This is a genomic window from Flavobacterium bomense (assembly GCF_003970355.1).
The window spans coordinates 57,672-105,463 of the sequence record NZ_RYDJ01000013.1 but is presented as its reverse complement, the minus strand read 5'-3'; the positions used below and the strand labels follow the sequence as shown (position 1 = coordinate 105,463).

General features: G+C 32.3%; 44 protein-coding genes, 1 tRNA gene and 1 pseudogene (1 of these 46 only partly in view). 18 read left to right on the top strand and 28 right to left on the bottom strand.

Annotation, left to right across the window (positions count from 1 at the left end; translation table 11 throughout):
- Nucleotides 1-258 precede the first annotated feature (258 nt).
- Nucleotides 259-705 (top strand): tellurite resistance TerB family protein, encoded by a 447-nt coding sequence (locus tag EKL98_RS11685; RefSeq protein ID WP_126553691.1) that lies wholly within the window; start codon nucleotides 259-261, stop codon nucleotides 703-705.
- 433 nt (nucleotides 706-1,138) lie between these two features.
- Here EKL98_RS11685 and EKL98_RS11680 read toward each other — a convergent pair whose 3' ends face one another.
- The 12 genes from EKL98_RS11680 to EKL98_RS11625 form a co-directional block, all read right to left on the bottom strand.
- A complete protein-coding gene (locus EKL98_RS11680) occupies nucleotides 1,139-2,569 on the bottom strand; it encodes an OprD family outer membrane porin (protein ID WP_126562575.1) in 1,431 nt (476 codons plus the stop codon).
- 136 nt (nucleotides 2,570-2,705) lie between these two features.
- Entirely contained in the window at nucleotides 2,706-4,400 is a 1,695-nt protein-coding gene (locus EKL98_RS11675) for a bifunctional metallophosphatase/5'-nucleotidase (protein WP_126562574.1), read from the bottom strand.
- A gap of 85 nt (nucleotides 4,401-4,485) precedes the next feature.
- Complete coding sequence (locus EKL98_RS11670; RefSeq protein WP_126562573.1) at nucleotides 4,486-4,911, bottom strand: DsrE family protein; 426 nt, start codon at nucleotides 4,909-4,911, stop codon at nucleotides 4,486-4,488.
- Nucleotides 4,908-5,999, bottom strand: coding sequence for a c-type cytochrome (locus EKL98_RS11665; protein ID WP_199740696.1), 1,092 nt, complete (start codon nucleotides 5,997-5,999; stop codon nucleotides 4,908-4,910). The genes EKL98_RS11670 and EKL98_RS11665 overlap by 4 nt, the downstream gene beginning before the upstream one ends.
- A gap of 6 nt (nucleotides 6,000-6,005) precedes the next feature.
- The gene (locus EKL98_RS11660) at nucleotides 6,006-6,503 is read right to left on the bottom strand and encodes a DUF6691 family protein (protein ID WP_126562572.1); all 498 of its coding nucleotides are present in this window, start codon (nucleotides 6,501-6,503) and stop codon (nucleotides 6,006-6,008) included.
- A 10-nt stretch (nucleotides 6,504-6,513) separates the two neighbouring features.
- A complete protein-coding gene (locus EKL98_RS11655; RefSeq protein WP_126463080.1) occupies nucleotides 6,514-7,077 on the bottom strand; it encodes a YeeE/YedE family protein in 564 nt (187 codons plus the stop codon).
- A 101-nt stretch (nucleotides 7,078-7,178) separates the two neighbouring features.
- Nucleotides 7,179-7,748 (bottom strand): TlpA family protein disulfide reductase, encoded by a 570-nt coding sequence (locus EKL98_RS11650; protein ID WP_126462780.1) that lies wholly within the window; start codon nucleotides 7,746-7,748, stop codon nucleotides 7,179-7,181.
- Nucleotides 7,749-7,808: 60 nt separating this feature from the next.
- Complete coding sequence (locus tag EKL98_RS11645) at nucleotides 7,809-9,023, bottom strand: MFS transporter (RefSeq protein ID WP_126562571.1); 1,215 nt, start codon at nucleotides 9,021-9,023, stop codon at nucleotides 7,809-7,811.
- A 67-nt stretch (nucleotides 9,024-9,090) separates the two neighbouring features.
- On the bottom strand, nucleotides 9,091-9,399 hold the full coding sequence (locus EKL98_RS11640) for a DUF202 domain-containing protein (RefSeq protein ID WP_126462775.1): 309 nt from the start codon (nucleotides 9,397-9,399) through the stop codon (nucleotides 9,091-9,093).
- A gap of 273 nt (nucleotides 9,400-9,672) precedes the next feature.
- Nucleotides 9,673-9,990 carry a rhodanese-like domain-containing protein gene (locus tag EKL98_RS11635; RefSeq protein ID WP_126562570.1) on the bottom strand — a complete coding sequence of 106 codons (318 nt, stop codon included), beginning with the start codon at nucleotides 9,988-9,990 and terminating at the stop codon, nucleotides 9,673-9,675.
- Between the two features lie 11 nt (nucleotides 9,991-10,001).
- Nucleotides 10,002-11,402 carry an MBL fold metallo-hydrolase gene (locus EKL98_RS11630; protein WP_126562569.1) on the bottom strand — a complete coding sequence of 467 codons (1,401 nt, stop codon included), beginning with the start codon at nucleotides 11,400-11,402 and terminating at the stop codon, nucleotides 10,002-10,004.
- 355 nt (nucleotides 11,403-11,757) lie between these two features.
- Complete coding sequence (locus EKL98_RS11625; protein WP_126562568.1) at nucleotides 11,758-12,555, bottom strand: sulfite exporter TauE/SafE family protein; 798 nt, start codon at nucleotides 12,553-12,555, stop codon at nucleotides 11,758-11,760.
- 1,011 nt (nucleotides 12,556-13,566) lie between these two features.
- On the opposite strand from EKL98_RS11625, the pseudogene EKL98_RS11615 reads away from it, so the two are divergent.
- The 10 genes and pseudogenes from EKL98_RS11615 to EKL98_RS18085 all read left to right on the top strand — a co-directional run bounded on the left by EKL98_RS11615 (nucleotide 13,567) and on the right by EKL98_RS18085 (nucleotide 22,612).
- Nucleotides 13,567-13,764: pseudogene (locus EKL98_RS11615) on the top strand (DUF6952 family protein).
- Between the two features lie 186 nt (nucleotides 13,765-13,950).
- On the top strand, nucleotides 13,951-14,448 hold the full coding sequence (gene tpx / locus EKL98_RS11610; RefSeq protein WP_126462763.1) for a thiol peroxidase: 498 nt from the start codon (nucleotides 13,951-13,953) through the stop codon (nucleotides 14,446-14,448).
- Between the two features lie 10 nt (nucleotides 14,449-14,458).
- Nucleotides 14,459-14,833, top strand: coding sequence for a diacylglycerol kinase family protein (locus EKL98_RS11605; protein WP_126462760.1), 375 nt, complete (start codon nucleotides 14,459-14,461; stop codon nucleotides 14,831-14,833).
- 17 nt (nucleotides 14,834-14,850) lie between these two features.
- Nucleotides 14,851-17,298 (top strand): DNA translocase FtsK, encoded by a 2,448-nt coding sequence (locus tag EKL98_RS11600; protein ID WP_126562567.1) that lies wholly within the window; start codon nucleotides 14,851-14,853, stop codon nucleotides 17,296-17,298.
- A 43-nt stretch (nucleotides 17,299-17,341) separates the two neighbouring features.
- On the top strand, nucleotides 17,342-18,019 hold the full coding sequence (locus tag EKL98_RS11595; RefSeq protein WP_231507367.1) for a LolA family protein: 678 nt from the start codon (nucleotides 17,342-17,344) through the stop codon (nucleotides 18,017-18,019).
- An 8-nt stretch (nucleotides 18,020-18,027) separates the two neighbouring features.
- Complete coding sequence (locus EKL98_RS11590; RefSeq protein ID WP_126462751.1) at nucleotides 18,028-19,461, top strand: LptF/LptG family permease; 1,434 nt, start codon at nucleotides 18,028-18,030, stop codon at nucleotides 19,459-19,461.
- 8 nt (nucleotides 19,462-19,469) lie between these two features.
- A complete protein-coding gene (gene ribB, locus EKL98_RS11585) occupies nucleotides 19,470-20,603 on the top strand; it encodes a 3,4-dihydroxy-2-butanone-4-phosphate synthase (RefSeq protein ID WP_126462748.1) in 1,134 nt (377 codons plus the stop codon).
- Nucleotides 20,604-20,770: 167 nt separating this feature from the next.
- Nucleotides 20,771-20,858: transfer RNA gene (locus EKL98_RS11580), tRNA-Ser, on the top strand.
- Nucleotides 20,859-21,117: 259 nt separating this feature from the next.
- Nucleotides 21,118-22,374 (top strand): site-specific integrase, encoded by a 1,257-nt coding sequence (locus EKL98_RS11575; protein ID WP_126562566.1) that lies wholly within the window; start codon nucleotides 21,118-21,120, stop codon nucleotides 22,372-22,374.
- A gap of 142 nt (nucleotides 22,375-22,516) precedes the next feature.
- Nucleotides 22,517-22,612, top strand: a complete 96-nt coding sequence (locus EKL98_RS18085; RefSeq protein ID WP_233588605.1) for a transposase — start codon at nucleotides 22,517-22,519, stop codon at nucleotides 22,610-22,612.
- A gap of 416 nt (nucleotides 22,613-23,028) precedes the next feature.
- Here the strand turns inward: EKL98_RS18085 and EKL98_RS11565 are convergent, their stop codons facing one another.
- From EKL98_RS11565 to EKL98_RS11525, 9 genes are all read right to left on the bottom strand, one after another.
- Nucleotides 23,029-26,079, bottom strand: a complete 3,051-nt coding sequence (locus tag EKL98_RS11565; protein WP_126562565.1) for an efflux RND transporter permease subunit — start codon at nucleotides 26,077-26,079, stop codon at nucleotides 23,029-23,031.
- Nucleotide 26,080: 1 nt separating this feature from the next.
- Nucleotides 26,081-27,034 carry an efflux RND transporter periplasmic adaptor subunit gene (locus EKL98_RS11560; protein ID WP_126562564.1) on the bottom strand — a complete coding sequence of 318 codons (954 nt, stop codon included), beginning with the start codon at nucleotides 27,032-27,034 and terminating at the stop codon, nucleotides 26,081-26,083.
- Nucleotides 27,003-28,238 carry a TolC family protein gene (locus EKL98_RS11555; protein WP_126562563.1) on the bottom strand — a complete coding sequence of 412 codons (1,236 nt, stop codon included), beginning with the start codon at nucleotides 28,236-28,238 and terminating at the stop codon, nucleotides 27,003-27,005. Before EKL98_RS11555 ends, EKL98_RS11560 begins: the two co-directional genes overlap by 32 nt.
- A 28-nt stretch (nucleotides 28,239-28,266) precedes the next feature.
- Nucleotides 28,267-29,289: a YncE family protein gene (locus EKL98_RS11550; protein WP_126562562.1), complete on the bottom strand. Its 1,023-nt coding sequence runs from the start codon at nucleotides 29,287-29,289 to the stop codon at nucleotides 28,267-28,269.
- A 151-nt stretch (nucleotides 29,290-29,440) separates the two neighbouring features.
- Nucleotides 29,441-29,857, bottom strand: coding sequence for a PepSY-like domain-containing protein (locus EKL98_RS11545; protein ID WP_126562561.1), 417 nt, complete (start codon nucleotides 29,855-29,857; stop codon nucleotides 29,441-29,443).
- A gap of 125 nt (nucleotides 29,858-29,982) precedes the next feature.
- Nucleotides 29,983-31,128, bottom strand: coding sequence for a serine hydrolase domain-containing protein (locus EKL98_RS11540; RefSeq protein WP_126562560.1), 1,146 nt, complete (start codon nucleotides 31,126-31,128; stop codon nucleotides 29,983-29,985).
- A gap of 15 nt (nucleotides 31,129-31,143) precedes the next feature.
- Nucleotides 31,144-32,430 (bottom strand): sensor histidine kinase, encoded by a 1,287-nt coding sequence (porY, locus tag EKL98_RS11535; protein ID WP_126562559.1) that lies wholly within the window; start codon nucleotides 32,428-32,430, stop codon nucleotides 31,144-31,146.
- On the bottom strand, nucleotides 32,427-33,107 hold the full coding sequence (locus tag EKL98_RS11530; protein ID WP_126562558.1) for a response regulator transcription factor: 681 nt from the start codon (nucleotides 33,105-33,107) through the stop codon (nucleotides 32,427-32,429). Before EKL98_RS11530 ends, porY begins: the two co-directional genes overlap by 4 nt.
- Nucleotides 33,108-33,171: 64 nt before the next feature.
- Entirely contained in the window at nucleotides 33,172-33,504 is a 333-nt protein-coding gene (locus EKL98_RS11525; RefSeq protein ID WP_126562557.1) for a metal-sensing transcriptional repressor, read from the bottom strand.
- Nucleotides 33,505-34,108: 604 nt separating this feature from the next.
- On the opposite strand from EKL98_RS11525, the gene EKL98_RS11520 reads away from it, so the two are divergent.
- The 7 genes from EKL98_RS11520 to EKL98_RS11490 all read left to right on the top strand — a co-directional run bounded on the left by EKL98_RS11520 (nucleotide 34,109) and on the right by EKL98_RS11490 (nucleotide 40,963).
- Entirely contained in the window at nucleotides 34,109-34,888 is a 780-nt protein-coding gene (locus EKL98_RS11520; protein WP_126562556.1) for a polysaccharide deacetylase family protein, read from the top strand.
- Nucleotides 34,889-34,898: 10 nt separating this feature from the next.
- Nucleotides 34,899-35,876: a hybrid sensor histidine kinase/response regulator gene (locus tag EKL98_RS11515; protein WP_126562555.1), complete on the top strand. Its 978-nt coding sequence runs from the start codon at nucleotides 34,899-34,901 to the stop codon at nucleotides 35,874-35,876.
- A gap of 164 nt (nucleotides 35,877-36,040) precedes the next feature.
- Nucleotides 36,041-36,232, top strand: a complete 192-nt coding sequence (locus tag EKL98_RS11510; RefSeq protein ID WP_126562554.1) for a hypothetical protein — start codon at nucleotides 36,041-36,043, stop codon at nucleotides 36,230-36,232.
- Between the two features lie 136 nt (nucleotides 36,233-36,368).
- On the top strand, nucleotides 36,369-39,764 hold the full coding sequence (locus EKL98_RS11505; RefSeq protein WP_126562553.1) for a polysaccharide deacetylase family protein: 3,396 nt from the start codon (nucleotides 36,369-36,371) through the stop codon (nucleotides 39,762-39,764).
- 1 nt (nucleotide 39,765) lies between these two features.
- A complete protein-coding gene (locus EKL98_RS11500; protein ID WP_126562552.1) occupies nucleotides 39,766-40,137 on the top strand; it encodes a hypothetical protein in 372 nt (123 codons plus the stop codon).
- Nucleotides 40,138-40,156: 19 nt separating this feature from the next.
- Entirely contained in the window at nucleotides 40,157-40,579 is a 423-nt protein-coding gene (locus EKL98_RS11495; RefSeq protein ID WP_126562551.1) for an MgtC/SapB family protein, read from the top strand.
- A gap of 141 nt (nucleotides 40,580-40,720) precedes the next feature.
- Entirely contained in the window at nucleotides 40,721-40,963 is a 243-nt protein-coding gene (locus EKL98_RS11490) for a hypothetical protein (protein ID WP_126562550.1), read from the top strand.
- 83 nt (nucleotides 40,964-41,046) lie between these two features.
- On the opposite strand, the gene EKL98_RS11485 is transcribed toward EKL98_RS11490, so the two are convergent.
- The 7 genes from EKL98_RS11485 to EKL98_RS11455 all read right to left on the bottom strand — a co-directional run.
- Entirely contained in the window at nucleotides 41,047-41,946 is a 900-nt protein-coding gene (locus EKL98_RS11485) for an alpha/beta hydrolase family protein (protein ID WP_126562549.1), read from the bottom strand.
- A 233-nt stretch (nucleotides 41,947-42,179) separates the two neighbouring features.
- Complete coding sequence (locus tag EKL98_RS11480; protein ID WP_126562548.1) at nucleotides 42,180-43,190, bottom strand: DUF4365 domain-containing protein; 1,011 nt, start codon at nucleotides 43,188-43,190, stop codon at nucleotides 42,180-42,182.
- Nucleotides 43,191-43,466: 276 nt separating this feature from the next.
- Complete coding sequence (locus EKL98_RS11475; protein ID WP_126562547.1) at nucleotides 43,467-43,610, bottom strand: group II intron maturase-specific domain-containing protein; 144 nt, start codon at nucleotides 43,608-43,610, stop codon at nucleotides 43,467-43,469.
- A gap of 378 nt (nucleotides 43,611-43,988) precedes the next feature.
- The gene (locus EKL98_RS11470) at nucleotides 43,989-45,245 is read right to left on the bottom strand and encodes a PIN domain-containing protein (RefSeq protein ID WP_126562546.1); all 1,257 of its coding nucleotides are present in this window, start codon (nucleotides 45,243-45,245) and stop codon (nucleotides 43,989-43,991) included.
- Between the two features lie 130 nt (nucleotides 45,246-45,375).
- Nucleotides 45,376-45,660 carry a hypothetical protein gene (locus tag EKL98_RS11465; protein ID WP_126562545.1) on the bottom strand — a complete coding sequence of 95 codons (285 nt, stop codon included), beginning with the start codon at nucleotides 45,658-45,660 and terminating at the stop codon, nucleotides 45,376-45,378.
- Between the two features lie 270 nt (nucleotides 45,661-45,930).
- Entirely contained in the window at nucleotides 45,931-46,917 is a 987-nt protein-coding gene (locus EKL98_RS11460) for an AlbA family DNA-binding domain-containing protein (RefSeq protein ID WP_126562544.1), read from the bottom strand.
- Nucleotides 46,918-47,089: 172 nt separating this feature from the next.
- Nucleotides 47,090-47,792, bottom strand: partial view of a hypothetical protein gene (locus tag EKL98_RS11455; RefSeq protein ID WP_126562543.1) — the 3' portion only. 560 nt of this gene lie beyond the right edge of the window; 703 of the gene's 1,263 nt are visible here — the last part of the coding sequence; its start codon lies off the right edge, out of view — the gene reads right to left on this strand; it ends in the stop codon at nucleotides 47,090-47,092.

The window sequence follows — 47,792 nt, the reverse complement described above, 5'->3', positions numbered from 1 at the left end:
AATCAGATTACAATAATGTCAATGAACATAATACTAACCAGCTGGTTTTTAACTTATTTTAAGTGGACACTAGTGTTCTGATTTATGTTTAAATAAAGGAAATGGAATAGCAAAGGTGGTTATGGAATATCTCAGCATTGACATAATACTTCTTATACTGATAAATTTAGTGCGAACTAAAAAATAAATGATAATTTAATCCCAAACTAAGCCATCCTTGGTGCTGTTAGCTGTAACTTTAATCCAAAAAACAAAAAAATGAGTTTATTTGACGATAAAAAAAGTAAGGATCAAAATCCGATAGTATCAGCTCATGAAGCTTGGGTTGGAATTTTATATTCTTGCATTTCTGCGGACAATCAAATTACTGATTCGGAAACAGCAGCATTATCAAGAGTATTGCATTCTAAAGAACAATTTATAGGAATCGATATTGCGCCTCTTTATGCAAAATCCTATACTTTAAGAATTGAAATGGGGCAATTAAAATATCTTTCTGCCTGTTGTGAATGGATCCAGAAAGAAGATAAAGAAACCGTTTTTGCACTTGCATTAGAAGTACTACTTGCGGATGGAAAATTGGAGAAGGAAGAAAAAAACATAATTGAAGTATTGTCTAATCGACTCCAAATAAAGGCATCAATGACCAGTAAAATAATTGAAGTGATATTCTTGAAAAATAAAGGAAACAACAAAGAGATATAAACAGGCCAATGTAAACCGTGTCATAATATAAAAGAGGTTTGATCTACACTGATTTTGTAAGACTAACAATTAGAGGAGTATTTTGAATTGCAATACTCTTTTTTGGTTTGATGCGTTATTTATGTTGAATTTATTATGTACTTTAGAATACTGTAATTACGGAACCAAAAACAACAAGAATTATTCGCGACTGTTGTTTTAAAAAAACTATTGACCATCAAAAAGAAAATCAAAATAGCAAAGGAAAGTATTCACAAAAAACTTCATAGGGAACCCATAATCACGCATCCCAGACTGAAGTTTATCCCTAATGTTGTACTCAATTTGATCAGTTGTCTAGTTACATTAATCATAGTGGGAACTTTACTGTATTTAGTGCTGCACTATCTGATCATGAAATTTTATTATTTGGATTAAAAAAAAAAGCCATATTTTAAAAATTGAAATTGAGTATAAAACTAATAGTACTCATATTCGTTTTATTTAAAATATAATTTTTGTTAGCATAGGTTTCACCCGCATTGAACTTGTGTACATACAATAATTGCGCATCAAACCCTTTTAACATCCCCTGAAATTGGTAGCGAACATCAGCATTGGTCTGCACATAAGAAGGCAATTCGTATTTATTTAAGGAAACGTTTTTTACGTCTGGCAAATCAAAATAACCTACAGCCAAATGCGATTTGAATGTTTTTTTAGGATTCGTATATTGTATTTTGGTCATTACCGCATGCACATCTCCAAAACCTTCATTCCGTTCTCTGGCCATAAAGGTGTAAAACGGGTCTCGTCCCCATTCTCGTGGCATTAAATACCTTCCTTTAGCAGTTATTCGATTGTAATTTAAAGTAATTTCTATTTTTTTATTCTGCCAGCCTAATCTTCCACCAAAAGTTTGTGAATTGCCATTTTTTTCAAAATAGGTTTTGCGTGGATTTTTATTTCCGCCGAAATTCAAGGCATTTTGGTAAATCGTCTGAAAACCAAAAAGCAGTTTCGAGTTTGGATTTAAATTGTATTTGTAGTCCATTTGCAATAGCGCCGAATTGAATATATTCTCAGCATATTGGTTCCATATAAGTGTTTTTAAATTCTTTATCGATTCATTTTGTATGCCTACAATATAAATTCCGTTACTGTCTAGATTCCCTGCATAATCGGATTTTGTTCCATCGGGATTCACGCCAGTTGGGTAAATCCCTATGGATTCTGCAATTCTGAAATATTTCATGGTACTTCGTGGCGAAATTCCGTATAGGTACCCTACATTTATTTTAGTTTTTTTGAGTTCATTAAAATCGATCCATATTCCATCGACTTCAGTAGGCCGCATTCTGCCGTCCTGCAGATTTATGAACGACGTATTCAGTAGTTGTTTTCCAAGGGTTACATTAGAATTTTTGTAGTTGTATTTTAAAAATAATTCTTCTAACCGGCTTAAATTGTCTTTACTTGATACGTTTTGAAAATCAAAAAGCGCTACTTCATATCTATTGGATAAATTTGTTACCGGATCTTTTTTAGAAAAATCAGAAGAACCGATATCATAAATGTAATAGCCACTGACCCCAAATTGAAAATTATGAAATTTAGCCGTTTCAAACTTTACACCGCCACCAACAGCATTGGCATAATAATCAGATAAGCCACTTTCATTGTTGGTACTCATAAAAAAATAGCGAAAATGGCCGATGAAGTTTCCGTTTTTGAAAGCATTTAAAATCGAGGTGGAATCAATTTTTTTATTATTTTTCTCTTTCCAAACGGCTGGCTTATTCGAAACTTCCTGATATTGTGCCGAGGAATGGAAACTAATTAAAAGTAAAAAAGTTGAGATTAATATAGCGAAAAAAGATTTCATTTGTAAGTCTTTAATTTTTTTACAAAAATAATCGGAGTCCTATAAATGGGAGGTAACTTTTATCACATTGGCTCAAAAAATAAAGCCGAATGTTTAAACATTCGACTTTATGACTTTTGACTTTACGACTTAATTATTATCTGAAAGTATAATCAACACCGGTAACTTGAGTTAAGAGTGTTTCAGGAGCATCAAGAATTATTGCGTTTTTTTGCGGTGTAGGTGTAACAGGAGAATTTTGTTTTAAATAATCTCTCATCACCGAATGCAAGGTTTCATTAGTGTTTTTAGCATCCATGACGCCTTTCATCCTGCAAAGCATGTCCACAGGATCTCCGTCACGCTCACAGGCCATGATTGAATACAATTTATCAGGATCTAATGGCGTATTTTTCATCGTAATACTTTGAACTCTTTTGTCCATTTCGGCAAAAGCATTAAAGCGGACTTCCATTCCTTTGAACTTAACTACCCATCCACCAAAGCGTTTAGAAGCGTCATCAGCAAAAACATTGTTTAATTCTTTTTCCAGCCAGTTTTTCAATTGCTTTCCGGTAACTTTGGCTGTTCTTACTGTGCTGTCAACTGGTAACATATCAAAGATAAATCCGTTTGTAATAGGAATGTTTCCGGTTTGATCCGGTGTTGTTTTTGGTGGACAAAAGCGAAATCCATTCGAAAGATTAATATCAATATCTGGAAATTTCCAGTGTAAGGCATTCAGGATCATTGTGTCAATTGGATTTTCTACTACAAAATAGCGGTACAAAGGAATCGTGCTGTATCCAATAATGGTATTAATTTGTTCCTGATAAACGAATTCTTTTTCTATTAATAATTTTTCTATTGTTGCATCCGGTTTTATTTTTGGAGAGTCAACTTCCAGTAGTTCATAATTGTCCTCAATGACTTTTCCGTTGAGAATGGTTAAATCTAATTTTCCAATAAACGAACCAAAAGCTCCCGGTTCAACCACTTTTGAATACTTACAAACAATTGGTTTGCGCACTCTTTCATGTGTGTCGCCACCCAAAATGTAGTTTACACCCTCACATTCCGGTCGGTTTGCCAATGCTATTTGCTGCGATAAACCTAAATGTGCAATTATAAGTACATAGCTACATTGTTCCTGATTTCTAAGGACATCCACATAATGCGCCAGATTTTCTTCAGGATCAGTATAGATAATACCTTTGCTGTAATTGGGACTTTGTCTTAGCGGTACTAATGGATCGGTATATCCTAAAAAACCAATTTTTGCTCCGGCAACATGCCAAATAGTATACGGTTGAAAAATAAGTTCCCCACGTTTTCCATTGCCCAGGTCATGATACATATTGGTACAAATTTTTGGTGCATCAAGGGAACCTAATAACGTTTGCATCTTTCTTTTTCCATAAATCACCTCCCAATTTCCGGGAAGATATAAGTCGTAATTCAATGCATTTAAAATGGGAACAAAAGCTTCACCGGTAGTTTCTACGCTTAATTCGCTACCTTGAAACATGTCGCCGGTGTCAATGGTATACGTATTTGGGTTTTTCTTTTTGAGTTGTTTCAGTAAAGTTGCCATGTAGGCATAACCGCCCGTTTTTCTAAAAACAGCTTTCCCATTTTCCCAAAATAACTCATCATGCGGATGAATCTGACAATGCACATCAGTGGTTTGAAGAATAGTAATTGTTTGCGGTTTAGTACCATCGATTGCTATATTCAAGTTTTTTTCTGTGGGCTCAGTTGTATTTGCAATAACGGAAATAGGTGAAATAATCACTGCGCCTAGACTTAAAGTTCCTACTGATTTCAGGAAATTTCTTCGGTTATTGCTCATCTTTTTTAGGTTTTTAGGTTTGTTTTTTAACAGATTTTGATACGGTAGTTCATTTTATTTTGCTAAAAATAATCGGTACTGGTATTTAAAATCCTCCCTTTATATAGCTCCAGCCTTGCTCTTGTTTTTCTACAATTTCAGCAATTCCAACCGGCACATATTCTACTTCGGAGATTAATTGGTCTTTGGTTACTTTCTGACTTTTCATGGTGTTTTCGCATACTAAAAAACGAACTCCTTTTGCCCGTAGCGCTTTTATGGATTCTAATTGTTTTGATTTTGCAGTCATTACAAATGGTAAACCCATACTGTGAATTACTACTTCGTATTTGGCATTTGGCCAATATGTCGTTAGATTTTTTAGTTGGTTTACAATTGCTTTTTGTTGCAAAGTATCAGTAGCATTGGTAAACTGAAAAACGATTTTGTGGTTTTGCGCTTTTTTTTGTGCCAATGTGCCAATGGAAATCATGATAATTACCAGGATAAATGAAAGCGTTAGGTTTTTCATAATAGAGTTTTAAGATTGTTTTTTTTGTTTTTCGTTTTTTCGGCTTTTATTGGTTTGAAAGGTCCAAATTTATGTTGGGTTTCCGTAAATGAATCTGAAAATGGACCAAAAGGATGATCCACCGGTTTTTTGGAAATATTGGGCCAGTCTTGACTTAAATCTTTCGACGGTCTTTCCAGATTTTCTACATAAGCAGCAATATCCCAAGATTCTTCATCGGATAATTGAGGGCTTTCATAAGATGCACCCAATGGCATATTGTATTTTATATAGCCGGCAAACCGACTGATTCTAAACAATCCTGCGCCGCTATTATATGAATTTTTGCCCCAAAGTGGCGGATAGGTGTATTCCTTTTTATCTTCGGCCAAAATTCCCTGACCATTCATTTGATGGCAACTGGCACATTTTTTATTATACAATGCGCTTCCTTTTAGGGGATCGGCAGCACGATTTAAATATTCCAGATCATAAATTCCCGAGGCATTCGATTCTTTCCCTTTAGGTACATTACTGCCAATATATTCAATGTACGCGATCATGGCTTTCATTTCCTTTTCATCTCTTTCCAGAGGCTGACCATTCAAACTTCTCTCGATGCAATCGTTGACTCTTTTATAAAGATCTTCTACTTGCCCGCTTCGGGCTCTCATTTTTGGATACATCGAATATACGGAACCATAATTGTTTCCCCAAGGCTTTGTACCGGCATCCAGATGGCAATTGTTGCAATTCATTCCATTAGTAATTGGTTTGACACTGCCATTTGGACCCAAATATTTTGCCGTATGCGCAATTAGATCTTTGCCATATTCTACTTCCTGTTTTAAAGTTGAATCTTTAATCAGAGCAATGTCAGCCGGTTTCCAGAATTTTGCCGTTTCATTTTGCAAAATCACTTTTTTCTTTGCATCGATATAAAGAGAATCGAGATTTGAATCATTATTTTGAAACGAAGCGGTAATTGTGGTATTGAAAAACAAACCGACGAAGAAAACCATTACCAGGAAGATAATGGTTATAAACAGATAGATTAGCCTTTTTACGAGCGATTTAAATGGAATGATATTTTGTTTTTCTGGATTCATAGGGTATTAATGAGGCAGTTTGTCTCTAAAATAACCATATACCCAAGTTCCCACTATTGCAAAAAACAGAGTAACAATCATCACTGTGGCACCCGTTCCAATTTGTGCAAATAATGGTCCAGGACAAGCTCCTGTTACTGCCCAACCCAATCCAAAGATAAGGCCGCCATAAATTTGGCCCTTGTTGAAAGTTTTGTCATGAAATTCAATTTTTTCGCCATGAATGGTTTTAATATTGAATTTTTTTATCATGAAAACGGAAATTATCCCCACCACTACAGCACTTCCTATGATGCCATACATGTGAAAAGATTGGAAACGAAACATTTCCTGGATGCGATACCAGCTGATTACCTCGGATTTTATAAATACAATACCAAACAAAACACCTATGATTAAGTATTTCAAATTGTGATACCATTTGTGTTCTAATTGGCTCTCGTTGATACAAACCATATCTAAAGAACGCGTTTCGAAATCTGTATTTTGATCTTTAATGTTCATAATTTGTAATTTAAAGTGAAAGAATAAATGGTAAAATAACATTTGCCATAATCAATCCGCCAATGAAGAAACAACATGTTGCTATAAGCGATGGCATTTGTAAATTAGACAAACCGGAAATAGAGTGACCGCTGGTGCAACCTCCCGCATAGCGAGAACCAAAACCAATAAAAAAGCCACCAATAACCATCATAAAAAAGCCTTTGAGTGTAAATAAACTTTCCCACGAGAACAATTGTTCCGGCAACATTCCATAAATTTCAGTTATACCGTAGCCTGCCAATTCGGTTTTTAGATTTCCATCAATAGTAATTGGATTTGGATTTGACAAAAAGCTGTACGCGATCACACCACCTAATATAATACCGAAAACGAAAAACATATTCCAAATTTCTTTTTTCCAGTCATATTTGAAAAACGTAATATTTGCCGGTAAGCACATGGCGCAAGTGTGGCGTAGAGAGGCGCTAATACCAAATGATTTGTTTCCAATGATTAACAAAGCCGGAACCGTAAGTCCAACTAATGGACCTGCGATGTACCAAGGCCAAGGTTCTTTGATTAATTCTAAAATTTCCATATTTATTTTTTATTACAACAAAGGTTATATTTATAAATGAGTAGTTGTGTTACTTTTGTCACACAAGAAAAAAAAAGTAAAAAATGACAATAATTTTATTTTTTTAATAACTCGTCTAGCATTTCTCGGAACGAATCACTATTCCAATTTGCTGTTCCAATTTTGGCTACGATTACATTTCCTGATTGATTAATAATATAGGTTGCCGGAATTGTCGCTGATTCCATTTCTAATGGAGGATTGGTTACCGATTGATACACAGGAAGCGTCAGATTTTCTTTAATCATAAAAGCATTTGCCTTTTCGAAGGAATCCGTTGTCACAAACAAAAAGACTATTTTGTCTTGATAATCAACATATAATTTTTGAATGCTTGGCATTTCGGCAATACAAGGGGGACACCAGGTGGCCCAGAAATTAATGAATACTATTTTACCTTTGTATGCGTCCAATGACACCGTCTTTCCGGTGGCGTCTTTTAATTGCCATTGATAAGTTGACAGTTCTTTTTGATCCATAACGGCAATTGTTTTAGGCGAAAAAGCAATTAATCGATTCAGTTCTACTTTTACAAAAGTGCCCAACGGACTGAACAGAAGTAGTGCTATTAATACGATAAAAACAATATTTTGAACAGTCGATTTTTTTGATTTTTTTGGCTCCATTTTTTTAATTATTATTCTCTAAAAAGAGATGATTTTAGATTAAAATTAGCGGGTTGTTTTTTATAAAGAGTCTTTCGGCATTCGGATTTCAATAATTAGTGATGATACAATGGTGATGACACCGATTAGAACAATGGCATAATTTACACCAAATAAATCGGCTGTTATTCCTGAAATAATGGCGCCTATCGCATATCCTAAATCCCTCCAAAGTCTGAATGTGCCAATGCTTTCAGCTCTTTGATGTGGAGTTGTAGCTTGTGCGATGGCAGATAAAAAGGTGGGGTAGACTAACGCCGTTCCTAAACCCAAAAATGCTGAAATTGCGGCCAACTGATAGAATGCTGCAGCAAAAGGAATAAAAAGTATCGCTATTCCCTGAAGTAACATTCCCCAAAACAACATCTTTTTTTTCGAATAAACATCAGACATTTTTCCGGTTACCAATTGTCCAAAACCCCAAACAGTAGGATAAATGGCGGTTATAATTCCAATATTCTGTGAATCATAATTCAAAGAAAGCAACACAATAGGTAAAAGTCCCCAAATCATGCCGTCATTCAGGTTATTGACTAATCCTGCTTGTGTTATGGTGCTTAATGTTTTGTTTTTGAAAGTGGTTTCGAGAAAAATATTATCTAATTTTTCAGTTTTATTCGTTGTGTTTTCTTTTTGAACAAATACTCTGGTGTCTTTCACAAAAAACAAAGTCAATAAAAAACCAATTATCGAAATCCCAATTCCCAAGTAAAAAGGGTAGGGCGTAATGCCATATTTTTGTGCAATATAGCCTGACAGAAAAGCAACTAATCCAACGGCAAAATAACCGGCAAACTCGTTGAGTCCCATCGCAAGTCCACGGTCTTTTTCTCCAACCAAATCAATTTTCATCACCACTGTACTGCTCCAGGTAAGTCCTTGACTAATTCCCAATAAAATATTGGCAAAAATCACCCAGTTCCAAGATTCTGCATAAATTAAAATAAAAGGAATTGGAATGGCTAGAATCCAACCGAATAAAAGCAAATTTTTTCTTCCGAAACGGTTCGCCAGTTTGCCCGTAAAATAATTGGTAATGGCTTTTGTAATTCCAAAGGCAATGATGAAAGAGAGAATAGCCGTTTTTGAAGCAATGCCAAATTCAATCTCAGCAAATTTTGGAATAATGGTTCGTTCCATTCCTATCATCCCGCCGACAAAGGCATTGACAATAACCAAAATAGTAAATTGTTTCCAATTTTCTTTCAGTCCAAGTTTGATTGTATTTGTTTTCAATTGAGGTAATTTATGAATTTAAAATCTCCGTTTGGAAAAGAAGTTAGGAATAAAAAAGTGTAAGTTCTTATAATTTGTAATATTCTAATTGGTAGTCACCTATGTGTTTTTTATTTTCTAGGATGGATTTTTTATGCTTGAAATAGTTGATTGTCCCAAAAACAAAAATGATAAATGAAGTGATAAAAAGTGCGATTTCAATCAGTAAACTATTTTCAATTTTGAGCAGATTTCTCAAACTTAAACCTGCAATCAAAAAATACATTGACGTTCTCAAAAAGGCAAGAAAAGTAGATTGGTTGGCCAATACAGTCCGTTGCAATGCTAATTTTTCTCTTAAAATTAAGTCTTTGTTTGCTGCTTTTTTTGTTTCCATATTATTTTATAATTAAGTGCAAAAAGTAGTTTAGTTGTATTTGTTTCGTAGAAGAGTAAAAATGAAAATTTTTTCTAAAAGCACTATCAAATTTACTTCTTTATTTAAATGAATTTGAAAAATCAAATGTTTTTTCAGTATTTTATAAGTAGAATAAAATCAAAGTGTTTTTATTGTCCTCTAATTTTCATTGCTGAATAAATAAATATGCAGTTTAAAACAACTACTTTTCTTGTTTTAAACTGCATACACTATTTTTAAAACAACAGCTGTTTATTTGCTTATCGCTTCGTTTACATCTTGCCAAGTACCGCCATTTGTAACGTTTTTGAAACCATTTTGTTCCAAAATCATTTTGGCTTGACCGCTGCGATTACCGCTACGGCAGAAAACAATAATATGCTCTCTTTCTTTGAATTCTTCTAATTGGCTCGCCACTTGATCCAAAGGAATATTGGTTGAACCTTTTACGTGACCTTCTGCGAATTCTGACGGTGTGCGAACATCTACTAAGAAAGCACCTTCGTTTATTAATTTTTCCATTTGTGTGGTGTCTTTTTTTGAAAACAGATTTTTAAAAATTCCGAACATAGTTGAGGTTTTTAGTATTCAATAGGATTATTTTGGCTCATCCACTCATTCATTCCAGGAGAATAGTTGAGCACATTTTTATACCCATTTCGCGCTAATAATGAATAGGCAATTGCTGCCCTGTCACCACCTTGGCAATGGATTAATACTTTTTTATCCTTACTTATTTTGTCCAGATTATTTACTAAAGTACCTACAAATACATTATCAGCTTCTTTGATATGACCTGCATTGTATTCTGCAACACCACGAAGGTCAACAACTTGAACATCTTTTTCTTGTTGTAAGGCTTTAAATTCTTCTATTGTAATTTGATTTACTTTCTCCAAAGAACCGCCATTTTCTTCCCATATTTTCGTAGAAGGAATGTACCCGTGAATGTTGTCTAATCCAATTCGCATTAGTTTTCTAGTCAAATCATCTAATTGTGATTCATCGGCAAGCAACATAAAAGGTTCTTCATAGGTAAGAAACCATCCTGCCCAAGTGGCAAATGAATTGTTCCCTTGAATGTTGATGCTTCCCGGAATAAATCCTGTAGAAAATTCCGTTTTATCTCTTGCATCAATCAATTTGATTCCTTTTTCTAAAGCTGCTGTTAACTCGCTATAATCCAGTTGTTTTGATTTTGGAACAGTTGTAAGAAGCGGACGATCAACTTTATTTAGTTTTTTCATCATCGCGAAATATTTTGGCGGTTCCGGTTGGTCTTCCAATAAATATTTTACAAATCCAGTTTCATCATTTTTATGCTGAAAAGCCCAGTTTCTTATTTTTTCATATCCTACAGTGGTGCTTGGAACGGCTCCTAGTGCTTTTCCACAAGCAGAACCTGCTCCATGACCTGGCCATACTTGAATATAATCAGGTAATGCATCAAATTTAGTAATGGATTGATACATTTGTTTAGCACCAATGTCCTGTGTTCCTTTCATTCCTGCTGCTTTTTCAAGCAAATCAGGTCTTCCTACATCTCCCACAAATACAAAGTCACCGGTGAACAACATGACAGGCTCATCGCTGGCAGGCGTATCGGTTAGCAGAAAACTGATGCTTTCCGGAGTATGTCCTGGTGTGTGAACTACTTCTATTTTTAAGTTTCCTACTTTCAGAACATCACCATCTTTAATGTCAACGTGAGGGAATTCATATTTCCAATCGGATCCGCCTTCCGCTGAAAGGTACATTTCTGCTCCCGTCAAAGCTGCTAATTCTCTGGAACCAGCGAGGAAATCAGCATGAATGTGTGTTTCTAAAACATGAGTAATTTTCATATTGTTCTGCTTGGCAATTTCAAGGTAGGTGTCAACATCCCTTTTAGGATCGATAACTGCGGCTACACCTGCTTTTTGACAGCCAATAAAATAACTTGCCTGAGCAAGACTCTTGTCGTAAATGTGTTGAAAATACATATCGTTTATTTTTTTAGTTTCTAATTTATTGGACAAAATTAGGTCATGATTTTATTAAAATTGGTGACTAATGTTACATAGCGGTTGACAACTATAATTGTACGATTTTACCAATATGAGCATCGTGGCAAATGGATACAATTTTTGTCTGCTTTTCTTGTATAATTTGATTTTGGTTGATTAAATTTTTTTAATAAGCAATTGTGGAGTAACAAAAAGTACTGAATTACCTCGACCTTTGATTATTAATATTTGATATTGATTAGCCATTTGTTTTTGGATTTGTTTTAGTAATAAGAAGATAAATTTATTTAAATTGCTTCTGTATCAACGTGACTTTTGTTATACAATAATTTTATTTTAGAAATAACTCCTTAGTAATAATATAAATCCCCATCACTAAAACAAACCAGCCAAAAGCGGGTTTCAGTTTGTTGCCATTAATTTTTTTGGATAATGCTGTGCCAATAGAAATTCCAACAATTGCAAATGCTGAAATGGTAAATAAGAATTGCCAATCAATAACGTTTTCTCCACCTTCTCCGAAAAAACCGATTAAAGATTTTGCAGCAATGATTACTAATGAAGTCCCAACCGCTTCTTTCATAGGAAGTTTACTCAAAATAACCAAAGCCGGTATAATTAAAAAACCACCGCCAGCTCCTATAAATCCGGTAATTATTCCTACAATTACTCCTTCTATAAGTATAAGTGGATAATTGAATTTTTGTTCGTGTGGTTCTTCAGAAGCGAGTTTTTTATCTTTTTTAATCATGCTATAAGAAGCAATAATCATTATAACAGCGAAAAACAGCATTAAAAAAAGGTCTTTAGTCAAGATAAAATTTCCCACAGAAAACAGCTCTTTAGGAATTGCAGGAACTATTATTGCTCTTGTTGTAAAAACGGAGATAATTGATGGGATACCAAAAACAATAGCTGTTTTTATGCTAACCAAACCTTTTTTGAAATAGCCAACACTTCCTACCGCACTTGTCAAGCCAACAATAAATAATGAATATGCAGTTGCAATCACGGGTTCAACTGTAAATAAATAGACTAAAACAGGTACGGTAAGAATGCTGCCTCCACCGCCAATGAGCCCTAATGCAACTCCAATGAGTATTGACGAAAAATAACCAATATATTCCATAATTGTAAAATTTATGATTGCAAAGATTGTCTGTTAAATTTTTGCATTCAGTAACATTTATCACATATAAAAAAATTTTTTCTAAAATTCAAATTCCTTTAGGGTAATTATAATGACAATTTCTTATGGATTGTTTACAGTTCCGGAACGGGAGAGTATCAACAGGCTACAGACGAAATAAAAGCATAGCTGTCTTTATTCTTGAGCAATTTTTTTCTTGTTTTCTATGTAGGTAGCGCTCTGAATGATTCAAATAGGAGAAAATAAAAACAGTTTAGCAAATGGTATTATTTATAAAGTAAATAAAAGAGATAAATTTGATCTTAAGGGTTCTACCACATCTGAAATCAAGAATCATTAATCAAAAATCCGAACTTCCAATTGGTTCTATCTAGCACCAATACCAAATCGGATTTAGCTGGTAATAAATTGAATATCAAAGAAGAAACTATTTTCATGGGAAAAACAAATTCCTTCAGGAATCATTGCACTCTTCTATAAGAGCTATTTTTAGTAGCAGTTGTCGCAAATTCAGATGCTAACTTATCATAATTGATTGTCTTTATTTTGCATAAAGCCGTAATGAATAAACAAATGAGCTTGACCCTTGCTAAATTGAGTTCTCCTTTGAAATGATCTTGTAAAACTGAAATAAGCTCTGTGTCTTTACCCTCAAGACTGGTATTCTTCACTATAAAAATTATGTGGTGATAATTCTATAACGTACTAAATATCAGTATTTTTTAGCAAATTACAGGGGCTTTATTTGGTTGAATTTCAATAATATATGTTTTTGTTGTGTACTAAATTAATTCAAATAAAGATATAAAGGTTCAGAGATTCAGAGCAACAAAGGTTTTTTGTTGCACAAATTCATGCATTGTCGCTTTGAACCTTTGCTTCTTTCAACCTTAAAAACCTAACTTATTTTAATCGAATTAACCGAAGATACATTACAGGATTTAATTACCAAAATTTAAAAAATTAGCTTCAGAAAATGATGAAGATTATATCATTGAAACTATAGAAGTTCTTGAGGCAATGACTGAAATTTCATTCTTGAAATACAAAGAACTAGATGTGATAGGCGAATTAATTTCTACTATGTAAGGTGCTTTAGAGATGAGCAAACTGGTAAAAACCGGAACTAATAAAAAAGAAGCTTTAAATACTTTCATGAAACGAGTACTAGATTCTATCGACAAATAAAATAAATCATATTCAATATTTTAAAAACGTACTTAACAATGTGTGTGTGTTTTATTCAATAAAAGAGAATACAGCAGTACCTGCGGGTTTATCATAAGAGGTAAAAATGGAAACTTTAAACACCTGTTTGAGGTCTTATTCTTAAATAATTTTCATACTTTTGAACCTTATTAAAAAAACAAAATTATGGCATTAATAACATTAGGAGGAAATCCAATACACACTTCAGGAGAATTACCAAAAATAGGGACTAAATTAGCTGATTTTAAATTAGTTAAAACAGATCTTTCTGTAGCTTCGCTTAGTGATTTTCAAGGTAAAAAACTAGTTTTAAATATTTTTCCAAGTATAGATACAGGAACGTGTGCAGCCTCCGTGAGAAAATTTAACGAAAGTGCCAGTACTTTAGAAAATACAACTGTATTATGTGTTTCTAGAGATTTGCCTTTTGCCCAAAAACGTTTTTGTGGTGCTGAAGGACTTGAAAATGTCATTAATTTATCTGATTTTCAAGGTGGTGAATTTGGCAAAGTAAATGGTTTAGAAATCACTGATGGCCCTCTGGCCGGATTGCATTCCAGAGTAATCATTGTTGTTGATCAAAACGGAATAGTTACCCATACGGAACAAGTGGCTGAAATTGCAGACGAGCCAAATTATGAAGCGGCTTTAGCTGTACTTTAATTTCATCTTAATGGAGTTTCAAAAAGATACCACTTTCATTACGGGAAGATTAAAAAGCGTCACTTATGCATTTAAGGGCGCTTTAAAATTGATCCGCACAGAACACAGTATAATGGTTCAGGTTTCAATAGCCATACTGTTGACTATTGCTGGATTTTATTTTAGTATTACTAAAACAGAATGGCTGTTTCAAACTCTGGCAATAGGATTAATTCTTAGCATTGAGGGATTGAATACGGCTGTAGAAAAAGTAGCTGATTTTATCCATCCCAATTATAATGAAAAAATTGGGTTTATTAAAGATATTGCCGCAGGAGCGGTCTTTTTTGCTGCTTTAACAGCAATAACAATCGGTTTAATTATTTATACACCAAAATTCCTGTAAGAATTAGTACAACTCGAATGGCAAAAACAACAAAAATACCTCCTTTAAACAACAAAAATGATTCTAAAACTCCGGAGAATAGTCCTTGGAGGGTGACTAAACAACATAAAATTGTTTTTGGCTCACTGTTAGTATTGTTTTCAATTGCTTTATTATTTGCTTTTGTTTCCTTTTACATTTACGGTCAAGAAGATCAAAGCGCAGTTCATGCGATTGCGGATCGTACGGAAATTGTTCAAAATTGGTTGGGGAAATTTGGCGCTTTTTTAGCTGATTTGCTAATTTATAACGGTTTTGGAGTTGCTGCATTTATATTTGTCCGGTTATTTTTCTTAACTGGAATATATTTAATAGTAGGATTACCTTTAAAAAAACTAAAAAACATTTGGTTTTGGGATTTATTTGTGAGCGTCGTTTTATCAGTTTTGTTTGGTTTTTTTGCTACTTCAGTACCTGAATTAGGAGGTGTAATTGGTTATGAATTGAATTCTTTTTCACAAGATTACATTGGAAAAACAGGCACTTTATTGATTTTATTATTTGGGTTAATTATATATGTAATTTTCAAAATTAAAATTTCACCAGAAAAAATCCAATCCTTTTTTGATCAAACAAAACAAGAATTAAAGACTGATTTAGCAACAGCCAGTCCCATCAAAAAGGAGAACAGTGGTTATAATTTAGAAGAGTTTGCCGTAACCGAAGAAGAGGACAGTATTCATTTGAAAACCAATGGTAATCAATTTGAAATTAACAAAGAAGCATTAAAACCTACAATAAGCAACGCATCGAATATTAACCGGGAACCTGTTGCCAAGCCTCTCGCTATGGAAATCACACCAATAGCAAAACCAGAGGTATTAGCAGCTCCAATTGATACTTTTGTAATAGAAACGGCTCCGGAAGAGGATATAATTGAAGAAAATTTAGCCTCGCGATTAGTTGCTGATTTTGGATTATTTGATCCAACATTGGATTTATCCAATTATAAATTTCCTACGATTGACCTATTAAAAGAATATTCTACGGGAGGAATCACTATCAATCAGGAAGAATTAGAAGAAAATAAAAATAAAATTGTAGATACGCTTCGCAATTACAAAATTGAAATTGCACAGATCAAAGCGACCGTTGGACCATCAGTTACTTTATATGAAATTGTTCCGGAAGCAGGAATTCGAATTTCAAAAATCAAGAGTCTAGAAGATGATATTGCGCTGTCACTTTCGGCATTAGGCATTCGGATCATTGCCCCTATTCCTGGGAAAGGAACCATAGGGATTGAAGTTCCTAACAAAAACCCCACGATGGTTTCGATGAAAAGTGTTATTGGTTCCGCTAAATTTCAAGAAGCCGAAATGGAATTACCTATAGCTCTTGGAAAAACCATTTCGAACGAAACTTTTGTAGTTGATTTAGCTAAAATGCCCCACCTATTAATGGCCGGTGCTACCGGACAAGGAAAATCTGTTGGATTAAATGCTGTTTTAACTTCCCTTTTGTACAAAAAACATCCCGCAGAAGTTAAATTTGTTTTGGTAGATCCTAAAAAAGTGGAGCTGACCCTTTTTAATAAGATTGAAAGACACTATTTAGCCAAACTTCCAGACATGGATGAAGCAATTATTACTGATAATGCAAAAGTAGTTAATACCTTAAACTCCCTGTGTGTAGAAATGGATAATCGCTATTCTTTGTTGAAAGACGCGATGGTGCGAAACATTAAAGAATACAACGATAAATTTAAAGCCCGAAAATTGAATCCAGAAAATGGCCACCGATTTTTACCGTATATCGTTCTTGTAGTAGATGAATTTGCCGATTTGATTATGACTACCGGAAAAGAAGTAGAAGTTCCTATTGCTCGCCTGGCACAATTAGCGCGTGCCATAGGAATCCATTTGATTATAGCTACTCAAAGACCTTCGGTAAATGTAATTACAGGTTTGATAAAAGCTAATTTTCCTGCCCGAATCGCCTTTAGAGTTACTTCAAAAATTGACTCCAGGACCATTCTTGACACACAAGGAGCAGATCAGTTAATTGGGCGTGGCGATATGTTATACACTAACGGAAATGATGTAGTACGTGTACAATGTGCCTTTATAGACACACCAGAAGTAGAAAAAATAACGGAATTCATTGGTAGTCAAAAAGCATATGCTACCGCTTATTTACTTCCAGAATTTATTGGGGAAGAAAGTGGCATTAATCTTGATATGGATATCTCTGATAGAGATACTTTGTTTAGAGAAGCAGCCGAAATAATTGTCAATGCACAACAAGGCTCCGCATCATTGTTACAAAGAAAACTAAAACTAGGGTACAACAGAGCGGGCCGATTGATTGATCAATTGGAATCCGCAGGAATTGTAGGCCCTTTTGAAGGAAGTAAAGCGCGCAGTGTAAACATTCTGGATATAAGTTCTCTTGATCAATTTTTCAACAATGAACAAAACAATTAACAACATGAAAACAAAGATTCAAAACTCAAGTAAAAGCGAACAAATGAAGCCATTCAAAAAAAGCAATCTAAAGAACTTGAGCAAAAGACTTATTTTTATTACCACTTTATTACTTTTTAGTTTTTCGATACAAGCTCAGGATAAAAAAGCAAAAAATCTTTTAGACCAAGTTACTGCAAAAGTCAAAAGCTACAATACTATAATAATTGATTTTAAGTATTCTTTGAATAATACAAAAGAAAACATTAATCAGGAAAGTAAAGGAAATGTTACCATGAAAGGCAATCAATACGTTTTAAATTTCATGGGAGTAACTAAAATTTATGACGGAAAAAAAGCCTATACTATTGTTCCTGAAGATGAGGAGATTACAATTTCAACGGTCAATGACAAAGATGACAATGCAATTACACCTTCTAAAATGTTAACGTTTTTCAATACTGGTTATAAGTACAATATGGATGTTTTACAAAATGTCAGAGGTAGAAAAATTCAGTATATAAAGTTGATACCGTTTAACTCTAAAGACCAAAGAAAAGAGGTGTTATTAGGAATTGATGTACAAACGAAACACATCTACAATTTGATTGAAATAGGAAAAAAAGGGACAAAAACAACATTAACGGTTAATTCTTTCAAAACCAACCAACCTTTGTCAAAAAATCAATTTACATTTGCAAGCAGTAAATATCCAAATTACTACATCAACAAATTAGATTAATTTATTAGGTGAAAATTCTCGACAAATACTTATTAAAAACATTCCTGACTACATTTACCACAGTATTTGTAATTCTTTTTTTTATATTTATACTTCAAACCGTTTGGTTATTCATAGCTGAATTAGCAGGAAAGGATTTAGATTTACTCATGATCATAAAATTCCTAGCATTTTCAATGCCTAGGATTGTGCCTTTAGTACTTCCCCTTTCGATATTACTGTCTTCCATAATGACATTTGGTAATTTAGCAGAAAATTATGAATTTGCGGCAATGAAATCTTCTGGAATTTCTTTGCAAAGAGCCATGAGAAGCTTAACGGTATTTATAATTTTATTAAGTATAGTAGCTTTTCTGTTTTCTAATAATGTGATTCCTTATGCGGAGTATAAATTTATCAATTTCAGAAAAAATATTGCACAAGTAAAACCAGCCTTGGCAATAGCTGAAGGACAATTTAGTGATGTTGGTTTTTATAACATTAAGGTAAATAAAAAAACAGGTGACAACGGAAACATCCTTACAGGTGTGACTATTCATAAAAAATCAAACGTTGGTGACGGGAGTAAAACAGTTATTAAAGCCCGAGATGGCGAATTAATAAGTAGTGAACAATCTAGCATTTTACAATTAGTGTTAAATGATGGCTTTTACTACGAAGACATAGTTCCAGAAAAATATGAGGATCGCAGTAAAATGCCTTTTATCAAAAGTTCGTTTAAAAAACATATTATCAACATTGATTTATCAGAACTTAATAATGTAGATGTCAATGACGAAAGCGTTGCGAATACTAATACTATGCTTACTGTCAATGAATTAAGCTATACATTGGATTCGTTAAATAAAAATTTAAAAAATGATATTATTTCATTTTCGGAAAATAGCAATGCACGAATACGGATTCCTGGCAATACTAAACGAAAGGAGTTCAAAATAGAAAACTCCTTTCCTGAAGATATTTTATCCTTGTACACTAAAGAGCAACAAATAGAAATTTTAAGAATAGCGACAAGTACTATTAGTAGTACCGTGTATTCAATTGATACCTCTAAAACCGAATTAGAAAATAAACAAAAAAATATCAATAAACACTTACTTGCTTTTTATGATAAGTTTGTAATTGTATTTGCATGTTTTCTAATGTTTTTTATAGGTGCCCCTTTGGGAGCAATTATTAGAAAAGGAGGATTGGGACTACCTATAGTTTTTGCAATTTTAATTTTCATAACCTTTCACTTCATAAACTCTTTTGGCAAAAGAATTGCTCAGGAAAATGAAATGTCACCTTTTTTAGGTGCCTGGTTGTCCTCGATACTATTATCCCCTTTAGCAATTATACTAACTTACAGAGCTACAAATGATATTGGATTGATAAATGTGGATGTTATTCTGGCTCCATTTCAAAAAATATTAAAAAAAATATTTCCATCACAAAATTAACAGTACAAATGACTACAAATAATATACAACTCAACACAATTGAAGAAGGGATAGAAGCTATTCGTCAAGGAAAAATTATTATCGTAGTTGATGATGAAGATCGTGAAAATGAAGGTGATTTTTTAGCAGCAGCCGAGAAAGTAACACCCGAAATGATTAATTTCATGGCCACACACGGCCGAGGACTCATTTGCGCACCATTAACAGAAAGCCGCTGTAAGGAGCTAGGCCTACATGTAATGGTAAGCAATAATACCGACCCAATGGAAACTGCTTTCACTGTTTCGGTTGATTTAAGAGGAAACGGAGTGACCACTGGAATATCAGCAGCAGATAGAGCAAAAACAGTTTTATCTTTAGCCAATTCTGATACCAAACCACATGATTTAGCAAGACCCGGTCACATCTTCCCATTGATTGCCAAACAAGGAGGCGTACTAAGAAGAACTGGTCATACGGAAGCCGCAATTGATTTTGCCAGATTAGCGGGTTTTAAATCCGCAGGTGTGATTGTAGAGATTATGAACGAAGATGGGACTATGGCTCGATTGCCTCAATTGGTAAAAGTAGCTAAGAAATTCGATCTAAAATTAGTTTCCATTGAAGCTCTTGTGGCTTATAGAATGCAGCACGACAGCCTAATTATTAAGAAAGATGATTTTGATATACAAACTCGTTTTGGTACCTTTCGTTTAAGAGCATACCAACAAACGACCAACAAACAAATCCATATTGCATTGACAAAAGGGACTTGGAATTTAGGAGAACCAATTTTAACAAGAATACACTCTTCGCAAGTCAATAATGATCTGTTAGGAACTTTGACTGATAATGCAGACCAGCAACTTGATGCCATGTTTAAAGTGATTAACGAACAAGGTAAGGGAGCTGTTGTGTTTATCAATCAAGATATGCAATCTGTTAATTTATTGAATCGTATTGGAGAGCTTAAAATTTTACAGGCTGAAGGAGAAATAAAAGCCCCAAAAATTAAAATTGACAGTAAAGACTTTGGAATCGGAGCGCAGATACTTCATGATATAGATATTTCAAAAATCCGATTAGTATCCAATACAGAGCCAGGAAAACGAGTAGGAATGATAGGTTACGGACTAGAAATAACAGAATACGTCAGTTATTAAAAAAACAATAATTTATTTATTCAAATAAATTAAATGCTAAAGTAAAGAAAATGAAACAATTAAAAATAAGTACATCTAATAGACCTTTTTTTAAAAAAAATAGATTTGTATAACCAAAAAAGATTCTTATATTTGCACTCGCAATCAGATAATGAAAGCAATTTACTGGAGAAATGGCAGAGCGGTCGAATGCGGCAGTCTTGAAAACTGTTGACTGTAACAGGTCCGGGGGTTCGAATCCCTCTTTCTCCGCCAGTAGAAATACAAAACGAAGCAAACCCCTCTAAATCTTATGATTTAGGGGGGTTTTTTCATTTGCGGTAAATCAAATTATTCATTAAATCTCAAAACTTAGGTGTCTTTTGAGGTGTCACTGAAAATCTATTTTTTTAAGTGACACCTATCTCAAAAGTTACCAGTTCAACATTTGTCCAAATACCTTTTCACTATTTGAACATCTTGTTTGGAAGTATTACAAAGTTTAAATTTAATAATAACTAAAAGGTCACCAACCATGAACACAGCCGTATCCGTTCTCTTTTATATAAAGCGATCAAAAGTCAATAATGATGGTATCTGCCCTATTTACGTTCGTGTCACAGTACAATCTAAACGATTTGAATTTAGCAGCAACAAATTTGTTAATCCTGAGAAATGGTCAAATGAAGGATCTAAAGTTAAGGGAAACAATGAAGAGACTCGTTCAATAAACAGTCACCTTGAATATTTAAAATCTAAAGTTTTAGAAGCTGAAAAAAAATTATACAAAAAGGATATCATTATATCTTCTGAAAATCTAAAGAATGAAATTTTTGATCTCCAAGACAACCAAAGAATGCTTATCCCCATTTTCAATGATCACAACAACAAAATCAAAGAATTGGTTGGTAAAGAATATGCACCAGGAACATTAGAGCGCTATACCACCTCTCTAAAGCATACTATCGACTTCCTGCAATGGAAATACAAGACTTCAGATATAGACATTAACAAAATAGATCATGCGTTTATCACCGAATATGAATTCTACTTGAGAAGCGTTCGCAATTGCGCCAATAACACTGCCGTAAAATACTTAAAGAATTTCAACAAAATAATCAAGATTTGCCTGGCCAACCATTGGATAGAAAGAAATCCGTTTGCCAACTACAAGTCAAAAGTCAAAGAAGTAGAAAGAGTCTATCTATCTGAAGACGAAATCCAAAATATACTCAACAAAGATTTCAAAACAGAACGATTATCGCTAGTGCGCGATATCTTCCTTTTCAGCTGTTTCACAGGCTTAGCCTACATTGATGTCAAAAACCTAACAAAGTCGCATATAAGCTTTGGAATCGACGGAGAGAAATGGATATTCACCCACCGCCAGAAAACAGAATCCGCTTCAAAAATTCCAATCCTTCCAATTACACAAATGATTATTGATAAATATGAGGACCATCCGGAATGCAACAACCAAAACAAACTACTTCCTATTTTGAGCAATCAAAAAATGAATGCCTATTTAAAAGAAATAGCAGGCGTTTGTGAAATTGAAAAAGAACTAACTTTCCACATTGCCCGACACACTTTTGCAACGACAGTAACACTCACAAATGGCGTTCCAATAGAAAGTGTGAGCAAAATGTTAGGACATAAAAACATAAGAACCACACAACACTATGCTAAGATATTGGATAAAAAAGTGAGTGAGGATATGATGATTTTAAGAAACAAATTCAATCTCGCAAAAAGTCCCACAAATGAAATAGTGAAAGTAAACTCCAATTAAACATCTGTAACTATTTGTGCAATATATTGATAGAGAACTGACGGATGAAGTTATTGAAGTTGATAAAGGAAGTGCGAAAAGCAAATTAAAATTAAGAAAAATATAATACTATGACAGAGAAAATAAAAGAACCTTTGAGTTTATCAGCAATCTATTTGAGTTTAGAGCAGACACGATAGCTGTACTTTATAAAATAAGATGGCAAATCGAATTATTATTCAAATTTATTGCGTGCTGATAGTAAATCTTTTGATAGAAGTTTTAAAGAAAAGTTTGAAGAGACAATGGTCTTTCTCTAATTTAGTTAGTTTTTGCAGAATTCATTTGTTCAACTATATTCATCTGACTAAATTTTTAGAAAGTCCCAAAAAACGACTGGGAATTAGACATAGAAAACGATGGACAATTAGGACTATTTGATCATTATTTGGCGGATGTATAATTTGATAAATGAAACTAAAAAAAATATTTTTCAATTTATTGAACTCTCAACAAAGTGAAGAAAAACAAGCCAAGCCAAGCCAAAACCTCGTTAAGTGCCTAAATATATAGAAAAAATGAACTTCCGAATTTTTTTATCGGACAACAATGATATTTTATTTAAAATATGATTTATATTTATTTAAAAATGAATAATCTAAACAAAAAATTAAATCAATTAAAGTGAGTAAAATGTTTTTCATTCTTGAAAACTAAACACAATAAAGTAGGCAATACAATCAAAAGTAAAGGCATTGCAATAATAAATCCTCCAATCACAGCAATCGCAAGTGGCTGATGCAATTCTGAACCCGTTCCAATTCCTATTGCTAGTGGAAATAGGGCTATGATTGCTCCAAGCGCGGTCATTAATTTAGGGCGCAAACGAGTGGAAATTGAATAAATTATAGATTCATTTACATTCCGGGTCAATTTAAAAGTTTCTCTGAATTGTAAAAAAGTAAAAATAGCATTCTCACTTATTATTCCTACGATCATAATAATTCCTGTGTAACTCCCCACGTTTAATGGCGTTCCTGTTATAAAAAGCAAAATATAACTTCCTGCAATTCCCAAAACAGAAATTATTAAAATTACCAATGCTACTCTAAAATCTCTAAATAGAAATATAATAACACCAAAAACTAATAAAGATGAAGCGATTAATATCATTAATAACTCCTTGAAAGATTGCTGTTGCTCTTTATAAGCACCTGCGTATTCAATATAATAGCCACTTGGTAAATGAATATTGTTTTTAACTTGTGTTTGAATATCCTTCATCACACTCCCTAAATCTCTATTATCCAATCTTCCAGTTACAACACTTATCATTTGGAGATTTTCACGTTCTATTTCAGCTACTCCTTTTTGAGCTGAAATAGCAACTAAACTCGAAATAGGAATTGATTGACCATTAGGTAAAAATAACTGCAATTTTTTGATGTCTTCTAAACTTCTTTTTTCTGAATTTTTATAGATTAATCGAATGGGAATTATGCGTTCATTGTCTAATAAATTTCCAATAACATTCCCTTCAAGCGCAGTTTGTAACTGAAATTGCAAGTCGGCTGGAGTGATTCCATATTGTGCTAACTGACTATAATTGGGCACAATATTTATGGATGGTCCGGCCAAAATAATACCATCAAATACATCAGCTGTTCCTTTTACTTTTTCGACTATTACATTTACTTTTTTGGCTATTTTTTGTAATTCTGCTTGATTACTGCCAAATATCTTCACTTCAATTGGTGAAACAGAGCTCATTAAATCGCCCAACATATCCCCAATTACCTGACCAAAATCAATGCGCAAAGCGGGTTGAGTCGCTTCAACTTTTTGTCTAATTTCATCAATAATAGCATTGCTAGTTTTACTTCTGTCCTTTTTTAATTGAATCAAATAATCCCCGCGATTGGGTTCCGTTATAAAAAATCCCATTTGTGTTCCTGTGCGGCGACTGTACGCTTCTACTTCAGGAATTTTTATAATTATTTTTTCCACTTCTTTGAGCATTCTATCAGTCTCTTCAAGTGAAGTTCCTGGCGGGCTTTCATAATCCAAAATGATACTCCCTTCATCCATTTCTGGTAAAAAACCGGTTTCTAAATTAGGCAGTATAATAAAAATAGAAAGTACCAGAACGATACAAAATGAAATACTAATTATCGGTTTTCCAATAAAATAAGCGACCCAAGTCTGAGTTTTGACGTCATGGATTTTAGTTTCGTTTTTCGATTGAGGACTATTTTCTTTTTTGGAAAGCAATAAATAAACTACAGGAAGTAGCAACCATGTCACAAAAAAGGAACAAACTAAAGTGATTATCATGGTATCCGTTAACACTTTAAAATACGAACCGGCAACACCGCTCATTAAAACAAAAGGAATAAAAATCACAATTGTACTTATGGAGGAACCTACCATTGCAGGGAATAAATACTGTATCGCTTTTTGCAAAAGCGAAACAGTAGGCTCATCAGGATGTTCTTCGTGCGTTCTGTGAATTTGTTCTACAACTACAATCGCATCGTCAATAATTAATCCTAAAGCGGCTGCAAGAGCCCCTAAAGTCATAATATTGAATGTTTGTCCGGTTAAATACAAAACAATTAGTGTGAGTCCTAAAGTAACGGGAATAATAATCAAAATAGTGGCACTGGCTTTCACCGATTTCAAAAATAAAACAGCAACAATTATGGCCAACAAAAGTCCTATTAACAAACTATCCGTTACACTCTTTACAGCATCATTTACAAAACTGGCCTGCTCATAAAATGGCGTTATTATTATGTTTTTAGGAAGGATTTTTTTTAATGATTCCAGTTTATCATGCATCGCCTCTGATAGCGTAATCAAATTTGAATTGGGTTGCTTGAGAACTGCTATAAGAATACTTTCTTTACCATTGGCATTAACTTTTATGTATTCTTTAGCTTCCCTAATTTCCACCGATGCAATATTTTTTAAGGTTACAATTCCTTTTCCGTTATTACGAATAACCAGATTTTCCAGTTCCTCCTTTTTATCAACCTGAGCATCTGTAATTGTAAGATATAAATACCGGTAATCCGACAAATACCCATTGGATTTAATAAAATTAGTTTGACTTAATACTTGTGTGATAGCATCAGGTGTAATTCCTAATGCTGTCATTTTAGTAAAATCAAGTGACAACCAATATTCTTTTTCTTTTCCGCCAATAATCCTAATCTCAGAAACACCATCAATTTGAGAAAGGAACGGTTTTATGGTATAATTGGCTATTTTTTTGAGTTCAATAGCGGAGAGTCCTTTTCCTTCTATAGCATATCCAATTACCGGAAGAATCGAAGGATTCATTTTTTCGACTGAAATTTGTGTATCAGGCGGAAGATTACTTTTTATCTGATTGATTTGCTCTTCTATCCGGGTTTTACTCAAATCGATATCGGACTTCCAATCCATGAATGCCGAAATCTCACAACTTCCTCTACTGGTTGTACTCCTGATTGTTTTTAAATCCTGTACTTTTTTGATGGCATTTTCCAACGGTTTTGTAACCGTAATCATCATTTTATCGATGGGTTGTTGTCCCGCATCAGCAATGATTTTTATTTTCGGGAAAGTAATTTCGGGAAATAAACTGGTTTGCATTTTAGAATATGCGAAAAAACCTCCCAGAATTATTAGAAAAATGATGGCACTCAGTCCGTTTTTATGTTTGACAAAAAAGTTGTTCATTTCAATCCGCTTTTATCACTTTTACCTTAATCGTATCTGCAACACCATAATTTCCTGAAAGTAAAATTTTATCTTCAGGAGTTAAAATCGGCGACAGAATCTCTACTTTATCTTGAGTTTCTACTCCTTTTTTAATTGGGATTTTTATGGCTGTATTGTTATTAATCATTTTCATAATCCAAAAATCCGTTTCCGTTTCATTACTTAAAACAGCTGCTTTTGGCAACGAAACAGTTTTTGAATTTGAACTTTTATTAATTCTGACTTTTACTATTAAATTCTCTGGAATATCATGTTTGCCAATTACTTTTAGAATCACACTTTGCGTTTGCGAAGTGGCATCGACAGTGGGCATGTAATTTTGCACTTTCGCTTTAACCAAAGTACTGTCGGGTAACATTACCGTTAGTTCTTCACTGATTGAAACATATTTTTTGAACTCATAAGGCAAACTCAAAACGATAGCAAAACTATTGGTGTCATTAATCGTCACTAAAGCATCCCCATCCTGAACATAATCACCTTGTTGCACATTTACTGAAGTTACAAAGCCATTTGTATTGGCTCTAACTTTTATGGCTCCGCCAAAGTTTAAACTGGGGTCAATTTTATTAATCGTATTCCCTAACACTTTTGCCTCACGGGTTTTTATCGAAAATAATACCGCCCCGTTAGAAACATAATCACTGGAAGCCACATTAACTGAATTCAGATACCCCGTAGCATTTGCTTTTATAACATTTTTGACTAAATAAGCGGCTGTAGCATTCAAATCAATATAGCTTTCAACTGAATTGGTATCAATGCTCGTTAAAGTCACAGGCACACTCGCGTCAATTGCTTTTTCTGATTCGTTGTTATTTTTACAGGAAATAAAAAAAAGCGCTATCAGGATAAAAAATAGAATTGGTTTCTTCATAGAATTAGTCATTAAAACTCCAATAATTAATTTCATTTATAATTTGGAGTTTGTTGCTATTATTTTGGGAAATGGCATTTTTGATGGCTATTAAATTGCCAACAGCAATACTATATTCTGTAATTTGTGCATCTCCGGTAAGCAATAACTTTTTATTGGCTTCAATTAATGCGTCAGCGATAAGAAGCTGCAATTGCAACTGATTTTCTACAGCTGCTGATTGTTTCAGTTTCAAATTTAACATCAATAATTGTTGTTTGTATTGTTTATTGAAATTGTTTTTATAGGCTAAATTGGTAGCTAATGCCGCATCATTTTTTTGATGCAGCAAAACACGTTGGTTTCCATCATAAATAGGAATTGACAGTCCTAAACCCAAATTAAATCCAAAATTTTTATAAGCCTGGTAGGCAAAACTAGAATTATAACCGGCATCACCTAATAGAGATAAAGACGGTTTATAATTGTAATCAATAAATTTATTTTGATTTTGAAGTTTGAGACTATCTACTTCAAATTGCTTCAAAAAAACTATTTTATCCGAAGGTTGAATACTTTTCAAGATGATTTCAGGCTTTTTTAAATAGACAAAAGTAGTATCGGTTTCTCCAGAAAGGTAATTCAACAAAGCCAAATCATTTTGATATTGTTGTTTTAATTGTAACAATACTAAATCTTGTTGCTTTACAGTTGCAATAAAAATTAAATAATCTGTTTGTTTGTAAATGGCATTTTGGGTTAATTTTTTCAGGATGCTTATTTCCTGTTTTAAAAGAGTTGCAATTTTCTGGTTGAAACTAATTTGTTCTGAACTTGCCGAAGCCGAAATGTATTGCGCAACAATGGTTTTATTTAAATCTTTTAAAGTAATTTTTTGATTCAAAACCAAAGCTTCTTTTATTAATTGAAAAGAAGCTGATTGCGAATTGATTCTATTTTTTCCAATTATTTTTTGGTTGACACCTATTAAACCCGCAACAGATTGCCCGTTACTTAAAGCCAGATCATAACCAAAACCATTAATTATAGGGGCATAATTAGCATTAAGATTTCCGGTAACTTGTGGTTTATAAACTGCTCGATTCAATAAACTATCCAGTGTCGCGGATTTTATTTGGTTGCTGTAATCTTTAAGTAAAGGAGAATTATTTTGTGCTTTAGTAATAAAGTAATTCAAATCTTTTTCTTGCGAAAAAGATTTTAAACATATAAAAATTAATAGTAAAAGCTTCCATTTCATTGGATAAATTTAGATAAAAAGAATGACACTATTTAGAAATTGGCTCAACAACTAGAATAACGAACGAATTAGGTACTATTCCTGCTCGTGGTTTTGGGTTTTCTGCTGTTAGCTCTGGTTTTACATCAAAATCTGCCGTAGGCAAATACAGTTGATTTGTAGTTTTGTTTAGTGCAATAGTTCTGGCCCCTTTTTGAGTCTTTACAGTTTCAATAACTGAAAAAGTATTTGCGTTACGCTCTTTTATAACGGTAATCGTTCCCTCGCCATTGGATGTGAAAATAAGATTCTTTTTGGCATCAAAAGCAACGCCATCGCAACCATCACCAAATGGTAAAGTCTTTATTATTTTTCCATTTGTAGCATTAACAACAATCATCAAATTATTACCGCAAACAGAAAATAATCGATTCGTAACTAAATCTATTGCCAATCCTGATGGTTCATCTCCGGGAGCAATACTCCAGGTATTTGTAACTTTTAATGTCGAAGCGTTTATCGTTTTTATTTCGTTTTTATCTTCAATATTCACATAAATTAACCCTTTTGTATTGCTTACTGAAAACTCTGGTTTTCCACCCAATGGAATTGTTTTCACTATTTTATTTGTATTGGCATCAATAACTGTAGCATCATTACTTTCTGCATTGTAAACAAACACTTTTCGAGAAAATTGATCGTATAAAATGGCATCTGGTTTAATTCCTGTAATTTTTACTTTTTCAAGTAATTCAAATGTTTTCAAATTGACTACTGTAATAGAATTGTCTTTTCCGTTACTGATAAATGCTTTGTTTAAATCATTTGCAACTGCAATGCCGTGAACTCCTTTTGTATCTCGAATAGTTGCTATAGTTTTATCTGATTTTAAATCAATCACATTGACCATATTTCCGTGTGAAACAAATAAATGTTGGGCCACATCATCAACAGCGAGATAATCCCATCCATCATTGCCAGAAGTGCTGATCTTTTTGGATAATTTATAGGTTTGGCTGTAACTATTAGAAATAGAAGCAATAATGATAAATAATAGTAGTATTTTTTTCATTTGAAAGAACTTTTAAAGTTAATTTTATGAAACAAATTTCAGCTGTAATTCTATTTTAATTCTATGGAAACCACAACTCTTTACATAATTAAAAAGAGTTGGATGTAACACCCAACTCTTTATGGTATAAGTTTATTAAAAAAAGCAAAAATTACTCTTTTATCGGCATCCCATTTTCTTTAAAAGCGAGGCTTTTACTCTTCATCCCTTTTTTTAAATCCACTTCATAGATAGTACCATGTTTCGAACTTTCTGTTTTGTCCGCTTCTGCAATTTTCCAATCGCTATATTTCGATTTTACAGCGGCTAAAACCGCTTTTGGTAAATTGATTGCTTTAATTTCTCCTTCCGTTTCCAGCCAGGTTCCATCTTCTGAAAAATTAGCAGAAATCCTACTTCCTTCTAATGTGAATTCTGCTTCCCATTCTTTTGGCCCTTCAACTCCCCAACTAACCTTTGTTGCAGTAGGAAATTTTTTAACGAAGGCTTTTTTTACTACATCAGGTGGAGTTCCCGCAAATGCACAACTGCATATAAAAACAATCGACATAATTAATAATTTTTTCATTTTTTTTGATTTAAAAGTTAATTTCTAATAATTTTACACTACAAATATTAAACGCAATTCTATTTTAATTCTATGCTAATATTTTGTAAATCATAATGTTAATTTAAAATATCAATTAACTAAAACTACATCTGGTCAATTATTTGCAAAAAAACTTCCTGCCAATAATTAGGGTGATTGGACGTTTCTGTGTCTCCAAAACGGACTATAATAATATTCTTTTCTGGGTACACATACAGATATTGACCAAACAAACCAACAGCAAAATAACTTCCATATTTCAAAGGTCCTATTCCCCAATTATTATTGTAAAAGTGTTTGTTATTTCCGGACGGATCAGAATGTGTCGAATATTCAATCCATTTTTTGGATACAATTTGATTTCCAATCCAGTTTCCTCCATTTAGATAAAGTCTGCCTAATTTAGCAAAGTCAATCGCTCGTGCTTGTAAACAACAAAAAGATTTTTCAATTGCTTTATCATCTTTTCGATCTAAACTCCATGACGCCGGTGCTTCCATTCCCAATGGTTTCCAAATTTTATCTTCTAAGTATTTTGAAATCGTACCTCCAGTCACCTTCTCTATGATATATCCTAAAAGTAATGTGTTCTCGCTGCTATATCTAAATTTAGTATTGGGTGGACATTCAAGCGTTAAATTGAGCATTCTCGCTCTTAAATTATCACCCCAGTAAAACGCTGCATTATCAGATGCAGGATCTAATTCGCTATTTGTAAAGCGAATCCCTGATGTATGTTGCAATAAATTCTTTATGGTGATTTGTTCCCAACCTGTTTTATTTTTAAATTCAGATAAATAATCAACAATGAAATCATTCTCACTTTTTATTTTTCCTTCATCAATTGCTATTCCTATTAATGTTGAAACAAATGGTTTGGCCATCGAGAAGGAAGAAACTAACGAATTTGATGTATACCCTTTGTTATATTTTTCGTAAACAATTGAATCATTGCGAATAATTAAAAATGTTACCGTTTTATGTAATGTCGTAAAACTATCCAAGCTGACATTTGTAGAATTAAAATCCCTATTGATTACTCCTATTTTTGTTCCTAAATGAGAATCTTTACTGGATTTAAAGAAATTATAAACGGGACCTTCATTATTAACTACTCGTTGCGGAAAATGTTTATAATCACTTTGACTAGGAATCCCACCATATCGCAAGGATCGCAATACGTCACAAGAACTTAACGTGCTAAATAAAACAACAAGAAAAAAATATTTAAAAAGCTTTTTTGATTTCATTACGCTAACTCTTTTTTATTTTAATTCATTAATATTGTCTTTTGTCAAAATAAAACAATGTTTCCCATTAGTAAATTTATAATAAAACACCAATCCGCTTACCTCCACAATTTCTTTTACGATAGATAATCCAAGGCCTAGTGATTCTTGGGAAGTAGAGTTCTTATGAAAGCGTTCAAATAACTGATTATCAATTGGGTTATTAACCCCCAAATTTGAGATTGTAATTTTATTTTTCTCTATAAAAATTTCAATATTTCCACTATTAATATTATGCCTAATTGCATTTTGTAATAAATTATTAACCAATACTAAACACAAATCAGCATTCATCAAAACACAAAAATCGTTTTCAATCTTTTTTATTATCTCAATTTTATTGGCTTGAATATGCTCTTCAAAAAAGACTAAGGAATTATCAACTGTATTTTCAAAAGATACTTTTTCTGTGGTATTAAATTGTCTGTTTTCAATTTTGGTAAGTAATAGAAATGTTTTGTTCAATCGAATTATTTTAGAGCAAGCATAATCAATTGCTACTATTAATTTCATTTCATTCTCTTTCAAATTTTCAGATTGAATAAGTAAATCAATCTTAGATTTTATAACAGCTAATGGCGTTTGAATTTCATGTGAAGCATTTTCAGTGAATTTCTTTTGGCTATTAAAATCAACTATCATTTTTTGCATCATAACGTTTAAAGAAAGATTCAATTCATCAAATTCAGTTACCGATGTACTTGCTAAACGTGGAATTACATTATCACTAGCACGAAATTTCTTTAAATTGGATACTGTTTGATAAAAGGGTTTCCACACTGTTTTTGAAATCCAAAAATTTATAATTAAATAAGTTACAAAAAGCAAAATCAATAAAATAACTAACGAAGTAAAAATACCTCTAAACAATTCGTTATACTCCAATGTGCTTCTCCATATTTTAATGGAATAATTAGTATTTCCAACTTCCAAAACAGAAGAAAGCAATCTATTTTCTGCCAGTTCATTTTCTTTTTTATCATAAATTAAAGTGTCCGAAAAAATAGGTATAGAAATTTCTTTAGCATTTGTTTTCGCTATTTTTTTAATTGTAGCTTCACTGCTTTTAGTGATTATTCTCAAAGAAATCGTGTCATTTTCCTTTAAATAATTCTCAATTAGTTCCTTGCGATTTACCAAGAGTTCGTTATTACTTTGCCTAACCTCTCTAGTAATGATATGAAAACAAATGTATCCTGATAGGATTAATATCGGGATACTAAAAATCAAATAATACAAGCTTGTTTTAGCTAATAGTTTCATTCTTGAGTTTTAAAATTGTACCCTATGCCGTAAATTGTTGTCAAATAATCTTCACATTTTTTTTCTAATAATTTTTTACGCAAATTTTTCACGTGATTATATATAAAATCGAAGTTATCTAATCTATCCGAATTATCACCCCAAAGATGTTCTGCCAGCGCACTTTTACTCACTACTCTATTTTTATTAGATATGAAATAAAGCAATAAATCATATTCTTTTGACGTCAAAATTACATCTTGATTATGAACTAAAACGCGCCTTTCGTTAGGCAAAATTTTTATTTCGTTGATACTAATTTCTACATTTCCATCAAAACTTTTTCTTCTAATTAAAGCTTTAATTCGTGAATTAAGTTCCGACAAATGAAAGGGCTTTGGCAGATAATCATCTGCTCCAAGATCTAAACCATTTACTTTATCATCAAGAGAATTTTTTGCAGAAATTATTATAATGCCCGCTTTAGATTTTTTTAGTTTAATTTCTTTGAGTAAATCTAAACCAGTGCCGTTTGGCAAAGTAATATCTATCAAAATACAATCATAATCGTAAATCGCAATTTTCTGTTGCGCATGATGGAAATCAGGGGAAACCTCAACAATATTCCCTTCCATTTCAAGATATTGTTCAATGCTTTTTTGTAATTCTGTCTCGTCTTCTATTAGTAGTATTTTCATAGGTTATGTAAAAATAAAGCTAAAATCTATTCAAATTCTGTTTTTTAATTTTAAGTAAGAAATCTTAGATAAGATTCATTTCCTTCATCTTGTCTGTTAATTCATAAAGTTCTAAATCAGGAAATTGATTTCTAATAATTGCAATTTTTTCTTCTTGTCCACAATTCCCTGGGCAAGTATCTAATGCCTCGGCAATCTTCATTGCCAATGCTTTTCTGAACACTTCGTCCAATAGCAGGTGTTGAGCTTTTTCAAACCCTTTGTTGACTGCTTTAAATTGATTTAATATTTGAGCAGGGTCATCACTCTTATCTAGCATTTTTATTACTCCTTCAACTTGACCTTTTATACTGCTTAAACGGTCTTTAAGGTCTTTTGTTAAATCTTTTGGTAACATAATGATTCAATTAAATACAATACAACTCCCAAAATTAGAAGTTGTATTGTATGGTTAATAAATTAAATGGCTTTACCAATACCGGCTGCTGCTAATTCTTCTTTACTCACGCCTTTATTTTGGCAACAAGCAAGATTGTCCATATAAGAAACTTAATGATGTACATAAGAATAAAAGAGTAAATACTGATTCATAAATTTTATTATTGATAATCATTTTATTGTTGTTAAATCGTTTTGAATTTGTCTCGTTCAGTAAAATTGCCTACTACCTCAGTTCGTCTAAAAACCTTCGTTCTTCCTTTATTTTATTAATAAATATATAAATATATGTGATTTAAACTATAATTATTTTTCTTTTTAAACCATTTTCGGTTTCGTTCAACACAGCTTTCATTGTTCGTGACGGAAAATTTTATGATACTGTTTTTTGACCACAATGGAGCGTTTTTAGAAATTATACAAAAAGATTAGATTAGTTATAGTGTTAGATTGGTTGGTTAGAAAGTTAGCAAATTGTTTTGCTGACTTTTTTACTTTATAAAAAACAAAAAAAAGATTTAAATTTGAACTGACGATTCTATTTTTAATAAACAAAGTAATTTATGAAACTATTTTTACCCAAAATAACACTTGTATTATCATTCTTAACTTTGTTTTCGTGTGTAAATAAAGTTAAAAAGATAGAGCCAAAACAATATAAATCAGGAGTAGTTATCTCATTTGATGATGCTTATGTTGATGAATGGTATAATGCCGATAAAGCATTACAAAAATACGATTGGAAAGCTACTTTTTGTGTTTGTAGGATAGATTCTATTGGGAAACCTCAAATAGAAAAATTGCTTGAATTACAAAAAGAAGGTCACGAAATTGCAGGTCACGGTTATCATCATTACAATGCGGTAAAGTTTGTTGCTCAAAATGGAATAGACCGATATATAAAGCAAGAAATAGACCCAATGATGGTTTCAATGAAGCAAAAAGGTTTTAATGTTTCGTCGTTTGCTTATCCCTACGGAGAACGATCGGATCAACTTGATAAAGCATTATCACCTAAATTTAAAGTAATAAGAGGTAGGGATTTTTGTGCTGTAGCTCCTGAAAAAGAAGGGTCTTATTTTAGAGATTCTAAATTTATGTATGCTTTCGATATTGACAATAATCACATCCATTTTAGCATTCCTTATGTTTTAGAATTATTAGATTATGCCAATAAAAATAATAAAATACTAATTTTATGTAGCCATAAACCAGTTAAAAATTTGACTGCAAATTATCAAACTAAAATTGAAACATTAGAATTCATTTGTAAATATATGAAGCTTAATGATATGGCATTTTACCGATTGTCTGACTTGGATAATTTAGAAATTATCAATTAATAAAAATACTATGAACATACTAATAGTAGAAGACAGTAATGAACTAGCCATCGAGTTAAAAGAATTTCTTTCTAATTCGGGTTATGTTTGCAATTTTGCAAACACTTGCGAAGATGCTCTTGATGAAGTCAATAGTAATGATTACTACATTATGCTACTTGATTTGGGTTTGCCCGACGGAAGCGGTTTAGATGTTTTAAAATCAGTTAGAAAAAACCAATCCAAAATGGCAGTAATTGTAGTTACTGCTCGTGGCGAACTCGATGTTAAAATAAACGGAATTCCTATAGATAATTCAACATCAGAATTTAAAGATTTATATACCGCTCTGAACCAAATGATTATAAGAATTAAGGAATTGTTCCTAAAAGAAAAACAATTTATTGGCAATGTTTCACACGAATTATTAACACCTATTGCGGTTATAAAAAACCGATTTGAAAACATAATTCAAAATCAATCGTTGAATGATACCGCTGTTGATAAAATTTCGGATTCCTTGAATACTTTAGATTCAATGAAAAAAGTAATTAGCAATTTACTTTTAATTTCAAGGATAGATAATAAGCAATATCAAATTAATGAAATGCTAAATTTTAATACAATTATTGCGAAATTAACAGGAAATCTTGAAGATAGAATACAAGAAAAAAATTTAGTAATCACAAAGAATATTAGACATCAAGTTTATTTTATAGGAAACCAAACACTTATTAAAATCTTATTTAGCAATTTGTTTACCAATGCCATAAAATACAATAATCGTTATGGGAATATTTTAATAAATGATGAGTTTATAGCAGGAAAATATGCTTTAACAATTACTGACACAGGATTAGGAATGAATAACGAGCAGGCTTCTCAAATTTTTAATAGATTTACTCGCATTCATTTTGACCAAGAAGGACAAGGCATTGGACTTGCTATTGTGGAAAGTATTGCCAAGTTGCATCACATAAAAATTCAAGTAACATCGACTATAAACTAAGGAACAACGTTTACGTTAATCTTCCCGATTTCTTAAAAAATTAATAAAAAGTTAAAGTTTTATCATTTGTTAAATCTTCATTTTCTCTTCATTTAGCGGTTATACATTTGACCTATAAATAATAACATTTATAACAATAATAACAATTTAAAATTTTAGAAATTATGAAAAAAGTAATGATGTTAACATTGATGGTTCTAGGAACTACAGCTATGGTAAACGCTCAAACTGCTCCTGCAAAAACTGCTCCTGCAAAAGAAGTAAAAATGGGTAAACACAAAAAAGAAAAAAAAGGAGTTATAAAACCAGAAACAAAAAAAGTAGAAAATAAAAAGATAGAACCATCAAAAAAATAGTAATTACTAGACAATGGTTTTAGTAAATTATCAGAGGTTGATGATTGATGATGATGAAAGCTGTTCAAACTAAAAATTGAATGGCTTTTATTTTTAAATTTGATAAAAGTTTTAAATTAGGCTTGATACAAAAATTATGAGCAATAACAAACAAATATTTCAAACAATAACCAAAGCAAGATGGAGAACTTTCCAATGGTCAACTCGAATCTTGATTTTTGGAATAATGCTATTAATTCCTATTTTTATTATTACTCTTAATAGAGGATTAAAACCAACATTACCCTTATTGACGAACGTATATAACAATGTTACAGTGCTTTCAAATCCAACTACTCCAGTTGCATTAGACAAGCAAGAATTAAAAAAATACAAAGGTTTTGATGCTTTTATAAAAATGAAAGAAAAAAATGAAAACCTAAAAAATAGTTCAGAAATAAATCATAAAGACCAAGTTAGAGCCGCTTTTTACGTCGATTGGGATCCTCAAAGTTTGTTTTCATTACAAAAAAACATCAAAAAACTCAATATGGTGGTGCCAGAATGGTTTTTTATTGACCCAAAAACCGATTTGTTGCGCACCGAAATTGATACAGCTGCTCTCAAAGTAATGCGTAGAAATAATATTCGGATTGTACCACTCATCAATAACATCAACGATGCCAAACCCGATGATGGTTTTGATGGCGATATGATTCATAGAATTATTAATAATCCAACAAAAAAAGCCCGATTAATAAATGATATTGCAACAACTTTAAAAAAAAATAAGTTTCAAGGAATCAACATCGATTTTGAAGAATTTAAAGAAAATGGTGATGAACCTATTATAGCTTTCCAAAAAGAATTATACAAAAAGTTACATCCAATGGGTTTAATTGTATCACAAGATATTATGGCGAGCAACGAGGATTTTAATGTGAAAGAATTAGCCAAGTATAATGATTATATGTTCTTAATGGCTTATGATGAGCATTATACAGGTAGTGTTCCTGGTAATATTAGCGGGCAGAAATGGATTGAAAGTGTGCTTGATGAAACTGCTAAAGAAATTCCTGAAAGCAAAATAATTCTATGTTTTGCAGGTTATGGTTACGATTGGCAACAAGGAAAAGAGGGTAAAACGGTTACCTATCAAGAAGCCTTATCTAACGCAAAATTGTATAAAGCAAAAATAGATTTTGACAAAGATAGTTATAACAACAACTACGCTTATACTGACAGTAATGGCAACAAACATATTGTAAATTTTACCGATGCTGCTACCAATTTTAACACGATTCGCTTTGCTGACGAATACGGAACTGCAGGAACTGCCTTATGGCGTTTAGGAAGCGAAGATGATCGTTTATGGCGTTTCTATAATCGTAGTTTAACTGATGCTAGTTTGCAAAAGAAACCTTTTGATTATAAAACATTAGAAAATGTAAATTTTGGCTTCGGAACACCCGACTATATTGGCGATGGCGAAATTTTGAATGTGATAACTAATCCAGAACCTGGCAAAATAAACCTCGATATTGATAAAAATGGAAACATTATTTCGGAGCAAAAATACATTCAATTGCCCACAAAATATGTTATAAAAAAATATGGAAATGTAAAAAATCAAGTCATTCTTACTTTTGATGACGGACCAGATCCAACCTATACTCCTCAAATTTTAGATATATTAAAAAAAGAAAAAGTTCCTGCGACTTTCTTTGTGGTTGGTTTACAAGGAGAAAATAATATACCGCTACTGCAACGTATTTATAATGAAGGTCACGAAATAGGCAATCACACCTTTACACATCCAAATATTGCCACAGTAAGTTTAGAAAGAGCTTCTGCCGAAATGGAAAGCACTCGATTATTAATAGAAGCGGTTACTGGACGAAGCACCGTATTATTTAGAGCACCATACAATGCCGATTCTGAACCAACTGGCGAAGACGAACTAAAACCAATTGCGTTAAGCAAAGAACAAAATTATTACACCGTTGGCGAAAGCATCGATCCCAACGATTGGGAAAAAGGAGCAAAAGCCGATAGTATTTATGCCCGAACGGTAGCACAATATGAAGCCAATCCCGAAAAAGGGATTATACTTTTGCACGATGCAGGCGGAAATCGTCAAGCAACCGTAGAAGCTTTACCACGAATTATAAAATATTTTAAAAGCAAAGGAATACAGTTTACGACTGTTGCTCATTTGCTTGGCAAAACCAAAAACGACTTGATGCCTAAAGCCCACGAAAACTTTTTGAGTGTTGATAATTTCATCTTTGATTTTGGCTATTGGTTTGGTCATTTTATTGCCGCAACTTTTTGGGTGGCTATTATTTTAGGATTAGCTAGAATTCTCTGGATGTTTATAATGGCTTTTATTAAAAAATATAAAGACCACAAACATCCGCCAACTTATAATTTACAAAACACCAATCCATTTCCGAAAGTGAGTATAATTGTACCTGCTTATAACGAAGAAATTAATGCCGTAAAAACCATTGATAATTTGCTTTTGCAAGATTATCCTAATTTTGATATTGTTTTTATAGATGACGGTTCCAAAGATAAAACCTATCAAATGATATTGGAGACTTTTGGTCAGAATCCAAAAGTGAGTGTAAATACCAAACCTAATGGAGGCAAAGCATCTGCATTAAATTACGGAATCAATCTAACCCAAAATGAGTATGTTGTTTGCATCGATGCCGATACGCAACTAAAAACCGATGCGCTATCGCAATTGATGAAATGTTTTACTATTGAAACAAAAAATGATCATGAAATTGGTGCTGTTGCTGGTAATGTAAAAGTGGGTAATGATAACAATATGCTTACCAAATGGCAAAGTATTGAATACACAACGGCACAAAATTTTGACCGTCGAGCATTCGATTTAATCAACGGAATTACCGTAGTGCCTGGTGCAATTGGAGCGTTCAAAAAAGAAGCAATTTCTAAAGCTGGTGGTTTTACAACAGATACTTTGGCAGAGGATTGCGATTTGACTATTCGTATTTTGCGAAATGGTTATAAAGTTGTAAATTGCGTAGAAGCTGTTGCTATTACCGAAGCTCCAGAAACTTTGAACGAATTTATGAAACAGCGTTTTCGTTGGAGTTATGGAGTTATGCAAGCCTTTTTTAAAAACAAAGATGCTTGTTTCAACCCAAAATATAAAGGTTTAGGAATGGTGGCTTTGCCTAATATTTTTATTTTTCAAATCATCTTACCCATTTTTGCACCATTAGCTGATTTGGTTTTAATTGTAAGTTTAATTTGGAATCATAATAATCCTGATAGTTTACATAAAATAGGTATTTATTACATCGTTTTTATGTTTGTAGATGTATTGGTTAGCATTGTAGCCTTTGTATTTGAGAAAGAAAAATTAAGTAAACTCTTTTGGCTTATACCGCAACGATTTGTGTACAGACAAATAATGTATGTGATTTTGTTCAAAGCAATCAAAAAAGCAATCAAAGGCGAAAGCCAAGGTTGGGGCGTTTTGAAACGAACTGGAAATGTAAAAACTATTCAATAAAATGAAAAAATCTGATAAAATAAAATGGTTTCAAGAACCAGAAGAAAAAGATTATCCAGCTGCACAATCGTATTTGAGCTTGATTTTTGATGAAGATAAAGCTATTGAATTGGTAACTCAATTAAAACAAGCATCAATAATAATGTACAAAGCCAAAGACTTGTTTAGAGCTAGTTCACTTTCATTATTAGGAATTAGCAATTCTCATATTGAAATTGATATTGAAAAAATTAAGAAAAATAAAAAAATTTCACCTTTATTATTAGTTAGAGACGCCTTTAATTACAAAGTAATTATTGCCGATGGTTACCATAGATTGTGTGCAGTTTATACATTCAACGAAGATGAAATAATTCCGTGTAAAATTGTTTAATCGATAAATACAATTATTTATGATACTATCAGAATTTGTAATGCGTTTAGCAGTGGCATTAATCGCAGGTTTATCAATTGGGTTTGAGAGACAATGGCAACACAAATCGGCAGGCTTGCGTACCAATACTCTAGTTGCTGTAGGTTCAGCATTGTTTGTGCTATTGTCAATCATAATAACTAAAAACGGTGGCGATGTAACTAGAATAATTGGTCAAGTAGTTACAGGAATTGGGTTTTTATGTGCAGGAATTATTTTTAAAGAAGGTCTTTCTGTTCACGGACTTACAACTGCATCAACAGTATGGTGTTGTTCGGCAATAGGCAGTTTGGCAGCAGCTGGATATTATTCAGAAACTGCTGTGGCTACTATTAGCATACTTGCCATTAATATTTTATTAAGACCTATTGATACTTGGCTTACTAGTCGAAAAGAAAAATGAAACAACTTCTTACAATTAGAATTTCTACTTTCCTAATATAGCACATAACGAGTTTAGAATAGGTAGTTCAAGTCAATTAATTTGTAGTACATTTATCTTAGTCTGGAAATTTTTTCAAAAGAACATTTTAAATCTTATAACATGCTAACAAAAATAATTGAATCACTAAAATTTCTTTTATTGGAATATCGTTTTTATTTCTGCAGTATTGCATTGTTATTGGCTCTCTTGATTTATAGTTATAATAAAACTTTGTCTTTGGAAAAAGAGCTCCGATTGAATCAAACCACATTCGAAAGAAGGCAAAAGGCATATGATGAAAAAGCAAAACAACAGCGAGAAAAACTCGAGCGTATGATAAAAGAGATCAAATCAGAAAAATAAAACTTATAAGCAGTTCCGTTCAACACACGCTTCATTGTTGGCTTTTCAAGCCCAACGAAGCCTTATCTGTTGTAGGCAGTGCTTTATTTTGATACTTTAGACTTCTTAATATTCAAAGCTTTCTGTTTTATCCATTGAATTGAAATATCAACAGTTTCTGTAATATCGCCGGAAGAAGTATTGTGACCTAATGTTGAAAACAAAGTATATTCGAAAGGTTTACCTTGAACTTTGAATGTATTTAGTTGCTCTATACATAACTTTACTGGAATTTGGATATCTTTCTCGCCAAAAAGCCAAAGTCCCGGAATTGAAAGAGTATTCAGAGAAATTTTCGGGTCAGTCGCAACGAATTGATACCTGTCTGGATCATTTTTAGTATGTTCACGAGCATCTGATTCTGTATGATTTTCCCAAAAATTATTGTTGCCGTTAGTATAAAACTGAAATCGAAGTTGTTCTAGAGTTGTAATTGTAGGGCAACTAAATAAAACCATAAATTCGATTTGTGGATTTTTGTTTGCAGCAATTGGGATTATCCATCCTGCTTGACTGAAACCAACTAATCCAATTGGTGTTTTTTTATCTTTCAAATAGGTTCGAAATGTGTTTACAGCTGCACTTGCATCGTGAGATAATAAATTAAGATTAGTAGTGTCAATATTATTAGTACCAACAGATGGCCCTACATATACACCGCCCGATTCCCAAACTCCACGTTTATCATATGTCAATACAGCAACACCTTCTTTGGCAAGACGTATTGCGAAGTCCATTTCTCTTTTTACAGGATCAGACCCGTGAACAATTACAACTGCTGCAACTGTTTTTTTAGGTGTTAAAATTGAGCCCGCAAGAGTGACGCCCTGACTTTCAAACTTTACATCTTGAATGGTAAAGTCAGCCGATTGAGAAAATACAATTTCTGGTAAAGTTATTAATAATAACCAAAGAAATAAGTTAGAAAAAAAGCTAATGTTCATTTTGGTTTAATATAAAAATTACGTTACATTCTCCAGTCTGCGGTAGCATTGCCTACAACGTCAGTTCGTCTAAAAACCTCCAGACCACCTTTATTTTATTATTCAGAAAGTAAATATGTGCGATTTAAACTATAATTATCCTCCTTTTTAAAACCACCTCCAGTTCCGTTCAATACAGGTTTCATTGTTTGAGCTGCGCACGCAACGAAACCCTAGCTGTTAGGTGATGTTTTTTATTCTTCGAAGTAACAAGAAATTATTTTGTTTGTCATTTCAATATTTGTTTGTTGACTTAAATTTTTATCAATACAATATTGATTTAATTTACCAAATAAATTATCAATAAATTCTTTAGCAAATTCCGTTTCGAAGTCAATTTTAAATCGACCATTTACAATAGTTTTACTTAAAATTGGAATATGACAAAAAAATAAAATTTTCATAAATCCACTATGTCTATCCATTGAAAACAAGTATGCCCAACAATTTGTTTTTTGGTAAAGTTGAATTATCCAATTTTTCACTTCTTCTATTTCAAATAACTCTTTGTTGTTATCTTCATAATCATCAAAACATATATCAACTCTGTTCTTTAAATGCAAAACTAATTCTGGAGTCCTTTGAATTCTTTCTAAGGCACTAGTTATAAAATCAAATTTATTATTAGTTATTTCTTCATTTGGAATTCTAAAAAGAATTCTATTGCTACCTTTTTTGAGGATTTGATTAAATCCCCATTCGTTTTCCATCTGTGAAATATAATCTGTTATTGGTCCAACATATTCTAATAATTTATTTTTTGATTTAACATTTAATAAATTATTTTTAGGAATTGTCATTTTCCAGTTATTTCCAGACTTTTCAGTTTTAGTTTTATCAAAAGCCTCCCAATATGCAAGTTCGTTTTCTACATCTAGAACTATAATTATTATGGGGGTTTCATTATTTAAATAGTAATTTAAGTGTTTTATGTTTCCCTTAAATACTATCCCAATTTCATTTTCTTCCGTAAAGTACGATTTTCCGCTTTTTAATTGGAAAGCAATGGATTTTCCTGTTACTTGTCCACTTTCTGTTATAATATCTAAATATCCATCAATTCCAAAATCTGCTTCTTGATGATTTGGTCGGAATAGCCATCCAAAATCATTTTCTACAATTTTTTTTAAAATTGTAATTCCTTTTTCTCCAGTTTGTGTGTTTATAGTAATTTTGGGAAACTCAGTATTTTCGTTTATTTCCATTCTTTTTTCGCATTTTTAGTTTAACATATCGCACAATCTAGTCACACAAGGGAATTTCACCCCTTCGTTCTCACGGAACCGTACGTGAAAGTTTACCTTCATGCGGCTCTTCATGTTAATAAATCACACTAAATTTAATTCTATTTATGGATATACCAACAACCAATGTACAAATAACGTAGGTTTTTCATTATACTTTGTTTTTAAGTATCGAACAGATGCCTTTTTATACAAATCTTTCTCCCATTTTGCCCATTTCAGCAACCGTGCATTGAGCTAGAACCAAACCATACGCATATCATCTTTCCAAAAATGGTGGTAGTAATTAATGATACCACGCAGTACTGGATTGTTTTCCTTGGCAATTTGCTCCAAAGGTTTTCTGCGTTTGTGAAGATTCATTGCTCTGAATTTCTCCATAATGTTGTCTTTTTATGAGATTTCCTGCCGTAATAGCTTTTTTATTATTGCGCACAACGTCCGTCTATAAAAAAATCCATTACATTACCATCAAATGTAACAAAATACTGCTGTAAAAAGAATATTGGTTCTTCTCCAAAAGTAGTGGAAACCAAATTTGACTGTTTAAAGAATGCAACATATCACTAGAATTCCCCCCCCCAACAAATGCGCTTTTCAAGTTTAGAAAACATGCGCCCTCATTTTCGGCTCCCTTTAGGGATGGGGAAAACCGAAAATTCCACTCACCATTCACAACCTCTGGTTCCGTTCAACCGCGGGTTAATTGTTGGTTTTGCAAGCCCAACGAACCCTTAGCTGTTAGGCGATGTTTTTTTGTTAAACAACTACATTCAGTTTTCCAATAATTACATCGGGATAATTGCTAATCATAACTTTATAATCAATACAAAAATTCTTCGCTAACTCTCGATTATCATATTTCAGATATAAAGTTTCAAACTCAAATGATTGATTATGTTTTAGATTCTTTAAATAGAAATCTACATTATAACTATTTGTTTTTTCGATAGTTGGAGCATTTAAATTGATATTTGTAATTGGTGACTTATAGTTATTTGGATAAACTGAAAAATTTAAATTGTTATGTTTATAATCAAATCTATTTTTAGGTTGATATGGGGCTTGTGGCTCCTTCGATGTTTTTGGAAATTGTTTTTTTGTTATCAATTCAAAACCATCAGGGAAATGAAATTTTAAATCAATATCTTCTGCTGGTGCTGTTCCGTCATTGCGAATAATTAATTTTATATCTATACATTCGTTTTTATATGAAATAATATCAAAAATTGACGAATAATATTCTTCATACTTAATAAAAAACGAATCTAATTCCGTGTTGTAATCTTTTATTTGATCATCACTAAGTGCTTGAAAATTGAGAGCTTTAAATAAATTATTTGTACTATTTTCAAAATCAATTTTTTCTAAATAGCTATATTTTTCTTTTACTTTACTTATTGATTCTGATATAAATGATTCTTTAGATTTTATATCTTTTTTGACTTCACATTTATAAAATTTGTCATTGTCTCGAAAGCCTATTATTACTTTCGGAGATTGATTTTTGAATTTGTTAAGTTCTTTTTCTAATTCTTTACTTCTTTTTTCATTTTCATCAGGCTCGCTCGGTAGAAGATAAAATTCATCAATTTTCAAACAATTAATAGAAAGAGTTTTTGCTTTCAACCTTGGGCCAGTATCATATGTTATGTATATAACCTTATCTTTTTCACTTAAGATACTTTTGAATTCTAGAATTGATGCAAGAATACAATCGTCTTGCTCATTTTTATTTAGCTGATTATTGATAAAAGTTTCATCTTTTGGTCTTGATGTTATCAATTTTACTAATTGACCAGTTGTAATATAGTTTTCTATTTTAGGAAGAATTCTTTTAATACGTTTTGATATTTTTGGATTTTTATGATACTTATGAAAATCAAGTTCATCAATTACAATTGGTACAATTGTAATCAAAAAATCTTCATCAGAATTTATTACATTTTTCCAATCAATTTGGTCAAAATCTTTAAAATGAATAAAAACATTTGTGTCTAAAAATATATAGTTCATTTTTACGTTTTTTTTAAATATCGCCTAACGTCAGTTCGTCTAAAAACCTCTAAACGAACTGTATTTTGTTACTCATGGAGTAAATATATGTTATTTAAACTACAATTAAAATTCGTTCTGACAAAAGTCGCTAATGATTATTAAAATAAAACAGTCCGTATAAATCCTTATCAATCTGCTCTCTATTGGCAGGATTTAACTCGGTAGAAACTTCAAAAAGTTCTGATAAACCGTTCTCTTTGAGTTCAAGGAGTTCCTTTAAGCAAATCCCAGAAGTTTGAATCACACCAAGATATTTGACGATGGTTGTTCTTGATTTTCCAATGCTTTTGGATATTTGATTGTTCGAAAGACCGTTGTCCTTCATTCTGATGATTTCTCGTATCATAACTGATCCTATTGATTTATTGGCCATACTCATGTGATTAGATCATAAAGTAGGGGTAAAAAATCATCATCAAAACTGTCCAGTTTGAACCGGAATGAGGTGTTCACTTTGAACCGGAATGGGGTGTTCACTTTGCTCCGGAATGGGGTGTTCACTTTGCTCCGGAATCACCTGTACAGTTTAAACCGAAATGGGGTGTTCACTTTGCCCCGGAATATCCAGTAATCGCGTTCAACCCGGATTTCATTGTTCGTGCTGCGCACGCAACGAATCCCTAGCTGTTTATAGCCAGTGCTTTTATGTGTTAAGTAACAATTCAATATTCACATCAGATGAATTATTTGCAACATCAGATGGTAATTTGTTTTCTCTTTTTTCGGTAATATAAATTGATTCGTCTGGAACATTACCAATTGGAAAGCCTCCATTTAAGTTAAATTTATAAGTAGATGATTTTGAAGGTGATTTTTCACCTCCAAATTGGAAAATTATACTTAATTCTTGGTTATTTTGATAGGAAGGGATGCTTAGTATAAAGTTAGACATCAACGGGGCTCCGTTACTCAAAATCGGATAATTTTGATTAAATATTCCTGTTTCATTAATTCCATTGACAAATATTTCGCCGGGATGAGCCACTACGCGCATATAAATATTTTTTTCATTATTGTAAATGGAGGTGTTAAATAGCAATTTTCTGAAATGCAGTAAAATATTATTGCCATTTGTAGTTATAGTCTTGAGTCTCAAATGACCTCTTATTACTGGGAAATCGGTACTTTTCATCAAAGCACTTATTAAATAATGAGGAGCAATTCTAGTTTGTCCATCTAATCTTATATAATATCGATTATCATATTGGTGGGGTCTTTCAATACTTTTTTCTACTTCAATAATAAAAATTGATTCGTTATTTGCATTTTTTAAAACTTGGACTTTTATACCTAATGGTAAAGGATTAATACTTGATGAAAATATATTAACTAATCTGTCTTTATCAAGAGGAGAAGAAAATGGAGTTAATGCTCCAATAGCTGATGTGTTACCATTAGCCTCTTTTGTTTCAATTGGCGCACCCCAAATAACAATTCCTCCTTCGGAATTTAGTAATCCACAGACAGCTTTTTTTATTGCTTCTTCTTTCTTAGAATAATCTCCGTTTGGAACATAAGATTTGAACTCTAAGTGCAAATTTTCTTCTTTATTAGTATTAAAATAAGTTTCAATATCACTAAACTCTAAATCATAAATGTTTTTGTTGAATACTATTTTTGAGTAACTCATATGTTTATTTTGGTTTTGTTAATTTACGCTTTTTGTAGTATTGGCTATAACGTTTCGCCACTTTGAGATGGCTGGATATTCGTAACCATTCAGTTTTCGGCTTAAAGAAAACTTAATGCGAAACGATAATTCCACTAAATTCCAGCTAGCTCAAAATGGCGGTTAGGCATAGTTATTTTATCAATTGATTTGCAATTTTAGACAGTTCCTCAGGATTAATCTTTAAATTAAATAATCTTTCTATATCTCGAACTTGATTTTCTAAAGTTGGTGAATTCTGAAATAAATCCCAAATGTTAGTCATTCCTTTAAATCGATTCATTGCTTTTCTTTCTTTATGCCATGAATATAGTTTTGATGTTATGGAACCCGCAATTTTAGTTATGTTCAAATCCTTTAATAAATCTTCAGTGGTATTTGAATCTAAAACATTTTCAGTAGAGTCACTTAAGCCAGATTTGCTTTCAATATCCCAAAAATGATAAAGTAATCTGTTGGTTTTCATTTTATATTTTTTGTGAAAACTTTCCCAGAATAATTTATAATAGTCTATTATTTCAATTTGTTTCTTAATTGTATCTGCATCGTCAAGTGCTTTTTCAAATTTTATAAATGAATTTCTCAGTTCTGTAAAATCTTCTCTCAGTTGTTTAAGTTTTGTAGGAATGTCACTAATCGTATTGCACTGTGAAAGTAAAATTGGTACTAATGGAGGAAGTTTAATATGGTTGTAGCCTGTATATTTGACTAATTCCTCTATTTTTGTATTATGTAAATCAGATAAAATTTTTATTGATTTACTTGATATTGATTGACTTTTATTACTGATTATTTCTTGTTTTAATGCATTTAAAGGTAATGTCGTTTGGAAATTT

Coding starts and splice junctions, on each gene's coding strand:
- EKL98_RS11555 (WP_126562563.1), bottom strand. CDS start 28,238: ATGAAATGGAAGCTTTTACTATTAATTTTTATATGTTTAAAATCTTTT.
- EKL98_RS11480 (WP_126562548.1), bottom strand. CDS start 43,190: ATGGAAATAAACGAAAATACTGAGTTTCCCAAAATTACTATAAACACA.
- EKL98_RS11595 (WP_231507367.1), top strand. CDS start 17,342: ATGAAGCCATTCAAAAAAAGCAATCTAAAGAACTTGAGCAAAAGACTT.
- EKL98_RS11520 (WP_126562556.1), top strand. CDS start 34,109: ATGAAACTATTTTTACCCAAAATAACACTTGTATTATCATTCTTAACT.
- EKL98_RS11680 (WP_126562575.1), bottom strand. CDS start 2,569: ATGAAATCTTTTTTCGCTATATTAATCTCAACTTTTTTACTTTTAATT.
- EKL98_RS11545 (WP_126562561.1), bottom strand. CDS start 29,857: ATGAAAAAATTATTAATTATGTCGATTGTTTTTATATGCAGTTGTGCA.
- ribB (WP_126462748.1), top strand. CDS start 19,470: ATGACTACAAATAATATACAACTCAACACAATTGAAGAAGGGATAGAA.
- EKL98_RS11510 (WP_126562554.1), top strand. CDS start 36,041: ATGAAAAAAGTAATGATGTTAACATTGATGGTTCTAGGAACTACAGCT.
- EKL98_RS11600 (WP_126562567.1), top strand. CDS start 14,851: ATGGCAAAAACAACAAAAATACCTCCTTTAAACAACAAAAATGATTCT.
- EKL98_RS11670 (WP_126562573.1), bottom strand. CDS start 4,911: ATGAAAAACCTAACGCTTTCATTTATCCTGGTAATTATCATGATTTCC.
- EKL98_RS11550 (WP_126562562.1), bottom strand. CDS start 29,289: ATGAAAAAAATACTACTATTATTTATCATTATTGCTTCTATTTCTAAT.
- EKL98_RS11530 (WP_126562558.1), bottom strand. CDS start 33,107: ATGAAAATACTACTAATAGAAGACGAGACAGAATTACAAAAAAGCATT.
- EKL98_RS11515 (WP_126562555.1), top strand. CDS start 34,899: ATGAACATACTAATAGTAGAAGACAGTAATGAACTAGCCATCGAGTTA.
- EKL98_RS11565 (WP_126562565.1), bottom strand. CDS start 26,079: ATGAACAACTTTTTTGTCAAACATAAAAACGGACTGAGTGCCATCATT.
- EKL98_RS11525 (WP_126562557.1), bottom strand. CDS start 33,504: ATGTTACCAAAAGATTTAACAAAAGACCTTAAAGACCGTTTAAGCAGT.
- EKL98_RS11660 (WP_126562572.1), bottom strand. CDS start 6,503: ATGAACATTAAAGATCAAAATACAGATTTCGAAACGCGTTCTTTAGAT.
- EKL98_RS11505 (WP_126562553.1), top strand. CDS start 36,369: ATGAGCAATAACAAACAAATATTTCAAACAATAACCAAAGCAAGATGG.
- EKL98_RS11665 (WP_199740696.1), bottom strand. CDS start 5,999: ATGAATCCAGAAAAACAAAATATCATTCCATTTAAATCGCTCGTAAAA.
- EKL98_RS11685 (WP_126553691.1), top strand. CDS start 259: ATGAGTTTATTTGACGATAAAAAAAGTAAGGATCAAAATCCGATAGTA.
- EKL98_RS11500 (WP_126562552.1), top strand. CDS start 39,766: ATGAAAAAATCTGATAAAATAAAATGGTTTCAAGAACCAGAAGAAAAA.
- EKL98_RS11635 (WP_126562570.1), bottom strand. CDS start 9,990: ATGTTCGGAATTTTTAAAAATCTGTTTTCAAAAAAAGACACCACACAA.
- EKL98_RS11485 (WP_126562549.1), bottom strand. CDS start 41,946: ATGAACATTAGCTTTTTTTCTAACTTATTTCTTTGGTTATTATTAATA.
- EKL98_RS11630 (WP_126562569.1), bottom strand. CDS start 11,402: ATGTATTTTCAACACATTTACGACAAGAGTCTTGCTCAGGCAAGTTAT.
- EKL98_RS11625 (WP_126562568.1), bottom strand. CDS start 12,555: ATGGAATATATTGGTTATTTTTCGTCAATACTCATTGGAGTTGCATTA.
- EKL98_RS11460 (WP_126562544.1), bottom strand. CDS start 46,917: ATGAGTTACTCAAAAATAGTATTCAACAAAAACATTTATGATTTAGAG.
- EKL98_RS11495 (WP_126562551.1), top strand. CDS start 40,157: ATGATACTATCAGAATTTGTAATGCGTTTAGCAGTGGCATTAATCGCA.
- porY (WP_126562559.1), bottom strand. CDS start 32,430: ATGAAACTATTAGCTAAAACAAGCTTGTATTATTTGATTTTTAGTATC.
- EKL98_RS11640 (WP_126462775.1), bottom strand. CDS start 9,399: ATGGAAACAAAAAAAGCAGCAAACAAAGACTTAATTTTAAGAGAAAAA.
- EKL98_RS11575 (WP_126562566.1), top strand. CDS start 21,118: ATGAACACAGCCGTATCCGTTCTCTTTTATATAAAGCGATCAAAAGTC.
- tpx (WP_126462763.1), top strand. CDS start 13,951: ATGGCATTAATAACATTAGGAGGAAATCCAATACACACTTCAGGAGAA.
- EKL98_RS11465 (WP_126562545.1), bottom strand. CDS start 45,660: ATGGCCAATAAATCAATAGGATCAGTTATGATACGAGAAATCATCAGA.
- EKL98_RS11475 (WP_126562547.1), bottom strand. CDS start 43,610: ATGGAGAAATTCAGAGCAATGAATCTTCACAAACGCAGAAAACCTTTG.
- EKL98_RS11540 (WP_126562560.1), bottom strand. CDS start 31,128: ATGAAATCAAAAAAGCTTTTTAAATATTTTTTTCTTGTTGTTTTATTT.
- EKL98_RS11560 (WP_126562564.1), bottom strand. CDS start 27,034: ATGAAATTAATTATTGGAGTTTTAATGACTAATTCTATGAAGAAACCA.
- EKL98_RS11605 (WP_126462760.1), top strand. CDS start 14,459: ATGGAGTTTCAAAAAGATACCACTTTCATTACGGGAAGATTAAAAAGC.
- EKL98_RS11470 (WP_126562546.1), bottom strand. CDS start 45,245: ATGAACTATATATTTTTAGACACAAATGTTTTTATTCATTTTAAAGAT.
- EKL98_RS11490 (WP_126562550.1), top strand. CDS start 40,721: ATGCTAACAAAAATAATTGAATCACTAAAATTTCTTTTATTGGAATAT.
- EKL98_RS11675 (WP_126562574.1), bottom strand. CDS start 4,400: ATGAGCAATAACCGAAGAAATTTCCTGAAATCAGTAGGAACTTTAAGT.
- EKL98_RS11650 (WP_126462780.1), bottom strand. CDS start 7,748: ATGGAGCCAAAAAAATCAAAAAAATCGACTGTTCAAAATATTGTTTTT.